The organism is Chryseobacterium sp. Marseille-Q3244, from assembly GCF_940807095.1.
GTDB lineage: Bacteria > Bacteroidota > Bacteroidia > Flavobacteriales > Weeksellaceae > Chryseobacterium.
Genome location: NZ_CALNWX010000018.1, coordinates 1 through 57,671 on the forward strand (window position 1 = coordinate 1; position 57,671 = coordinate 57,671).

At 36.4% G+C, this 57,671-nt stretch carries 53 protein-coding genes, 1 pseudogene and 1 riboswitch (1 of these 55 running past the window's edge); of the genes and pseudogenes, 23 read left to right on the forward strand and 31 right to left on the reverse strand.

Annotated features, from left to right (window positions below; genetic code table 11):
- The 5 genes and pseudogenes from NBX25_RS21315 to NBX25_RS21335 all read left to right on the forward strand — a co-directional run.
- A pseudogene (locus NBX25_RS21315) lies at nt 1-226 on the forward strand (hypothetical protein); the annotation flags it as partial.
- A 25-nt stretch (nt 227-251) separates the two neighbouring features.
- Nucleotides 252-389, forward strand: coding sequence for a hypothetical protein (locus NBX25_RS21320; protein WP_250255335.1), 138 nt, complete (start codon nt 252-254; stop codon nt 387-389).
- 227 nt (nt 390-616) lie between these two features.
- A complete protein-coding gene (gene lpdA / locus NBX25_RS21325) occupies nt 617-2,005 on the forward strand; it encodes a dihydrolipoyl dehydrogenase (RefSeq protein WP_123910892.1) in 1,389 nt (462 codons plus the stop codon).
- A gap of 65 nt (nt 2,006-2,070) precedes the next feature.
- Nucleotides 2,071-2,673 (forward strand): hypothetical protein, encoded by a 603-nt coding sequence (locus tag NBX25_RS21330; RefSeq protein ID WP_250255336.1) that lies wholly within the window; start codon nt 2,071-2,073, stop codon nt 2,671-2,673.
- A 472-nt stretch (nt 2,674-3,145) separates the two neighbouring features.
- Complete coding sequence (locus NBX25_RS21335) at nt 3,146-3,946, forward strand: patatin-like phospholipase family protein (protein WP_123910894.1); 801 nt, start codon at nt 3,146-3,148, stop codon at nt 3,944-3,946.
- Nucleotides 3,947-4,252: 306 nt separating this feature from the next.
- Here NBX25_RS21335 and NBX25_RS21340 read toward each other — a convergent pair whose 3' ends face one another.
- The 5 genes from NBX25_RS21340 to NBX25_RS21360 all read right to left on the reverse strand — a co-directional run bounded on the left by NBX25_RS21340 (nt 4,253) and on the right by NBX25_RS21360 (nt 8,414).
- Nucleotides 4,253-4,741 carry a hypothetical protein gene (locus tag NBX25_RS21340; RefSeq protein ID WP_250255337.1) on the reverse strand — a complete coding sequence of 163 codons (489 nt, stop codon included), beginning with the start codon at nt 4,739-4,741 and terminating at the stop codon, nt 4,253-4,255.
- Nucleotides 4,742-4,925: 184 nt separating this feature from the next.
- Complete coding sequence (locus NBX25_RS21345; protein ID WP_123910896.1) at nt 4,926-5,633, reverse strand: ABC transporter ATP-binding protein; 708 nt, start codon at nt 5,631-5,633, stop codon at nt 4,926-4,928.
- Between the two features lie 80 nt (nt 5,634-5,713).
- Nucleotides 5,714-6,274 carry a hypothetical protein gene (locus NBX25_RS21350; RefSeq protein WP_250255338.1) on the reverse strand — a complete coding sequence of 187 codons (561 nt, stop codon included), beginning with the start codon at nt 6,272-6,274 and terminating at the stop codon, nt 5,714-5,716.
- 384 nt (nt 6,275-6,658) lie between these two features.
- Nucleotides 6,659-7,354 (reverse strand): LytR/AlgR family response regulator transcription factor, encoded by a 696-nt coding sequence (locus NBX25_RS21355; protein WP_123910898.1) that lies wholly within the window; start codon nt 7,352-7,354, stop codon nt 6,659-6,661.
- On the reverse strand, nt 7,347-8,414 hold the full coding sequence (locus tag NBX25_RS21360; RefSeq protein WP_250255339.1) for a sensor histidine kinase: 1,068 nt from the start codon (nt 8,412-8,414) through the stop codon (nt 7,347-7,349). The genes NBX25_RS21355 and NBX25_RS21360 overlap by 8 nt, the downstream gene beginning before the upstream one ends.
- 179 nt (nt 8,415-8,593) lie before the next feature.
- Between NBX25_RS21360 and NBX25_RS21365 the strand changes: the two genes are divergently transcribed.
- Both NBX25_RS21365 and NBX25_RS21370 read left to right on the forward strand, forming a co-directional pair.
- Nucleotides 8,594-9,127 carry an acyltransferase family protein gene (locus tag NBX25_RS21365; RefSeq protein ID WP_250255340.1) on the forward strand — a complete coding sequence of 178 codons (534 nt, stop codon included), beginning with the start codon at nt 8,594-8,596 and terminating at the stop codon, nt 9,125-9,127.
- A complete protein-coding gene (locus tag NBX25_RS21370; protein WP_250255341.1) occupies nt 9,109-9,711 on the forward strand; it encodes a hypothetical protein in 603 nt (200 codons plus the stop codon). The genes NBX25_RS21365 and NBX25_RS21370 overlap by 19 nt, the downstream gene beginning before the upstream one ends.
- Nucleotides 9,712-9,957: 246 nt before the next feature.
- Here the strand turns inward: NBX25_RS21370 and NBX25_RS21375 are convergent, their stop codons facing one another.
- The 5 genes from NBX25_RS21375 to NBX25_RS21395 form a co-directional block, all read right to left on the reverse strand.
- Entirely contained in the window at nt 9,958-10,995 is a 1,038-nt protein-coding gene (locus NBX25_RS21375; protein WP_250255342.1) for a serine hydrolase domain-containing protein, read from the reverse strand.
- A gap of 4 nt (nt 10,996-10,999) precedes the next feature.
- On the reverse strand, nt 11,000-11,896 hold the full coding sequence (gene bla / locus NBX25_RS21380) for a class A beta-lactamase (protein ID WP_250255343.1): 897 nt from the start codon (nt 11,894-11,896) through the stop codon (nt 11,000-11,002).
- Nucleotides 11,897-12,089: 193 nt separating this feature from the next.
- Entirely contained in the window at nt 12,090-12,278 is a 189-nt protein-coding gene (locus NBX25_RS21385) for a hypothetical protein (RefSeq protein WP_123910902.1), read from the reverse strand.
- 482 nt (nt 12,279-12,760) lie between these two features.
- Nucleotides 12,761-14,227: a RagB/SusD family nutrient uptake outer membrane protein gene (locus tag NBX25_RS21390; protein ID WP_250255344.1), complete on the reverse strand. Its 1,467-nt coding sequence runs from the start codon at nt 14,225-14,227 to the stop codon at nt 12,761-12,763.
- Between the two features lie 8 nt (nt 14,228-14,235).
- A complete protein-coding gene (locus NBX25_RS21395) occupies nt 14,236-17,190 on the reverse strand; it encodes a SusC/RagA family TonB-linked outer membrane protein (RefSeq protein ID WP_250255345.1) in 2,955 nt (984 codons plus the stop codon).
- 885 nt (nt 17,191-18,075) lie between these two features.
- Here NBX25_RS21395 and NBX25_RS21400 point away from each other — a divergent pair.
- The 5 genes from NBX25_RS21400 to NBX25_RS21420 all read left to right on the forward strand — a co-directional run bounded on the left by NBX25_RS21400 (nt 18,076) and on the right by NBX25_RS21420 (nt 23,428).
- Entirely contained in the window at nt 18,076-19,581 is a 1,506-nt protein-coding gene (locus NBX25_RS21400) for an amidohydrolase family protein (protein ID WP_250255346.1), read from the forward strand.
- 459 nt (nt 19,582-20,040) lie between these two features.
- On the forward strand, nt 20,041-20,976 hold the full coding sequence (locus tag NBX25_RS21405; protein WP_250255347.1) for an NAD-dependent epimerase/dehydratase family protein: 936 nt from the start codon (nt 20,041-20,043) through the stop codon (nt 20,974-20,976).
- A 154-nt stretch (nt 20,977-21,130) separates the two neighbouring features.
- Entirely contained in the window at nt 21,131-21,544 is a 414-nt protein-coding gene (locus NBX25_RS21410; RefSeq protein WP_250255348.1) for a GxxExxY protein, read from the forward strand.
- 151 nt (nt 21,545-21,695) lie between these two features.
- The gene (locus NBX25_RS21415; protein ID WP_250255349.1) at nt 21,696-22,607 is read left to right on the forward strand and encodes a helix-turn-helix domain-containing protein; all 912 of its coding nucleotides are present in this window, start codon (nt 21,696-21,698) and stop codon (nt 22,605-22,607) included.
- Nucleotides 22,608-22,738: 131 nt separating this feature from the next.
- Nucleotides 22,739-23,428: a type 1 glutamine amidotransferase domain-containing protein gene (locus NBX25_RS21420; RefSeq protein ID WP_250255350.1), complete on the forward strand. Its 690-nt coding sequence runs from the start codon at nt 22,739-22,741 to the stop codon at nt 23,426-23,428.
- Nucleotides 23,429-23,682: 254 nt separating this feature from the next.
- On the opposite strand, the gene NBX25_RS21425 is transcribed toward NBX25_RS21420, so the two are convergent.
- The 17 genes from NBX25_RS21425 to NBX25_RS21505 form a co-directional block, all read right to left on the reverse strand.
- On the reverse strand, nt 23,683-24,804 hold the full coding sequence (locus tag NBX25_RS21425) for an ABC transporter permease (RefSeq protein WP_250255351.1): 1,122 nt from the start codon (nt 24,802-24,804) through the stop codon (nt 23,683-23,685).
- Nucleotides 24,804-25,907: an ABC transporter permease gene (locus NBX25_RS21430; protein WP_250255352.1), complete on the reverse strand. Its 1,104-nt coding sequence runs from the start codon at nt 25,905-25,907 to the stop codon at nt 24,804-24,806. The genes NBX25_RS21425 and NBX25_RS21430 overlap by 1 nt, the downstream gene beginning before the upstream one ends.
- 1 nt (nt 25,908) lies before the next feature.
- Nucleotides 25,909-26,652 (reverse strand): ABC transporter ATP-binding protein, encoded by a 744-nt coding sequence (locus tag NBX25_RS21435; RefSeq protein WP_250255353.1) that lies wholly within the window; start codon nt 26,650-26,652, stop codon nt 25,909-25,911.
- A gap of 7 nt (nt 26,653-26,659) precedes the next feature.
- The gene (locus tag NBX25_RS21440; protein ID WP_250255354.1) at nt 26,660-27,595 is read right to left on the reverse strand and encodes an ABC transporter ATP-binding protein; all 936 of its coding nucleotides are present in this window, start codon (nt 27,593-27,595) and stop codon (nt 26,660-26,662) included.
- 12 nt (nt 27,596-27,607) lie between these two features.
- On the reverse strand, nt 27,608-28,537 hold the full coding sequence (locus NBX25_RS21445; RefSeq protein WP_250255355.1) for an HlyD family secretion protein: 930 nt from the start codon (nt 28,535-28,537) through the stop codon (nt 27,608-27,610).
- A 16-nt stretch (nt 28,538-28,553) separates the two neighbouring features.
- Entirely contained in the window at nt 28,554-29,825 is a 1,272-nt protein-coding gene (locus NBX25_RS21450) for a TolC family protein (RefSeq protein WP_250255356.1), read from the reverse strand.
- 47 nt (nt 29,826-29,872) lie between these two features.
- Nucleotides 29,873-30,505, reverse strand: coding sequence for a TetR/AcrR family transcriptional regulator (locus tag NBX25_RS21455; RefSeq protein WP_250255357.1), 633 nt, complete (start codon nt 30,503-30,505; stop codon nt 29,873-29,875).
- A 578-nt stretch (nt 30,506-31,083) separates the two neighbouring features.
- Entirely contained in the window at nt 31,084-31,731 is a 648-nt protein-coding gene (locus NBX25_RS21460) for an epoxyqueuosine reductase QueH (RefSeq protein ID WP_250255358.1), read from the reverse strand.
- A gap of 8 nt (nt 31,732-31,739) precedes the next feature.
- Complete coding sequence (locus tag NBX25_RS21465; RefSeq protein ID WP_250255359.1) at nt 31,740-32,522, reverse strand: enoyl-CoA hydratase/isomerase family protein; 783 nt, start codon at nt 32,520-32,522, stop codon at nt 31,740-31,742.
- 44 nt (nt 32,523-32,566) lie between these two features.
- Entirely contained in the window at nt 32,567-33,469 is a 903-nt protein-coding gene (mmsB, locus tag NBX25_RS21470; RefSeq protein ID WP_250255360.1) for a 3-hydroxyisobutyrate dehydrogenase, read from the reverse strand.
- A 60-nt stretch (nt 33,470-33,529) separates the two neighbouring features.
- A complete protein-coding gene (locus tag NBX25_RS21475; RefSeq protein ID WP_250255361.1) occupies nt 33,530-34,636 on the reverse strand; it encodes an enoyl-CoA hydratase/isomerase family protein in 1,107 nt (368 codons plus the stop codon).
- Between the two features lie 16 nt (nt 34,637-34,652).
- Nucleotides 34,653-35,813 carry an acyl-CoA dehydrogenase family protein gene (locus NBX25_RS21480; protein WP_123910924.1) on the reverse strand — a complete coding sequence of 387 codons (1,161 nt, stop codon included), beginning with the start codon at nt 35,811-35,813 and terminating at the stop codon, nt 34,653-34,655.
- A 90-nt stretch (nt 35,814-35,903) separates the two neighbouring features.
- The gene (locus NBX25_RS21485; protein ID WP_123910925.1) at nt 35,904-37,400 is read right to left on the reverse strand and encodes a CoA-acylating methylmalonate-semialdehyde dehydrogenase; all 1,497 of its coding nucleotides are present in this window, start codon (nt 37,398-37,400) and stop codon (nt 35,904-35,906) included.
- 73 nt (nt 37,401-37,473) lie between these two features.
- Nucleotides 37,474-38,925 (reverse strand): bifunctional 2-methylcitrate dehydratase/aconitate hydratase, encoded by a 1,452-nt coding sequence (locus tag NBX25_RS21490; RefSeq protein ID WP_250255362.1) that lies wholly within the window; start codon nt 38,923-38,925, stop codon nt 37,474-37,476.
- Between the two features lie 34 nt (nt 38,926-38,959).
- Entirely contained in the window at nt 38,960-40,114 is a 1,155-nt protein-coding gene (prpC, locus tag NBX25_RS21495; protein WP_123856693.1) for a bifunctional 2-methylcitrate synthase/citrate synthase, read from the reverse strand.
- Nucleotides 40,101-41,012, reverse strand: a complete 912-nt coding sequence (gene prpB, locus NBX25_RS21500) for a methylisocitrate lyase (protein ID WP_123910927.1) — start codon at nt 41,010-41,012, stop codon at nt 40,101-40,103. The genes prpC and prpB overlap by 14 nt, the downstream gene beginning before the upstream one ends.
- 442 nt (nt 41,013-41,454) lie before the next feature.
- Nucleotides 41,455-41,648: riboswitch (cobalamin riboswitch) on the reverse strand.
- A gap of 353 nt (nt 41,649-42,001) precedes the next feature.
- Nucleotides 42,002-42,997, reverse strand: a complete 996-nt coding sequence (locus NBX25_RS21505) for a helix-turn-helix transcriptional regulator (RefSeq protein WP_250255363.1) — start codon at nt 42,995-42,997, stop codon at nt 42,002-42,004.
- Nucleotides 42,998-43,178: 181 nt separating this feature from the next.
- Between NBX25_RS21505 and NBX25_RS21510 the strand changes: the two genes are divergently transcribed.
- The 4 genes from NBX25_RS21510 to NBX25_RS21525 all read left to right on the forward strand — a co-directional run bounded on the left by NBX25_RS21510 (nt 43,179) and on the right by NBX25_RS21525 (nt 46,003).
- Nucleotides 43,179-43,997, forward strand: a complete 819-nt coding sequence (locus tag NBX25_RS21510) for a siderophore-interacting protein (protein ID WP_250255364.1) — start codon at nt 43,179-43,181, stop codon at nt 43,995-43,997.
- Nucleotides 43,990-44,646, forward strand: coding sequence for a VOC family protein (locus NBX25_RS21515; RefSeq protein ID WP_250255365.1), 657 nt, complete (start codon nt 43,990-43,992; stop codon nt 44,644-44,646). Before NBX25_RS21510 ends, NBX25_RS21515 begins: the two co-directional genes overlap by 8 nt.
- A gap of 46 nt (nt 44,647-44,692) precedes the next feature.
- Nucleotides 44,693-45,409, forward strand: coding sequence for a DUF6796 family protein (locus tag NBX25_RS21520; RefSeq protein WP_250255366.1), 717 nt, complete (start codon nt 44,693-44,695; stop codon nt 45,407-45,409).
- A gap of 324 nt (nt 45,410-45,733) precedes the next feature.
- On the forward strand, nt 45,734-46,003 hold the full coding sequence (locus tag NBX25_RS21525; protein ID WP_250255367.1) for a hypothetical protein: 270 nt from the start codon (nt 45,734-45,736) through the stop codon (nt 46,001-46,003).
- A 144-nt stretch (nt 46,004-46,147) separates the two neighbouring features.
- On the opposite strand, the gene NBX25_RS21530 is transcribed toward NBX25_RS21525, so the two are convergent.
- The 3 genes from NBX25_RS21530 to NBX25_RS21540 all read right to left on the reverse strand — a co-directional run bounded on the left by NBX25_RS21530 (nt 46,148) and on the right by NBX25_RS21540 (nt 48,757).
- Nucleotides 46,148-46,678: a RidA family protein gene (locus NBX25_RS21530; RefSeq protein ID WP_228445519.1), complete on the reverse strand. Its 531-nt coding sequence runs from the start codon at nt 46,676-46,678 to the stop codon at nt 46,148-46,150.
- A gap of 114 nt (nt 46,679-46,792) precedes the next feature.
- Nucleotides 46,793-47,755 (reverse strand): zinc-binding dehydrogenase, encoded by a 963-nt coding sequence (locus NBX25_RS21535; protein WP_250255368.1) that lies wholly within the window; start codon nt 47,753-47,755, stop codon nt 46,793-46,795.
- A gap of 24 nt (nt 47,756-47,779) precedes the next feature.
- Nucleotides 47,780-48,757, reverse strand: coding sequence for an alpha/beta fold hydrolase (locus NBX25_RS21540; protein WP_250255369.1), 978 nt, complete (start codon nt 48,755-48,757; stop codon nt 47,780-47,782).
- A 95-nt stretch (nt 48,758-48,852) separates the two neighbouring features.
- On the opposite strand from NBX25_RS21540, the gene NBX25_RS21545 reads away from it, so the two are divergent.
- The 5 genes from NBX25_RS21545 (at nt 48,853) to NBX25_RS21565 (ending at nt 53,695) form a co-directional block, all read left to right on the forward strand.
- Nucleotides 48,853-49,710 (forward strand): LysR family transcriptional regulator, encoded by an 858-nt coding sequence (locus NBX25_RS21545; RefSeq protein WP_250255370.1) that lies wholly within the window; start codon nt 48,853-48,855, stop codon nt 49,708-49,710.
- Nucleotides 49,711-49,738: 28 nt separating this feature from the next.
- Nucleotides 49,739-50,638 (forward strand): helix-turn-helix domain-containing protein, encoded by a 900-nt coding sequence (locus NBX25_RS21550; RefSeq protein WP_250255371.1) that lies wholly within the window; start codon nt 49,739-49,741, stop codon nt 50,636-50,638.
- A gap of 81 nt (nt 50,639-50,719) precedes the next feature.
- A complete protein-coding gene (locus NBX25_RS21555) occupies nt 50,720-51,556 on the forward strand; it encodes an SDR family oxidoreductase (RefSeq protein ID WP_250255372.1) in 837 nt (278 codons plus the stop codon).
- A 109-nt stretch (nt 51,557-51,665) separates the two neighbouring features.
- Complete coding sequence (locus NBX25_RS21560) at nt 51,666-52,526, forward strand: DUF4240 domain-containing protein (RefSeq protein ID WP_250255373.1); 861 nt, start codon at nt 51,666-51,668, stop codon at nt 52,524-52,526.
- Nucleotides 52,527-52,738: 212 nt separating this feature from the next.
- The gene (locus NBX25_RS21565; RefSeq protein WP_250255374.1) at nt 52,739-53,695 is read left to right on the forward strand and encodes an MBL fold metallo-hydrolase; all 957 of its coding nucleotides are present in this window, start codon (nt 52,739-52,741) and stop codon (nt 53,693-53,695) included.
- A gap of 120 nt (nt 53,696-53,815) precedes the next feature.
- Here NBX25_RS21565 and NBX25_RS21570 read toward each other — a convergent pair whose 3' ends face one another.
- Nucleotides 53,816-54,160, reverse strand: a complete 345-nt coding sequence (locus NBX25_RS21570; protein WP_250255375.1) for a winged helix-turn-helix transcriptional regulator — start codon at nt 54,158-54,160, stop codon at nt 53,816-53,818.
- A gap of 673 nt (nt 54,161-54,833) precedes the next feature.
- On the opposite strand from NBX25_RS21570, the gene NBX25_RS21575 reads away from it, so the two are divergent.
- Entirely contained in the window at nt 54,834-56,009 is a 1,176-nt protein-coding gene (locus tag NBX25_RS21575; RefSeq protein WP_123910940.1) for an autotransporter outer membrane beta-barrel domain-containing protein, read from the forward strand.
- 19 nt (nt 56,010-56,028) lie between these two features.
- Nucleotides 56,029-57,671, forward strand: partial view of an RCC1 domain-containing protein gene (locus NBX25_RS21580; RefSeq protein ID WP_250255376.1) — the 5' end (the start) only. Its footprint extends 1,801 nt past the window's final position; the window shows 1,643 of its 3,444 coding nt (coding positions 1-1,643); the start codon lies at nt 56,029-56,031; its stop codon lies beyond the right edge, outside the window.

Sequence of the window (57,671 nt, forward strand, 5' to 3'; positions counted from 1 at the left end):
TATGCTTGATAAATGGCTGCCTCAAAGAAATGTTCCGGGAATGTGGCAGAAAATGATGGCCTTTGTACTCATTCCGTTAGTTCTTATTTCCATTTTCTTTGGAATTTATGCCGCAGGAAGTGATCATGAAAAAGTTATTGATCTCAACCCTGTTCTTATTAGGCTTATCTATGAATGTTTTTGGACAAAAACATCCGCCCGTTCCTCCACATCCCTCAAAGAGTGAATTAGTCAATCTTAAGAGACAGGAATTGGATAAAAAATATAATACAGAAAAGAAACTGATCCTGAACCATCCATTGGCTACCAAACAGATGAAGAGAGATCAGATGAAGGCTTTAAATAAAAGATACGAGGCTGAAAAACGATTGCTTAGACAAGCGAAATAATACGAATTTCTTGCACTTATTAAAATTTGATGAGTAAAATTCTATAAAGGAAATTTTACGAAGTTTACATGTAACAATAATTTTTGTTGAAAGAGAATGCTTTTTGTGTTCTCTTTTTTTATTTAAAATTGAATGAAAATGGCTTATTGATGGATTTTAAGATCAATTTGAAGAAACGTGAAACATCCAATATTTTTCCTTAAATTCGCATAAAAATTTTTAAAGTAATGAATTACGATATTATTGTCATTGGAAGTGGTCCTGGTGGATATGTTACTGCGATCAGAGCAGCGCAATTGGGTTTCAAAACCGCAATTATCGAGAAAGAAAACTTAGGAGGAATTTGCCTTAACTGGGGATGTATTCCAACCAAAGCTTTATTGAAATCTGCTCAGGTTTTTCATTATATCAACCATGCTGAAGATTACGGATTAAATAAAGTAGAAGCAAGCTTCGAATTCCCGAATGTGATTCAGAGAAGCCGTGGTGTTGCCAGCAAAATGAGCAAAGGAATCGAGTTCTTAATGAAAAAGAATAAGATTGACGTAATTCTTGGTACTGCAAAAGTACAGAAAGGTAAAAAAGTTTCTGTAACAGATAAAGACGGTAAAGTAGTAGAATATACTGGTAACCACATTATCATTGCTACAGGAGCTCGTTCAAGAGAATTACCAAACTTACCGCAAGATGGTAAAAAAGTAATTGGATACAGACAGGCATTATCTCTTCCTGAGCAGCCAAAATCTATGATCGTTGTAGGTTCTGGAGCTATTGGGGTAGAATTTGCTGACTTCTATAATACAATGGGAACTAAAGTAACGGTTGTTGAATTTATGCCAAACATTGTTCCTGTAGAAGATGAAGAAATCTCTAAACACTTAGAGAAATCTCTGAAAAAATCAGGAATCGAAATTATGACCAACGCTTCTGTAGAGAGCGTAGATACAACAGGAGAAGGCGTAAAAGCGAATGTTAAAACGGCTAATGGAAACATTACCCTTGAAGCTGATGTGTTATTATCTGCTGTAGGTATTGCTGCTAATATCGAAAACATCGGTTTAGAAGAAGTAGGTATCCAGACAGATAAAGGGAGAGTTTTAGTAAACGAATGGTATGAAACTTCAGCACCAGGGTACTATGCAATCGGTGATATCATCCCAACTCAGGCATTGGCTCACGTTGCTTCTGCAGAAGGAATCACTTGTGTAGAGAAAATCAAAGGGATGCATGTTGAGAAAATTGACTATGGCAATATCCCTGGATGTACTTACTGTCACCCTGAAGTAGCTTCTGTAGGTCTTACTGAAAAGCAGGCTAAAGAAAAAGGATATGAAATCAAAGTTGGTAAATTCCCTCTTTCCGCAAGTGGTAAAGCTACAGCTAACGGAAATACAGACGGATTTATCAAAGTAATCTTTGATGCTAAATATGGTGAGTGGTTAGGATGTCACATGATTGGTGAAGGAGTAACTGATATGGTTGCTGAAGCAGTAGTTGCTAGAAAATTAGAAACTACAGGTCACGAGATCATCAAATCGATCCACCCACACCCAACCGTTTCTGAAGCAATTATGGAAGCAGCAGCAGCAGCTTATGGAGAAGTGATCCATATCTAATCTGAAATACAGAAATTTATATAATAAAAGCTCAGATTTTTCTGAGCTTTTTTAATGGATTCTAAATGAAAAAAATTACATTTTTATTTTCTTTATTCTGTTTTATTTCTGTGTTTTCTCAGAATCAGTTTCATTATAAAGAAAATCATTTTCCCGTAAAATATGTGTTGAAAAACTTTACTGATACTATTAAAACAAGAGTTCAGAATATTGGTATTTTTACGAATAAAAAATTTTCTCCTGCTACTTATATCAAACAGGTAAATATGTTGGATTCTTTAGGGAACAAGACTGTAATAAGTGAATTTGATATCGACTATATGGAAGTTACAGACCCTCAGAATGTAGTGAGAAAGTTCACTTCTTCAACGTCACTTCGTCTTACTAAGTATGATTTTGGTCTTATAGAAATATTATTTCAAGGGAAACTAAGTTGGTATAGAGATTACTTTTATATAGGATTAACGGGTTATAAAATGAATAAAACAGACTTTCTCATTAATAAGGCTGATGGAAAGGTGATTAATGAATCAGGCTTTTTTAACCCTGGCATTAAAAATAATCTCAAAGAAAAATTACAAGATCATCAGGATCTTGTGAGGTTAGTTGATAAATCTAAGAAGGATAAAGATATTATAAAAGTGCTGGAGTTATATAACAACCAATAGAATACTAATACGTTGAAATTAATTTAGCCACTAAAAACTACAGCAATTTTGCTGTGGTTTTTTATTTTCCAATATACTAAAGACATTGCTCAATTTGTTCTGTAAAGATCATCTTGGAATTGTAAGCTTACGTTGAGCATACATCAAACCTCACAGGTTTCTGAAACCTGTGAGGTTTTTATTTACCCATTAGAATAAAGGTATTTCGTATTTACTTCATCATCATCTCAACCTCTTTTAAGATGCCATCAATAGATAACTTTGTTTTATTTTTAATTGTAAATGTATAATTGTCATTTGGAAATGGGGCTTGAATGAATGAGCCGTCATAATTTTCAAGCTGAATCTATTTAATTGAAAGAAAAAAGAAAAAAATGAATCAATGACTGAATTATGTGTTAAAATAATTTTAAAATCGCATATTTATAAAAATTAATCAGATTATATCAAGGTGTTTTCTTACATTTATTCTATGAATTTTGAGAAAGTAGGACTTGTTTTGTCAGGAGGCGGTACCAAAGGCATCGCCCATGCGGGGGTATTAAAATTCTTGAAGGAAAAAAACGTAGACATAGACATTCTTTCCTGTTGCAGTGCAGGATCTATTGTGGGATGCCTTCATGCGGTAGGAAAGACGCCTGAAGAAATTCTGGAATTTTTCAATTCCGTTTATTTTTTTAATTGGAAACACTTTGCCTTCAATCAACCAGGATTGGTTTCCTCTATTATTTTCAGAAACTATCTTAAGCCTATTTTTCATGATATGAAATTAGGGGATCTTGATATTGAAGTGAAAATTGTAGCCACAGAATTGGTTTCCGGTACCCAGAAGATTTTTGATAAGGATTTTGAAGTAGTGGATGCCATTATTGCCTCATGTTCTATTCCCGGAATTACCACACCTTATATTATTGGTGACGAAATGTATTGTGATGGGGGAGTGTTGAACAACTTTCCGGCAGATATCATCAGAGATGATTGTGATAAACTGATTGGAGTATTTGTTTCACCACCCAATGATGCTAAAATTAAAGATCTGAACTCAATTAAAGCCATTGTTTCCCGTTCTTATGATCTTCTTTCCTATAGAATCGAAAAAGTGAAATTTGACTATTGTGATTGGTTTATTTCTTCTCAAAAGCTATCTACTTACGGAACTTTTGAACGCGGAAAAGACCGTTTGGAGCAGATTTTTAATATTGGCTATAAAGCAGCCAAAGAAAGCTACGATGATAGCCGTTTTCTTACAGAATTAAGACAAGCCGGAACATAAATTCTATAATAAAAAAAGCAGGAGTACCGGAAGAGGGATGTTTTAAACTTAAAGCAACCTAAATTCGGCCTTGTGCAAAATTTCGTTGATTTAATATTTCGGAGGTTACTATTATAAAAATTTCTAACTTCTCTCTTCCAGATTCCTGCCGGAACTCAACTTAATATTAATTCTTGGTAATTACATACAATTTTACACCCCATTTTATAATCTGTTTATTGGTGATGTCATTCTGAATATAACAAAGTGAAGGAAGAATCTATTTATACGAGAGTTCTTCCTTAAAATGATATATAATTATTGAATTTAATTCTTAACTATCTGGGCATCCTGACGTACAATTTCCTGGTCATTGGAATCGTAAACTACTAAGGTATAAGGAGCTTTTTTGGCAGAGTTGGTCAGGTAATTTCTCCAAACCTGATAGCTGTGTCCATCATTACTAAAATTGAAATAATAATTTCCTCCACTACCATCAGGAATCAGCTCACCATCACTAATAATCATGCTGGGTTTAGCAGTAATTTTTGCATTGGCATTCCAGGATTGGTACAAGTATTTACCATTAGGCTGCTTATCAATTCTGATTTTAAATTTTTTAGTTTTAATAATCACGGTTTTTGGAACCTGTTGGAAAGCATCATAGGTAAGGGTATTGCTTTTTGAAAATTCAGGAGTTTCTTTAGCGGAAACAAAAGAGAACTGAGCTAAAGAAAAAGCTCCTAATAAGAAGTACTTAATCATATTATAATGGTTATTGGTTAACTGTTCAAACATCATCAAATATGAAGCCATTGTTTATGCTTTTTAATAGGGTATACACCTCAATGAAGAAAGAAATCTTCCAATATATTATTAAAAAAATAAGATTCCTAAGGAATGACAAACATAGTTTTTACTTACCATCTTTGCCATTTCATAGGAATCTCAACAATATATTTTTAATTTGAGATTTGAATTAATCCATATCAAGCAAATCTTAATTTTTCTGAACCGCAGTATAGCTCGCAAAAGCCTCTTCCAGGCTGTCAAATTTCCCTTTAAATTCGTCAATAGGGCAATCCTGAAGAATATTTCCTTTATGAATAAGAATCACTCTTGAACAAAGCGCTTCTACCTCCTGCATGATGTGTGTAGAAAGCAAAACCGTTTTTTGTTGCCCAATTTCTTTTATCACATTTCTGATTTCCAGAATCTGATTAGGATCAAGTCCATTGGTAGGCTCATCCAAAATTAATAAATCCGGTTGATGAATAATTGCCTGAGCTAATCCTACACGCTGCTTATAACCTTTGGAAAGCTGCCCGATTCTTTTGGATTTTTCCGGGGTAATTCCTACCAGTTCAATAACTTCATCTACTTTAGATTCAGGAATTTTATGGATGTTGGCTACGAATTGAAGATATTCTTTCACATACATTTCCAGATATAATGGATTGTTTTCCGGAAGAAAGCCTATTTTCTTCTTGCTTTCAATCTCGTGCTGGGTAATGTTCTGGCCATTAAAGATAATTTCCCCTTCATCAATTTTCAGTGCCCCTACAATAGATTTCATCAGGGTGGATTTTCCAGCACCGTTAGGGCCAAGAAGACCGATGATTTCATTTTTATCAATAGAAATGTTGATAGTATTTAAGGCAGTCTGTTCACCAAATTTTTTGGTTAAATTGTTTATCTGAAGCGGCATAATTTTTAATGTCTTTCTGCAAAAATAAAATAAAAAAACTCATTCAATGGAATGAGTTTCGCAATATTTATAAATTATAATTATTTTTTTGCTTTTTTCTTAGCTCCGGAAGCCGGAGTTGCTGTAGAAGCGGCACTTGCGCCTCCTTTTTTAACACCTTCATGATTGAGGGTAGAAGCCTTATCATACATCGCGTATTTGCCGTTTGTTCTTCCAAAAACCTTATCAACCTGTTTTTGAGTTAAAAACTGAGATTTCCCCACATACTTCCTGTTTTTATTGATGTATTGGATAAACTGTACAGTGGGTTGGCCATAGTTTCTCTCATAATGAAGTTCTATAATATCGTTAGGAAGTTCCAGGACGATATTTTCTTCCGGGGAAGAGATAAAGCCGTCTATAATGAGTTTATAGAGTCCAGAAACGTCTCCATTCAGATTCTGGAATGAAAAAGCTCGGATTGTATTCAGGTTGCTGGTATTCAGGTCCTGATAATTGACAGTATACTTGTCTTCTTTTTTATATAAACCAACAGAATTGTCTTTGCCAATTTCCACCAAACTTTCATTTTTCAACACTTTAATCTGAGAGAAAACTGAAATACCGAACATACATGTAATAAGTAGAATTATTTTTCTCATGGAATGAATTTTAATGTTTTATAAATTGGTGCACATAAATTTACAAATAAAACGGCTAAAAAGCAATTTTATTCGCTCAGGCAAAAGTAATACTTTTTTTTAATATCCATAAGAAATGGACAGATAGGGACGGGAGCTTTTGGTTGTGTGTAACTTTTTGTAATACAGTATTTTGTTTCTTTATTATAAAAAATATATCCACAAAATACTTATCTTCAATTTGAAGAATCAGAAACATGTAATAGGTTGAAAAACAGCGTGGAAATGGGTGTTCTAAAGGAGTGGTCTTAAAAAATATTTGAAATAAATGTTAAAATGCTAATTGGGGCATAGGAAAATGAAAAGAATGTATAAAGAATCAATCTATAAGTTATTAATAAACAGTTATAAAAGTCTGTTTTTTGAGAATGTTAACATGAAATTGTCAAATTCCTGTCTGTAGCTTCTTCCTATAGGAATCTGATAGGTTCCAAGATGAAGTTCATGATTGTTAAAAGCAGTGACGAAGTGAGTATTGATAATAAATGACCGGTGAATTCTTATAAATCCTTTTGATGCTAAAAGAAGTTCCAGATCCGTTATTTTATTTTTTGAGATCAGGGATTCGTTTGCAGATAAAGTTATTTTGATGTCATTTCCCTGGCTTTCAATATAAATAATGTCTGCAAGGGATAACTTTCGATGCATTCCTTCTGTTTTAAGAATGATAAAATCATCTTTTGAATCATTGATATTTCTCAACACCCGTTCTACAGATTTGAAAAAACGTTCAAAAGTGATAGGCTTCAACAGATAGTCTACGGCTTCCAGTTCAAATCCTTCAATGGCAAAGTCCCGGTATGCAGTTGTAAAAATTGTTTTAGGCTTTTGTGAAAGGGATTTTAAAAAATCAATTCCGTTGAAGTGAGGCATCTGAATATCAAGAAACATCAGGTCTATAGCCTGATTTTGAAGAAGTTTATAAGCTTCAAGGGCATTCTCTGCCTTGCCTGCCAGTTTCAAATGATCGATTTTGGAAATATGATTTTCCAGCAACCTGGCAGCTAAAGGTTCGTCATCTACAATGATACAGTTAATCATATCGTGAAGGAGTGATTATTTCAACGTTAAAAATATTGTTTTCCCGGGAAATACGGAAGGTGAAATGTTTCTGATAGTGAAGCTCCAACTGTTGCTTAATATTCTGAATCCCGATTCCTTTTTCATTAGAATCTGAAATGCCATCATAGGTATTTTCAATTCTGAAAACAGAATGTTGGGTATTTGTTTCCAATTCTATTTTGATTTCTGTTTGTTCAGAGCTTTTTCCGGCACCGTGTTTAAAGGCATTTTCTACTAAGGTTAAGTAGAGTAATGGTGGAATGAAATTGACCGATGTTAATGCTATTTTCTTAGTTATTTTTAATCTTTCGTTAGCATAGCGCAGGCTTTCCAGTGCAATATAATTGTCAATAATATTCAGTTCATCAGCAACAGAAACCCATTTTTTCTGTCCTTTGTACAGAAGATAATCCAGAATATCTGAGAGCTGGCTGATGGATTGGGATGTTTTATCTGAATTACTGATAGAAAGAGAATAAATATTATTCAGTGTGTTAAACAGAAAATGAGGGTTAAGCTGGGATTTCAAAGATTTCAATTCCAGTTCGGTTTTTTCCTTTTCCAGTTGGATTGTATTTTCTTTTTCATCTTTATACCGCATAAAAAACATGATGGAAATAAAGATAAATGCTCCACTGATGATGGGAAATGTATAATGGAACAAAAGATACCGGATATCAGTAAAAATGCTGCTCAGACTGTCTTTGGGTTCATTGGTGAAAAAAGGCTCAGCAATATCCACAATAAAGATTCTGTTGGCTACTGAAATAAAGTATAAACTCAGGATCAGGCAGAATGTGAATTCAATATATTTTTTTCGGTCAAAGAAATGGCGGATCAGGATATAATAGATAAAATTGGCTGCCAGAATCTGAAAGATCCAATGACAAAAATTATAAATCACCAATTGTTTAAACATTTCTCCGTTGTAATCGTCATAGGCTCTTGCTATCCCAAACAAAAACAAAGCAATCCAGAAAAATAACTGGAAGTATATATTTTGTAGGTTATACACGGTTGCTCTGGTTTTCATCATCATCAAAAATAAAAAATCTTAAGACATGGTTTGCCGAATTGATGTCAAATCCCATAATATAAAGATCAACAGCATTATTTAAAATTCAGACGACCTATTTTGCTATTGGCATTGAAATGCCTGTTTTCTGAACCTTGTGTTTAAAAGGAGTCTTGTTTTTAGCAAGATTTGCATCAAAAAATATGACAAGAGAACGATCAGAAAGGCTTTACGGATTAGATCATCTGAGAGCATTAGCTATTGTAATGGTTTTACTGTTTCACTATAGGGCATTTAAGCATCCGGAATGGATTGATACTATCGGGAGATTTGGCTGGACCGGAGTTGATCTCTTCTTTGTGTTGAGTGGTTTCCTTATTTCAGGACAATTGTTTAAAGAAATGAATGAAAAAGGAACAATAAGCTTAAAGACCTTTTATATTAAACGTTTTTTTAGGATTGTTCCGGCTTATTTTTTTACTCTTTTTCTGTATTTTACCATCCCTTTTTTCAGGGAACGGGAAGCTTTACCTCCTTTATGGAAGTTTGTAACCTTCACCCAGAATTATAGATTGGATGTAATCAGCCAGGGGACATTTTCTCATGCATGGTCTTTATGTATTGAAGAACAGTTTTACCTTATTCTTCCCTTGTTTCTTTTGGTTATAATGCCCTCAAAATTATTTAAATATTTTACTGTTTTAATTATTTTTTTATCATGTTTTCTCTCATCATGAGACTGGTAACCTGGAATGTATATATAGCCGATACGGATCCTGATTCTCTGGAATTCTGGCGTTCCTGGTATATGAAAATATATTACCCAACCCATACAAGGTTAGATGGTCTTGGAACCGGAGTTCTTATTGGCTATTGTATGCAGTATTTTTCCGGTTTTAAAAGGATGGTTCACCAAAATGGGAACAGGCTATTTCTTATTGGGATTGGGTTGTTGGGAATTTCATTTTGGATATGTAATGAACAGGTCTCAAAAGAAGCGTCAGTGTTTGGGTTTACTCTGGTGGCCATAAGCTATGGTTTTATTGTTTTATCAGCTGTTTCAGCATCGTCATTCTTTTCAAATAAGAAATCCTATATTACTGCGGAACTGGCAGCTTTGTCATATGCAGTTTACCTTTCTCATAAGGGAATTATTCATTTGGTTCAGGTTCTTTTTGAACATTTCGATCTTAAAACTTCGGATAATATATGCCTATTGGTTTGTCTATTGGGATGTCTTTCGGGTGGTTTAGTGTACAGATTCTTCATTGAAAAACCTTTTGCAGGTGTTAAATACAGGGTTTTAAACAAAGAGAAATAATCGGTGCACTTATCTTATCGATTGGTGGAGTTCTTCTATTACAGGCTTGGGGGCTTCCTCTTTCAAATCCCTGGATATAAAGGCGAAATATTCCCATTTATAGTGGTATATTTTGAAAAAATACAAAAAGCAAGATTGATAGTCTTCATCCAGGCTCCAAAATATTTAAGAGGATAAATAAAAGGCAGCTTCTATTTTTGATGCTGCCTTTTATAATTATAACGTGTCTGTGCTATTTTCAAATGCTTATTTTGAAGGAATGCTTTTTAGTACAGCATTTTTAATAGCGGCTTCCTTAAAACTCCAATGTTCGCTGTTTTGAGGCATTTGGTTTTCAAGAATAACCAGACTTGTATCTGTAGACGGAAAGTATACATTCAGACATGTAAAGCCATCACCAAGTCCCGTCACTGCATAATAATTGAGCCCAGCCTCTTTGATGAATCTGATATTATAGCCAAATCCCATACTTTCTTTTCCAAAAACATTATGTTGAGAAGAAGTAGAAGGAGTGAGGATCAGTTTTTGAAATTTTGGGGAAAGAAGTTTTCCTTTAAATAATGCCTGATCCCATTTTGCAAGATCCTCTACAGTAGAAACAATTCCTGCTGCGGGAGCAATTTCATCATTTAAAAATGATTTTTCTACTTTTTCAAATTGATTATTTTCACTTCTATAGCCCGGAACCAAGGCCTGATTGTTTTTACTGTTATACACAAACGTTTTGTCCATCTTCAGCTTTTTGAAAAGAGAGTTTGCTTGTTCTGTAAAGCTTTTTCCGGTGGTGTTTTGAAGAATTTCTCCAAGAAGCATATAAGATAGATTCCCATATTTAAACTGTGATCCGGCTTTAAATGCAGTTGGTTTTTCCCTGTCTATAATACCATGAGTATGATTCAAAAGATGGTGTATCGTGACGGTATCTGCCCAGGATTGTGTAAGGGTTGGAAGATATTTTTTTATGGGAGTCTGAAGATCAAGCTTTCCCTGTTCAGCAGCTTGCAAAATCAGAACAGCAGTGACTTGTTTTGAATTTGACATGATTTCAAACTGGTCATCAACCTTTAAAGCAATTTTTTTTTCGAAATCTTTATATCCATGGGCCTTCAAATATTTTGTTTTACCATTTTGAGAAACCAAAGCCACTCCATTGAATTTCAATGGGACAGAAGTCGTCATGATACTGTCAATTTTTTTTGAATAGGAAGTTGTTTTCTGTGCCTTTGCATTAACAGACAGAAGTACGGAAACCGCAAGAGTGATAAATAATTTTGTCTTGGTCATGGATTTATTTTTTGTAGTGATTATAGGCTGCTTTGGCAATATCGGCAATAATCGCCTCTGAGTTTTCAAATGTCTCATAAGTATCATGTACAAGAACAGCAATATATATTCTCTTTTTATCTGAGAGTTCAATAATTCCATAATCATTAACGGCACCTGTCATTCCTGCTTTATTGGTGAATGAGGTTCCAGTGCGGTGGGCTACTTTAACATCCTTGGGTAACTTCCCTTTAAGCCTTTTGGCTCCTGTCGCATTATTCAGCATGGCTGTATATAGCCATTTTGTATGTTCTTTATTTAATATTTTCCCGGTGTAGAATTGTTCCAGAAGTTGGGTAGCTTCGTTAGGAGTGATGGTATTGATGAATTGGGAATCCCAGTCCTTATGCATACCTTCTTCATCATTTTTGATGACAATATTCTTGCTGTTAATGAATTGCTGAACATAATCAGGACCTCCGATTAGTCTTAGCAGAATATCTGTCAAATTATTATCGCTGTAGACCACCATCCATTGTATGCAGTCTTCCAGACTAAGCTCTATATTTCCGTCCGGATATTTGTCTTTAAATGGACTATAAGTATCCTCCAAAAGCTCTTCTTTTTTGATATAAATTTTCTGTTGTAAAGAAAGTTCACCTTTTTCCACTTTATGAAGAACAGCTAAAGCTACAGGAAATTTGAAGGTGCTTAGCATGGGAAGTGGCTTATTGCCATTGATTTGGATTACTTCCTTTTTTGGGATTCCTGCTGTGACAATAGAAACTCCTACGTCCGCTTTTTTATGGGCAAGAATGGTTTCAATTGCTTTTTTTAATTCAGAATTTGTATGGTTCTGTGAAAAAAGCGGAAGACTTAAGAATACGATAAACAGAGTAGGAATAATTTTTTTTAATTTCATTAGATGGTGTTTATTTGAATGGGTCTTTGATTCCCAAATATATGTATTTCCTGTATCTCTTTCTCTGTTTGATTTCAATATTTTTATTCATCAGAAATCCCTTTAAAAAAGGAAACCCAAAATGAATGTAACAGTAATTCCAGAATAGTTATTCTGAGATTTTTTATTTTGATACTTCTGTTGTATTAAAAAATTACCACTGACCACCATTTTTGGGAGGCGGATCTGTTTTGCTGCACTGATTTGGGGTGTTTGTTCTCCATTGATCTTTATCTTTGGGTGGCGGATCTGTTTGTAAAATATTTCTCAATTCATTTATGGTATAGGAATGAAAAGAAGTAAATACCATTGCAATGGCTATTGATGTCAAAAGTTGTTTCATTGTTTTTATTTTAAATTTATTAAAATATTCATTCCTGTTTACATAATTTTTAGAGATATTAGCCGTTACCTTGATAAGGATGATGATTGAAACCATAAATCCATTAAACAAATGTTTATATTTTTATGATATAGGATTTATCGTAATTACAGTCAGAGATCAGAGGTGTTAAAGATCTTGTCATGGAAAATAAGCAGCAAAAAGATAGAGTGATTGAACCAAAAGTATAAGAAATTAGCAAAAATAAATAAGAAGAAAAGATTTATTTCTATTGATTATCAACTTGTATGAATAGCATCGTTAACATTAATGGTGCTATTTTTTTGTTTTAAATCAGTGTAAATTTTCGAACACTTTTATAATTTTAATCTCTTCTCTAAGAGATTTGTTTATAGGGTATTATAGAGCTTTATAATAAAAAGACACCATTGACTGAAAATGGTGTCTTACTTGAAATATATTAAAATTGTTTTGCTCCTTATCTAGTCATTTTGTTTGATTTGAGGGTTATTATTAATCTCTTTATTCGGGATTTGGAATTTAAATTTATCCGGTGTGAGGTTAAATCTTCCAAAAGTATGGTTGGTTCCTGTGTATATTCTTTCTAAAGGAGTACTCAATCTCTTCATATCAAACCAGGCGTAGCCTTCACCCCACAGTTCAATTCTTTTTTGAAGGATAATTTCATTAATCAGATCGGCTCCTGTTTTGGTAGACAGCGTATAGGCTTTGTCTCTTTTGGATGCAATTTCAAATAATACTTGCTTTGCTTCCGCTTCTCTTCCTTGTCTTGCAAGAGCTTCCGCCTCAATATAATATAAAGAAGAGGCTCTGATGTAGATATAATCACCTTCAAACATGCTTGGATCTTTAAATTTCCAGCTTACATAGGCAGGATAGTTTTTAGTCTTTCCGTTAAAGGTATACTTGGCAGGCTGGCTTCCATTAAATACTTTTTTACGGTAATCAGTATCCGGAATAGCATCGTATAAACGTTTGTCAATAAGCTTATAAATCTGGGCAGCTCCTGCATATCCTTCATTGGTATTATCAAACATAGAGAAGAAAGAAGCATAATAATTTCCGATACTCATGGTAGAAATTGTATTATGGAATCCCCAGATCACCTCAGGATTGCTGATATTGGAAAACCCGGTAGTAGTATAATCGTTTTCTGTCATCAGGGCAATCCCTTGTTTACCATCTGCGGCATATTTTACGGCTTTGGCGTAATCTCCAATTTGTAGGAATATATCGGCAGCAATAGCTTTAGCTGTTCTCTGATCAATCTGGGCTCTGGATGGACGGGCAAAGCTCTCCAAAAGAACAATAGATTCTTCAATATCCTGACCAATCTGTGAATATACTTGTTCTACCGTTGATCTTGGACGTCCCTGGCTGGGATTATCCGTAGTAAGTACCAATGGAAGCCCCGGATCAGACTGATGCCCTTTATAATCATTGGCATAAAAACGGATCAGATGAAAGTAAGAATAAGCTCTTAAAGCAAGCAGTTGTCCTTTAATCGCTTGATTTTTAGGACTTGTATCTGCTTTTAAATCACTAAGAAGTTTATTGATAATGAATATTCTTGCATAAAAAGTGGTCCATACAATTTCTGAAGCCAAATTACTGGCATTGGTAGCTTCATAATTATAAAACATTCCCAAATGCTGATTTTTTGCCTGTATCACATCATTTGACATTAAATCTGCACCGGCTTTTATTCCCATGATTCCGAAGTCTGAGTGAGATCCAATGTTTCCTCCTGCACCATTACTGCGAAGGTCAAGATAGATTCCGCCAAGGATCTTTTCAGGCTTTGACTGATCCTCATTCAGTTGCTCACCGGAAATATCGCCCTCCGGTAAAGTATTGAGATCATTAGCACAGCCCGTCGTAATGAAAGTTACGGCTAAAGCTGATATAAAGTATTTTATTGTTTTCATAATTTCTTTTAAAATGTTAGTTTAAAACCTAGTGAAACACTGGATAATAAAGAGTATTTGTAAGCATCGGAAACTCCTGTTAATGAGGCTCTCGGATCATATCCTTTTCTCTTGGACCATAGATACAGGTTGTTTCCGGTAGCATAGATTTTTAATGCTGATAACCCGATCTGCTTTGTAAAATCATCAGATAACTGGTATGATAATGTTACATCCTGAAGACTGATATAATCAGACTTAACCAGGTACAACGTAGAATGTCCGTTCTGGTTGGTAGAAGTAAGGTCTACACGTGGCAGGGCTGCCGTCGGGTTTTCCGGAGTCCATGTTTTATCAAGATCAGTAGTGTAGTTAGAGCCGTAAGTGTCAGAATGGAATAAAGATCTGTAAATGTCATCATATCCGTATCCGCCAAACTGATAAGCGAAATTAACAGAAAGATTTACCCTTTTATAGGTAATATCCGTTCCAAATCCACCATATATCTTTGGAATTGCTGATTTTCCGGTATTGTAGTCACTGGCTTCCTTATAATTATTGGTAACCGTTTTTTCTACCTGCTGAGTGGTTGGGTTTATGGTATTTTTATACCATAATGCATCTCCGTTTTCAGGGTTTACTCCAGCAAATTCTTTTAAATAATAGGTATACCGGTCACCACCCTCCGCAAGAACAAACAATCCTGAAACCAGACCTGTAGCTCTTTGCTGTTCCGGTAACTTGGTGATCTTGTTTTTATAATGAGTAGCGTTAGCATAAAAATTCCACTGAAGATCTTCTGTTCGGAGAATATCTACACTGATATTGGCCTGTATCCCTTTGTTGTACATGTCTCCAATATTTCCATACTTCACATACGAACCTGAGTTGGATATTGCTAAAGGAAGTGTATAGATCATATCAGATACCTTTCTCTCAAAGTAATCAGCATTTAGATTTATTCTATTGTCGAGTAGAGAGAGCTCAAAACCAGCATTCAGGTTTTTGGAAGTTTCCCATTTTAAGTCCCTGTTTCCTTGTTTTTTTAAAGTAAGTACAGGTTTTCCATCTCCAAAATCATTAATGCCATAGATGTCCTGATAAGCATAATAATCTCTGGTAGTGCTGTTCAGAAGGATATTGTCATTTCCCTGTTGTCCATAAGAGACTTTTAGTTTCAATGCATTAATCACCTTGTTGTCTTTAAGGAAGTCTTCTTTGGCCACATTCCATGCGGCTCCTAATCCATAAAATGTCCCCCATCTGCTTTCCGGAGCGAAGACTGAAGAACCGTCTCTACGTACATTTGCATTAAAAAAATATTTACCATCATAGTTATATAATAATCTGGAGAAATAACCTTCTACCGCATATTCATATCCGTTTCCAGACAGATCTGTGATTTTTACGGCATTATCAAAAGCCCATGATTCAGGTAATAAAAGTTGTTGTTTCGTTCCGGAAAACCCTTCGTTCTTTGTTTTATTCAATTCATGACCCACAAGAATATTGAAGTTATGTTTATCGAATTTCTTTTGATAGGTGAGCAATTGCTGATGATTCAGGGTATAGTTGAATATAGATTCCTGAGAAATATTACCCCCTACAGAGGAAGAAGTTCCTCCAAATGTATTTCCAAACTGAAGGTTTCTCAAATTTTCAAGATAAGCCCCAAAACTGTAAGTGAAATCCAGGCCTTTGATGATTTCATAGTTTAATCCCAGATTGATATTGCTGATATTGCTGACTCTTTGAGATTTATCCTGCTGAAGATTTCCTACCGGATTTTCAAAAACAGCATAAGATCTTGTAGCACCGTTTGGCCCCTGTCCGTCTCCATAATCATACAAAGCATTTCCGTGGTTGTCATACAGTTGCTGGTAATTATCATTTCTAAGAAAAACCGGGTAGAAAGGAGCTATATTTCTCGCAAACTGGAACGGATTGGAAAATCCACCCGTTTCTCCGAAATTCTGCTTGCTGTAAGTATAAGAAAGCGCAGTGGTTAATCTTAACTTTGGGGTGATAGAGTAGTCTACGTTGGATCTTATCCCAAATCTTTCAAAACCAGAAGAAATAAGATATCCCTTATCGTCCAGATAGTTTAAAGACGTATATGATTTTACCTGGTCACCGCTGGCATTGATTCCAACTGTAGCTTCCCTTCTTAAAGCAGGTCTGAAAAGAAGTTTTTTCCAGTTATCCTGATACAGCAGCTTCGCATTTTGGTTAAAAGAACCGTCCGGAGCAATCAGTTGACTAAACGGTACATTGTAAGCATTATATCCAAGTCCGTTCAATCCTGAAAGTCCTGCAGCATGGGGAGTCGTGGTGGAGGGAACAGCACCCGGCTGCTTCTGTCTTGCAATTTCTCCGATTCTTCCCCTGTTATAGTACGCTGTATAATAGTCCTGCGGTGAAGTGTAGACTGAATAATCCTCAATAGATCTGAAGTTAACCCCGGTCTTTACATCAAGATCAACACTTAGTTTCTTGTTTTTACCTCTTTTAGTATTTACGATAATAACTCCATTGGCCCCTCTGGAACCATATAAGGCGTTGGAAGACGCATCTTCCAGAAAAGAAATACTCTCAATATCAGCTGAAGAAATACTGTTCAGGTCGCCACTGTAAGGAATTCCGTCCAATACAATTAAAGGATCACTGGAAGCATTAATAGAACCAATTCCTCTCATTCTTATCGTAGGTTGGGAACCGGGTTGTCCGGAAGAGATTACTTGTACCCCTGCTACTTTACCTCCAATTCCCTGAAGAACATTTCCATTTTGAAGATTACCAAGATCTTTAGCTTTTAATGACTGTACAGATCCTGTAATTTCTTCTTTTTTTTGCTTTCCGAAGGCTACCACCACCACTTCTTTGATGGCAGTCTCCTGTGAAAGGCTGTCTTTTTTTTGGGCAAAGCCATATTCTGCGAATAAGAGCACGGCCAATACACCAAGTTTGCATTGTTTTTTTCTCATTATATTAATCTTAGGTTTTAAAAAATTGAATATTTGTAGTACGTTTTATCTTCCCGATTAGGAAAAAATAAATCCCTGCCTCCCTTTGGTAAGGAGGTGTCAGAAAGAAAATGTTAAAATAGAGGAGGGGTACCCGGATTACATAGGCCTTGAGCTTATCGGGCTTTAATTCCTACAATAATGTTCCTATTTCTTTGGGGATCTATAGCATCATCATTTTACACATCATAGATTCAAAGCACATATTCTTAGAAGTGATAGTATGCTGTGAAAAGCTCTGCATTGTACAACCTGTATGTTGAACAGTAACGGCAGATATGATTGTGTATAGGTAAGAATTAAAGTCATTCTTATTCATGAGAATAGAGTTTTATTTTTTTAACTGGGTCAAAATTATTTAATAATTCATAAAACTTTGTTAAAAAGTGATATGAGAAAAATCATATTAGTCTACCAATCTAGTAGGGTAATTGAAAAAATAAACTTTGAATAATTGTTTTTATGATGTAAATGCCTATAAAACAATGTGTTATTATTTTAGTTGTTGAGTTTTAGGATTTTTAAAAAAAAATCATTTTAAGAGATGAATAAAATTTAACACTATAAGTCTATTGTTTTTGTAGACTTTTTATGTATTTTGCGTCCCATTTCTTTTTAGGGAGCTTTATCCCGCTATCCACTCATACTCCTCACGCCGAGGCTAAGACATAGCATGTTGCGGGGTAACCGTTTCTATCGGGGCTAGGAAAGGATAATGAAAAATGTGTCGTTAAAAGGTTTATCATTTGTTTTTTTTCAGATTGAAATTCTTTTACCAAAAAAATAATTATATTTTTGAATACTGTATTGGCAAAGTATTTTTGTCAGTAACAGGTTACTATTATTATGAGAAAATACCTTACCTATATATTAATGTTGGGATTTCCTCTGTTGGGAGCCCAAACTAAAGTGGTTGAAAAATCCACTTATCAGGAAAAATGGACGTTGCTGGATACAGAAAATGCAGCAATGGCCTTTGATGCAGATGTAAAATTATCTGATGCCGAGATCGCTTTGGATAAAAAATTATTCCAGATCAGGAAGCAGTTCCTTGCCGAAACAGAAAAACAGCATATTCCTTTATACAACCGCTCTTTTAATGAAATAAAACCATTAATAGAGTCCAGTAAGCTGTTTAAAGTTATTCAGATAATGCCTAAAGGAGGATTGCTACACACCCATAGTGGTGGTTTGGCCAATGCTGATTGGTTGATAGAAACAGCGAGAAAATATAAAGAATGCTATGTATATGAGCAAAAAGACAATGATAAATTTATTTTCGGTCAGTTGGGGTTCTTTGAAAACGGAAAAGTTCCCAATGGATTTGTTAACCTCGATCAAAAGCTAAATTCAAATCCAGGTTTTGAAAAGGAATTGCATGATCTTCTCCTTTTAAAGAGGGATAATCTTTGCTCTTATACAGATTATTGGATTGAGTTTGAAAAACGTTTCCAACGCATCAACTTGTTATTGCCTTATCGTCCTTTTTTCAAAGAATATTATTTAAAAGGCTTTCAGGATTTAGCTAAAGATCATGTACAGCATGTGGAGATCAGATATGTTTTTGATGAACTCTACGATTTTGAGCATGGCAAATATTCATTGGAAAAGTCCATTACAGATTTGCAGGATATTGTAAAGCAAATGCGACAGTCAGATCCTCAGTTCAGTCTGAAACTGATTTATTCGAGCTTTAAATTTTTAGATTCTGACAGCATCGAAAAACAGCTTGAAGTAGCTTTTAAATTAAAAAAGCAATTTCCGGATATGATTTCCGGCTTTGACCTTGTTGCAGACGAAGCAGCGGGCAACAGCATTAATTTCTACCAGAAAAACTGGACAAAATTAAACGAAATCACAAAAAAATCAGGAATAGAAATGCCTCTGTTCCTTCATGCAGGGGAAAGCAATTCTGTTTTCAATAAAAATGTACTGGATATTACCTTATTGAATAACCAAAGAATTGGTCATGGTCTTAACCTTATTTATTTCCCAAAATCAATGGAGTTGGTTAAAAAACAAAATAAACTGGTGGAAGTAAGCCCGATCAGCAACCAGATCTTAGGCTATGTGAGTGACTTGAGAAATCATCCGGCAAGAGTTTTACTGAGCAATGGAGTACAATGTTCCATCAATAGTGATGATCCTGCCGTATATGGTTACGAAGGATTAAGTTATGACTTTTGGGTGGCCTATGTATATTGGGAATTGAATGTAAAAGCTTTGAAAAAACTGGTTTTCAATTCTATTAATTACTCTTCTTTGAATAAAAATGAGAAAAAACAATCTATAGAATCCCTGAATAAACAGTGGAATGATTTTGTGCAGAAAGCCAATCAGGAATTGAAGTAATATTCAAACGGAAAAAAGATAACAATTTTTACTGTTAACCATAAATACAATATAAATACAATAGCACCATTTTTAAATGGTGCTATTTTTAAACGCAAAGGGTTTATTATAAGGGTTTAATATTTTAGGGAGCGAAGGTGGAATCAATGAAATTGATTCTTTTTAAGCGGATGTATAACCATCAGTGAAAAAGTCCTTTTTTTGTTTCATCAAAATAGTTTATTTACCAGATTTGTAATTATGAAAAATCTGCGAGAGAAATGATTATATATCTTCAAAAATAAATGACCTCGAATTCATTTTTACAAACCTTCATAACGGTCATTTTTATCTTGAAATTTTCCAAACAGAGATTCTGTTACAACTTTCCCTGATCCAGATACTCTAATATGTTACGCTTTTCTGAACTTTGTCCTACCAAACAACAGAGTATATTATTAATCAGAAAATTGAAACAATATGCAAACAATATTAGGAGCCAATGGACAGATTGGTGAAGAGCTGGCAAGAGAATTAAAAAGAAACTTTACTTCAGAGATTCGCATTGTCAGCAGAAACGCTAAAAAAGTAAATGATACCGATGAGGTATTTTCGGCGGACTTATCTATTCGTGAGAAGGCTATTGAAGCAGTAAAAGGGAGTGAGGTTGCTTATTTTACATTAGGTCTTCCGATAAGTTCAGATCTATGGGAGCAGCAGTTTCCGTTGATTCTTCAAAATGTGATTGATGCTTGTAAGATCAACGGAACAAAATTGGTGTTTTTTGACAACACGTATATGTATCCGCAGGATGGTCGCGTTTTGAAGGAGAATACAGTATTTGCCCCAGTGGGAAGAAAAGGAAGAGTAAGACAGAAAATGGCTGAGATGGTACTGAGAGAAATAGAATCAGGAGAGCTGCAAGCAGTAATCTGCCGTGCTCCGGAGTTTTATGGTCCTGGAAAAACACAGAGTATTACCAATACATTGGTATTTAATACTATCAAAGAAGGTAAAAAGCTGAAAGTTCCGTTGAGTACAAGTAAAAAAAGAAGTCTCATCTGGACACCGGATGCAAGCCGCGCAACAGCTTTAATTGGAAATACACCGGATGCATATGGACAAACCTGGCATTTACCTGTAGATAAAAGTCATCCCACCTATAACGAGTTTATCAGAATAGCTTCCGGAATCTATGGTAAAGATTTGAAGTATTCTGCAATATCTAATTTTGTTTTTAAGATAGGAGCTTTATTTAATACAAAAGTAAAGGAATTATTAGAGCTGCTTCCAAGATATGAGCATGATAATATATTTGATGATTCAAAGTTCAGAATGCGATTTCCTGAATTTCAGGTGACCACTTATAAACAAGGGATCAGCCAGATTAAAAGTGAACAGCTTTCCGGAAAATAATAAAATTGTAACTTAGTATGAGTTATGTTTTTAAACCACATAGGCACATAGAAAATGCTAAAATATTAGTATTTAAAGTGCTGTTATGAAATTCTAACAGCCTATAAAGCCTATGTATCTATGTGGTTAAAAAAATAAAAAAAACACAGATATAATGATTACAAAAAAATATTTAGATGACTTGACATATGAAATAATAGGGAGTGCTATTGATGTTCATAAGATTATGGGTGGCGGATTATTGGAAAGTGTTTACCATGAATGTCTAAAAGAGGAACTTTTATATAAAAAAATAAATTTTCTTACAGAGATGAAGGTGCCTATGATTTATAAGGGGAAAACTTTGAATGTTGATTTTAGATGTGATTTATTTGTAGAGAATAGTATTGTTGTAGAATTGAAATCAGTACAGGAAATAATACCAATTTTTGAGGCACAACTTTTAACTTATATGAAGCTATTAAGGTGCCCCAAGGGAATAATCATTAATTTTCACTGTTCAAACATATTTAAGGAAGGACAAAAAACTTTTGTAAATGAATATTTTAATGCTTTGCGTAATTCTTAAAATTGTAAGTGAAGTTTAGCTTTAAACCACATAGGTACATAGAAAATGCTGAAATATTTAGAATGTCAAAAGTATTTTCATGGAATTATTAGCGTCCTATAAAATCTATGTCTCTATGTGGTTTAAAAAAATATAAATTAGAAAACCAGTAATGAAAACACCCATAAAAATTTCATCAATCAATGCAATGCATCAGGCTCTGGGATTGAAAAAACCATCAAATCCACTGCTCAGTGTATTCAGTTTTAATGATGTGAAATTAAAATCAGAGACGATTCTCAATGCTGTAATAACAGATTTTTATGCGGTAGCGCTGAAAAAGGATTGTGCCGGTGGAAAATTTAAATATGGACAGCAGTATTATGATTTTGATGAGGGGGTAATGTATTTTACTGCTCCGCAACAGGTCTTACAATTTGAAGATGTCCTTCTGAATGAGGTGGAAGGGTTTGTATTGGTAGTACATCCGGATTTTCTTCAAAGCTACCCTCTGGCATCCAAAATTAAAGACTATGGCTTTTTCTCCTATACAGCCAATGAAGCCCTGTTTCTTTCTGAGAAAGAAGAAAAATCTATTATGGATATTATAGAAAACATGAGTCATGAGATCGATGCGAATATGGATTCTTTCACCCAGGATCTGTTGGTATCCAACCTGGATTTGCTATTAAAATATTGTGACCGCTTTTATAACCGTCAGTTTTTAACCCGTAAAAAAGTGAATAGTGATTTGCTTTCAAAGCTGGAAACCCTGTTGGATGAGTGTTTTAAAAATGACCAATTGGTTCTTAATGGAATTCCTACCGTTCATTTTGTGGCTGAAAAACTTAGTCTGAGCGCCAATTATCTCAGTGATATGCTTCGGGTACAGACAGGGCAGACTACCCAGCAGCATATTCAGAACCGATTGATTGAAAAAGCTAAAGAATTACTTTCTACTACAGAAATGTCGGTTTCAGAAATTGCTTATCAACTGGGATTTGAACACCCGCAGTCCTTCCATCGTTTGTTTAAAAACCGTACCTCTTTTTCACCCTTGGAATTTAGAGCTTCATTTAACTAGCTGACTTTTGTGGGTAGAAAATACCCTAAAGTAATTCTTGATCCTTCCAGAGATTAGGTTACAACTTTCCTGAATTAAGTTACAGTAAACCTGCCATTTTTTTCGAATTTTGTTAGACTAAAACCAAAGAGATGAGTGTATTAAAGATTTTAATTATTGTTACGAATGTCAGCATGTATGCCAGTGGCAAACTGGAAACCGGCTTATGGCTGAGTGAGCTGACTCATATCTATCATGCTGCAAAAGAAAAAGGATATGATATTACGATTGCCAGCCCCAAAGGCGGAAATATTCCAATAGATCCCGAAAGTCTGAAGTTTTTTACCCTTGATAAAGTTTCTACAGGTTATTGGAGTGACATTTCTTTCCGTGAAACACTCAATAATAGTCATAGTTTGGCGGAAGTTGCCGATGAGCAATATGATCTGGTATATTTAGCAGGCGGTCATGGAACGATGTATGACTTTCCAGACGATGTTGTGATGCAATCCATTATCAAAAAACAATATGAAAACGGTAGGATCGTAGCTGCTATTTGCCATGGAGTAGGAGGATTATTGAATGTAAAACTTTCTAACGGTGAAAATCTGATAAAAGGAAAAACCATTACCGGTTTCGATTGGTTTGAAGAAACTCTTGCCAGAAGAAAAAAAGAAGTGCCATTCAATCTGGAAGCAGCCATCAAAGAAAGAGGTGCTCATCTAAAAAAAGCATTCATACCCATGACATCTCATGTTGTTGTTGTTGACGGAAATTTAATTACGGGGCAAAATCCATTCAGTTCAAAAGAAATGGATCGAGTTGTCATGAAAGCCCTGTAAAATAATTAATATGTTCTATTTTGGAAAAATAAAGAGTAGTCTTTTATCCTGTAATAACTTTATGACGATATATTGGCTTAGAAAGAATCAATGAAATTGACTCTACTCTTTGTTTCCTTAAAATATTATATCTTAAAAAATAAAACTTTGCGTTTACAAAGAAACAGTATCAACGTAAAAATCTATGTGCTTATGTGGTTTAATAAAAGTTTAACCACATAGGCCCATAAGCATACTTATAGATTTATTTTCTATTAGCTCGTTTTTCTGTAATTCCAAATGGCAAAACTGTTTAAAACTACAGCAAATAAAGCCAGATAACCGAGTTCTGTTCCCACATCTGCCAATCCGGATCCTTTCAGGACAATTAACCGGACAACTTTGATGAAATGGGTTACCGGAGTGAAATTGGAAACGGTGATTGCCCAGTCCGGCATACTGTCTATACTGGTGAAAAAACCACTCATCAGCATAAATACCATCATAAAGAAGAAGGCAATGAACATCGCCTGAAGCTGCGTGTCTGCAAATGTTGAAATCAACAATCCGAAGCCAAGCAAAGCCACCAGGTAAACAGAGGCAAAGAGGTAAAGTACCCACAAACTGCCTTTTGGGAAAATGCCATAAAACAGATACATTACAAGGAGCCCAAGGGTAAAGACAATGATTCCCATCACCCAGAACGGAATGAGTTTGCCAAGGATGAATTGCCATTTCTGAATAGGGGTTACGTTGATTTGTTCAATAGTCCCTATCTCTTTTTCCTTTACAATATTAAGTGCTGTAATAAAGCCTCCGATCAATGTAAGTAATAATACCAGAATTCCCGGGACCATATAGTATTTATATTCTGCTTTTGGATTATACCAGTTAGAACTTATGACAGACAGTTTTGTGTTGGGAGCAATTTGACCGTTGGATAATTTAATATTAATATCAAGATTGGCATTGAAATCTGCGAGAACCTGTACCAGATAAGCCGCACCCAAAGATGCTTTTGTCCCGTTAATGGCATCTACCGATAGATTGACTTTCTGACTTTCTTCACGAACGAGATTTCTTTCAAATCCGGATGGAATTTCCAGCACCAGATCTGCATCTCCATATTCAATTAATTCCAGGCCTTCTTTGTAAGAATTGGGATGACCTGCCATCTTGAAATATCCTGATGAAGCTATTTTATGAGCCAGCTTTTGAGAATAGCTGCTGTGATCCTGGTCAACAAAAGCTACATTTACATTTTTTACCTCAAAATTGGCTGCCATAGGTAAAATAATCAGCTGCATAATGGGAGCAAAAAGCATCATAGACAAGATCGTTTTGTCCCTCAGAATCTGACGGAATTCTTTTTGTAATATAAAACGTAATATCTTCACTATAACCGGATTTTAAAGTTTCTTAATGCAAGTGTTAACAGACCTGTTGCCATGACGGCAAGAATAAGTGTTTCTTTCCAGACGTATTTAAAGCCAAGCCCTTTCAGCATGACAGACTTAATGATACTGTAATAATATCTCGATGGTACAATATGGGAGATCCATTGAAAGACCTTCGGCATATTTTCCAGAGGAAACATAAAACCTGTCAATATCATCGTGGGCATCATCATACCCATCATTGAAATCAGCATAGCGGTTTGTTGTGATGCCGTGATATTTGAAATCAGTAACCCCAGTGAAAGACAGGTGATAATGAACAGAATGCTCTCTGCGAAGATCAATACCAGACTGCCTCTTATTTCTACATGGAGAAAGAATACAGAAAGCAGTAAAATGATAATGAAATCGATGAGTGATAAGACCAAATAAGGAATTGCTTTTGCAATCAGCACCATGATGGGCTTGAAAGGAGAAACCAACAGGATTTCCATGGTTCCAAGTTCCTTTTCACGTACTACTGCTACAGAGGTTAATGCAGTACTGACAATCATAAAGATCAAGGCAATAACACCCGGAATAAAATTGAGAGAACCATTTTGTTCCTCGTTATACAACTGTCGTATTTCAGGAACGATCTGATAAGATGGCTTTACCGTAGGATTGAGTTCCTGCTGGTAATTACCGATAATGGTATTCAGATAATTGGTCACAATGGTGGCATTATTAGGGTCTGAAGCATCAGCAATAACCTGGATCTGCGCTCCTTCTGCTTTATACAGATCTGAACCGAAATTGGCAGGAAAGATAACAGCACATTTTATTTCACCTTCTCTGAAGCGTTTTTCAATATCTTTATAATGGAGTATAGGTTCTTTAACCTTAAAATAAGAACTGGATTCTATTTTAGATATAATCTGCTCAGATTGTACATCCTGAGCATTATCCTGTATGGCAAGACCAATATTTTTCACCTCACTGCTCAAAGCAAAACCGAAAAGAACGATCTGAGCAATGGGCAATCCAAAAAGGATCAGCAGGGTACGCCTGTCCCGGAATACATGATAAAATTCTTTGCGTATGAAAGCTAATAATTGTTTCATTTTAATCTGATTTTCTTTTTGCTCCTCTTGCCAGTTGATAAAAAACATCATCCATTGTATCAGTATCGAACTGTTTTTTCAGATTCGAAGGACTGTCTAATGCTTCTACACGGCCATCCACCATTACACTGATGCGGTTACAATATTCTGCTTCATCCATATAGTGTGTCGTTACAAAAACGGTGATTCCGTTTCCTGCAGCCTCATAGATCATGTCCCAAAACTGCCGTCTGGTTACGGGATCAACCCCTCCGGTGGGTTCATCTAAAAAAACAATTTTAGGACGATGGAAAATAGCAACTGAGAAAGCCAGTTTCTGCTTCCATCCCAAAGGCAGTTCACCGACTAATTTTTTGGCTTCTTTTTCAAGCCCCAGTGTAGTAATCAGTTCGTTACTGCGTGTTTTTATTTCCGGCCTTGAAACCCCATATACACCACCATAGAACTCAATGTTTTCCAATATGGTAAGATTATCATACAGGGAAAACTTCTGGCTCATATAGCCTATGTTTTTTTTAATCTGCTCCTGTTGTTTATACACATCATAGCCTGCCACGGAAGCTTCTCCTGAAGTGGGATAGGAAAGTCCGCAAAGAATTCGCATGGCAGTAGTTTTTCCAGCTCCGTTCGCTCCCAGAAACCCGAAGATTTCCCCCTGATTCACATCAAAGGTAATTCCGTCAACCGCATTGAAATCTCCAAATTTCTTGGTTAAATTTTTACAGACAATTGCTTTATTTTCCATCAGTTTGCTATTTCACGGGTTCATTATGGTGTTCATTCATGAGGCGGATAAAACTGTCTTCAATCGTTGGGGTTACAATTTTCACCTCCAGTCCGTCAGGATGATTTTGACCTATAACCCGCATGACACCCATAACATCTGTTTCATCGGATTTCAGAGTAAGGTGCATATATTCCCCGAATGTGTAGCAGCTTTCTACTTCTTCAGTGGAACGTACATCTTGTAAAAGCTGATAAATATTATTAGCTTTGGCCGCAAACAGGGTTTTTGGAAAGCTTTTGATAATATTTTCCGGGGTATCAATGGACATAATATTGCCATTTTGCATCAAAGCAATCCGATCACAAAGAGTGGCCTCATCCATATAAGGCGTTGAAACAACAATCGTAATACCTTGTGCTTTCAGTTGACCAAGCATATCCCAAAATTCTTTTCTTGAAACCACATCTACCCCTGTTGTAGGTTCATCCAGAAACAAAACTTCAGGTTTATGGATTAAAGCACAGCATAAAGCAAGTTTCTGCTTCATCCCACCGGAAAGCTTCCCGGCTCTTCGTTTATTAAAGGGTTTAATCTGTTCGTAAATGTCTTTGATAAGGTCATAATTGTCTTCAATGGTAGTTCCAAAAACCGTAGCGAAGAAGTTCAGATTTTCCTCTATGGTCAGATCCTGATACAGAGAGAATTTTCCCGGCATATACCCAACGATATTCCTGATTTTCCTGTAGTCTTTGATGACATCAAACCCTTCTACAGTCGCTGTTCCACTGTCTGCAAGCAATAAGGTCGTGAGAATACGGAACAAAGAAGTTTTGCCGGCTCCGTCAGGGCCGATCAGACCAAATAATTCTCCCTTCTGTACTTCGAAAGAAACATCATTGACTGCTTTTACTTCCCCTTTATTATAGGTTTTGACGATATTTTTTACTGTTATTGAACTCATATCAATGATCCATTAAAAGATTACTTCTCCATACATTCCGATCTTCAGATAACCGTCATTTTTCACATTTACTTTCATGGCATACACCAGATTGGCTCTTTCATCTTTGGTTTGAATGGTTTTCGGCGAAAATTCAGATTTAGAGGAAATCCAGGTAATGGTTCCCGGATATTCTTTGTAACTGTCTTTACCATTATCAATCCTAACTTTTACCTGTTGCCCTATCTTAATTTGTGATAGTTGTATACCTGTCACATACGCTTTTAAATCAAGATTTTCCGTATTGGCAATTTTATACAATGGCTTTCCAATGACCTGAAGCTCGCCCTGCAAAGCATAATTTGTTAATACTGTTCCTTTGATTGGGTTAATGATCTGTCCTTTATTAATTTGTTCCTGGATTTGTGCGGCAGCTTTCTCCATAGGTGCTTTTTCACTCAATATACTTCGGTTCTGTGTAGTGGTGTTGTAAGTATTCAGTTTAAGCTGTTGTTCCGTAACAGCAATCTGTTTTTTAAGTTGATCTATGGAGGCATTGATATCATCCAGCTGTTTACGGGTGGCAGCATCTGCTTTTACCAGGTTTTCAGTACGGCTTTTTTCTCTTAATTGTTGTGCTAACTGTGATTTCTGTACTTCGAGCTGCCTGCGTACCAGTTCCGTCTGGTCACCAGGAGCGATTGTTTTTTCATTTAAGGCAGCAATACTGGCTTCAGTTTGTTGCTTCTGAAGTTCTGCAACCTTTACATCAATCTGTCCTACCGGATCACCTGATTTCAATTGTGCTCCTTCTTTTACATTGTACGAAAGGAGCAAACCGTTTTGTTGTGCGGATACAATCACTTCATCAGCTTCAAAATTCCCCGAAGCATCATATTCGTTTTTTTGCGTACAGGCATTCAGAAATAATGCTGCTGAAACAATTACTATATATTTTTTCATGTTGTTACATTTATGATTAATGGCCTGATTTGAATTTTAAATTATATTGTGACTGAAGCAGCTGTATCTGATGAAGAATAAGGTTTTGCTTTGCTGCGTTTTCATTATTGATTTTCTGAATGTATTCGTGGGTGGTAATAACCCCATTAGTGAGCTGAGCTGAGGCAGACCTTGTGACTGCTTCCCTCAGTTCTATTGTTTTTTGATCCTGGCCGATTATTTCTGCGTATTTTTTTATATTTTCATCCTGTTGGGCAATATCCATTTTTACATTTCGGATAAAAGTTTCTTTATCAGCATCTGCTGACTGACTGCTGAGATCATAGATTGAACGTTGATTTTTTAAGGTATAAAGACTTCCCAATGACCAGTTCAGTCGAATACCGGTGATGTACCAGGCTCCAAAATCATTAGAAATAGGATTAAGGGTTGGACGCCCGTAAGCTCCCTGAAAAAAAGCTTTGAAGGTAGGCATGTAACTTGATTTCAACTGTTTTGTCTGTGCTTCATAGATCTCTTTCTGTAAATCAAACATTTTAAGCTCCGGCCTGTTGATTTCCTCTGATGATAGAATAGGTTCAGGTTTTACTAACTCGGAGGATGAGGTAATTTCCTTACCGGTAAAAATAGAAAGCATTTTTAAAAAAGCAGAGCGGTTTCCCTCGTAATCAATATTTACTGATTTTGTATTCTCAATCTCGGCTTTTAGTTCATTGACATCGCTTGCGTAAGCGGTACCATATTTATAGGCTGCTTCCGCTTTATCCAATTGAGTCTGCAGATTGGCAACTTTAAGTTCATTGAGTTTCAATTGAGCATCCAGCAAAAAAATAGAAAAGAAGATGGAGTTGATACGGTCATTAATGGTATACAATTCTATTTCTACATTTTGTTTTTGTAATCCGGCATTGGCTTTTGTAATCTCGTTTTGATACTGTGTACTGCCTCCATCAAATAACAATTGCTCTACTTCTCCGGAAATCCTGTATTGGTCTTTACTGAATGTGGGGGGAGAAAATCCCATAGGAGAGGCACCACCAAGTAAGGCACCATAATCAACTACCTGAGATTGATATGTTGCCTGACCCGAAATATTGAACTGAGGCAAAAACCTTTTGTTGGCATTCTTAATGGTATAGTCTGCCGATTGAGCGACCAGATTCATTTTTTTGACAGCAGGGTAGTTTTCTCTTGCCAGAAGGTAACATTCCTCCAACGTGAGTGATTGTGCATTGACTGAAACAGCTAATAACCCCAAGCCAATAGTCAAAAGTGTTTTGTATATCATTTTATTATTTTGTTTTAATCATTTGATTAATTTGGTGGCAAAAAAAATTATTTCGCCTTCATCATTGCTTTTATCCAAACCGGAATGAGTTTTTTACGCTTCTGCATCATCTGGCTGAATTGTTGGTTGTCTATTTTGCTGATGGATGTGATCAACGGCTGAGCAATAAATGGAAAAATAACTAATCCCATTACATTCATTAAGAATTGCAGAGGATTAGGTTCGGTTACTTCTTCGTTCTCAACTGCTGCCTGATATTGCTTAATAAATTCAGAATTCAACACAACATCTTTAATAGGTAATTTACCCATCAGGCCGGTAGGGTTGTTCCTCAGTTCACTCATGATAAAAAGCGGTACACCCGGTTCGCCGGAAAGGAAATTAATGTAATTGGACGCAATAAGTTCTATTTTCTTTTCCAAACTGGTTTTGCCGTCATTCAAGATGGTGGTAAGATGATGGATAAAGCCGGACAAGGTTTCCAGCATGATAATATCAAATAACTTCTGTTTACTTCGGAAGTAATAGTTGAGTAAAGCGAGATTAATTCCTGCTTCTTCAGCAATATCCCTTGTACGGGTAGCTGCAAAACCCTTCTGATGGAATACTGAACGGGCTGCTTCCTTAATTTTTTCTTCTGTTGAAGTATCCAGATTATTGACTTCTTTAGTTTTTGCCATGTTGCATCAAAGTTCTTTTCAGGGACAAATATACAAACTTATTCTTTTGATTTAATCAAATGATTAAAAAATGATTTTTAATAAGCCTTTTTAAATAGATACTTGTTGGAAAATTGTAAAGAAATCTAAGAATGATACTGCTTTTAAGATGAAAGAAAATCAGAGATTTTCAGAAATATTTTCAAATCATCTTTTACATGACAATATTCTATGTGCCTATGTGGTTAATTTTTTTGAACCCATAGACCCATAGATTTTTACAAATAAAATGAGTGGAGGTAATGATAAAAATATATTGTTAACAGTATATAATTTTATCGTAGATAAAATCTTAGCATCATTGCATTTTCCATGAAATCCTTTTATCCATGAAGAATATATCTGATGCCAATAGCGATTTTGCATTCTTTTTAAGAGTATTGTTTGAAAACATTACTCATTTTTTATGTTAGGCTTTCAGAATCTTATATTATTATAAAATATGCCCATTTTATTGGAAATGGGCATCCTATTTATTGAAAACTGATGGTGATAAGATGAAATCATTTCCTCTAAATGAGATCAAGAAAAATATATTTTCAGTCTTTACCATAATATTTTTCGCCCAATTTTATTTTCTCTCTTCCTGTTTCCACCCGCCATTTATTGGTATCTCTTAAAGAATAGGCACAGCCGCAATATTCCTGCATATAAAACTGTTCTTCTTTGCTAATGTCAAGCATACGCTTTGAGCCGCCTTTCTTTCGCCAGTTGTAAGTCCAGTAAGTAATTCCTTCATAATGACCGGCTGCACGAATTCCACAATCATTGATCTGTTCCATGTTTTTCCAACGGGAAATACCCAGTGAGCTGGAAATGATATCGAATCCGTTTTCATACGCGTACAATGCCGTCCGCTCAAAGCGCATATCAAAACACATGGTACAACGGATTCCTCTTTCGGGTTCCCATTCCATGCCTTTTGCTCTGGCGAACCAGTCATCCACATCATAATCAGCATCAACGAAAGGAATATTGTGTTTCTCAGCAAAACGGATATTTTCTTCTTTTCTTAAATCATATTCTTTCTTTGGATGAATATTGGGATTATGAAAAAAAATGGTAAAATCTATACCCGATGCAATAATTGCTTCCATTACTTCTCCGGAACATGGAGCGCAACAAGAGTGCAACAACAGTTTTTTACCTCCTTCCGGCAATACTAATTTCTCTCTTTCAAAATTCATTTTCATTATTATTTCCCTGTAAAATCAGGATTTCTTTTTTCTATAAATGCGCCTATGCCTTCGTTATGGTCTTGGGTTGTAAACAACTCACCAAATAAGGCGGCTTCTTGTTTCAGCCCGTCTGCAATATGCAGTTCAAAGCCTGTATTTAATGATTGTTTTGCTTTTGCTACAGCTATTGGTCCTCTTAAGGCAATGGTTTCTGCCAGTTTTTGAGCCTCCCTCAATAGTTCTTCAGGTGCAATGACCCTGTTGACAAAACCAAATTCTTTACAGGCAGCTGCTGAATAAAATTCGCCTGAGAAAACCATTTCTCTTGCTTTGTATAAGCCAATCGCTCTTGGAAGACGCTGTGTTCCGCCAAAACAAGGTAATAAGCCTAAGGTAACTTCCGGCAATCCGAATTTAGCTTTCTCACTGGCCAGAATAATATCACATGATAATGCCAGCTCACAGCCACCACCTAATGCAAAGCCGTTCACTGCTCCAATAACCGCAAATGGTAGCTCTTCAATAGCATTAAATGCAGTTTGTGCCATGATGGAAAAGGCTTCAGCCTCCTGAGGAGTCATTCCCTGCATGGCCTTGATATCCGCACCGGCAACAAAAGCTTTTTCTCCGGAGCCTGTAATGATCAGGACCCGAATATCTGAGTTTGTTTTTATCTGATCGGCAAATATTTTAAGTTCTTTTAAAACAACTTCATTCAAAGCATTTAAGGCTTGTGGACGATTAATAGTCAGTGTTCCGACATGTCCCTGTTGTTTGTATAATAGGGTTTCAAAATTCATTGTATCTGTTTTTAGTTGATGGAAATCTTGGAGTGGAAAAAAGATTAGTTTCCGTTTTCTACGTTTAATTTCCCATTTAAAAATTGAATAATACTTGAAAAATCTATGGCTCCATTTCCGGATTCACTCCACATTCTATATAAATTTAAAGCGGCATTTCCCAGTGGAGTAGAGGTTTTGGTTTCCAATCCTGCTTCCGCTGCCAGTCCCAGGTCTTTGGTCATCAGATCTACAGCAAATCCGCCTGAGTATTCTCTTGATGCAGGAGCATTTTCCATCACACCTGGGTATGGATTGTATACTTCTAAAGACCAGTTTTTACCGGAACTTTTCTGCATAATTTCACTTAATGTTTTAGGATCTAAACCATGTCGGATTCCTAAATTAATAGCTTCAGAAGTTCCGATCATGTGAATGGCCAATAACATATTATTACAGATTTTCGCCACCTGACCGGCTCCGGAATCTCCTGCATGGAATATATTTTGTCCCATACATTTTAAAATAGGTCTTGCTTTTTCGTAATCTTCGGTTTTACCGCCTACGATAAACGTTAATGTTCCGGCTTTTGCTCCGGCTGTACCTCCGGAAACCGGAGCATCTATCATTTTACAGCCTTTAGATACAGCAAGTTTAGCAACAGAACGGGCTGTTACAGCATCTATGGTGCTGCTGTCGATTAGTAACGTATTAGGTTGTAAATTGTTGACAAATTCTTCAGAGTACAATTCGGCAACGTGTTTCCCGGAAGGAAGCATCGTGATGACTACCTCTGCATCTTTGATTGCTTCTAACGCTGAACCGGAAGCTTGCCCGCCTGCTGAAACCAAAGCTTCTAAGGCAGTTTTTGAAAGGTCAAATCCCTTTACAGAATGACCGTTTTTTACTAAGTTTGCGGCCATAGGTCCGCCCATATTTCCTAATCCTATGAATGCTATATTAGACATAATTGTTTCTTTGAGGGTTAAAAAATGATTGAATTTGGATTGAAAGCGAATGCTGAGCGTTTAAGATCCGATCGCTACTTCTTTATTCACTTTCCATTCACCGATGATCCATTCAAAATAAGAGTTTATCCATTCCTGAGTGACCTCATCTAAGGTGGCAGGATGCCATTTTGGAGATTGATCTTTATCGACTAGTAATGCCCGTACTCCTTCTGCAAAGTCAGGATGAATGCAGCATTGACAAGATAGATTCAGTTCAGATTGAAAAACTTCTTCCAGACTTAAATCCTTACCTTGTTTCAGTTGTCTGAAAATAATGTGAGCTGAACTGGGAGAACCTGCTTCAAAACTTTTAATTCCGGCATTAATCCATTCGTCTTTTTCGGCAGAATTGATCAATATTTCCCCGAATTGTTCCAATATTTCAGCTTTTTCAAACCTTTCTACAAAGTCTTGATGAAGGGCTGCCTGTGATTCCGGAACAGAAACGTCCTGCGAAACCTTTTCTAATATTTCAGAAATGGTTTTGTGCGGATTTTCATTCCAGTCTGCACGGTCTAATTTGTTGAGAATGGCTTCTTTTGATGAAGATTCTACATAATAATCTGCCAGTCCTAAAAATGTGCAATCGGCTCCATCCAGTCTGGCCCCTGTTAATCCTAAATACAATCCATAAGCGGATGGCATTTTATTTAAAAACCAAGTTGCTCCCACATCCGGATATAATCCAATCGTAATTTCAGGCATCGCGAGTTTACTTCTTTCCGTTACAATACGATGGGATGCGCCGACCATAATTCCGATGCCACCACCCATTACAATTCCATGTCCCCAAACAATGATAGGTTTTGGATAAGTATGTATCGTGTAATCTACCTGATATTCTTTTGAGAAGAAATCAAAGCAATCCTGTGGTACCTGAGTAGGGTCAATAGCTCTCTGGGCAACGATGGCATCATGCAATTGTCTTACATCACCTCCTGCACACAAAGCTTTTTCACCTGCCCCCTGAATAAACAGGCAGGCTATTTCATCGGAATTTTTCCAATCTTCCAAAACGGTTTTTAATTCTTCAATCATAGGCAATGAAAGAGAATTCAGTGTTTTTTCTGAATTAAGGGTAATGATTCCGACTTTGTTTTTTATTTCTGTAAGTAGTAAATTCATTTTTTAAGAGTTTAAATTAACGAATCTGTAAAGTAGCTCCTTCTTCCAGGATCTTTCTTGAAATAACGAGCTTCATAATCTCATTAGTACCTTCTACGACCTGATGTACTCTGGCATCACGCATGAGACGTTCTACAGGAAAATCCTGTGTACATCCATAACCACCTAATATCTGAAGGGCTTCATTGCATATATTAAAACACATATCGGTAGCCAGTCTTTTGGCCATTGCACAGTAAGTAGTCGCATTCGGATCTTTAGAATCGAGCTTAAAAGCTGCCAGCTGTACCATTTGTCGGGCAGCTACTAATTCTGTCGCCATATCTGCAATTTTAAACTGCAATGACTGGAATTGTGCCAGTGATTTTCCAAACTGCTGTCTTTCATGCATGTACTTTTGTGCCTGGTTAATCGCTCCCTGAGCCGCTCCTACAGAGCAGGTTCCGATATTGATTCGGCCACCGTCCAATCCTTTCAGGGCAATTTTAAAGCCTTCCCCTAAGGTACCTAAAAGATATTTCTCATCTACTTCTACATGATCGAGAAATACAAAACGGGTAGGCTGGGTATTCCAACCTAGTTTTTTCTCCTTTTCTCCAAAGCTGATTCCCGGGTTGTTCGCAGGTACTACAAAGGCACTGATGCCTTTTGCACCGGAGTTCTCTGTACGAGCCATCACAATGAGCACATCGCTTTCGCCAGCTCCTGAAATAAAGGCTTTAGTACCATTAATGAGATATTTATTATCCTTTTTAACAGCTGTAGTTTTCAGACCTGCCGCATCAGATCCTGATCCTGGTTCGGTAAGGCAATAAGAACCCAATAGTGCTCCTGATGCCAGTTTTGAACAGAATTCTTTTCTGATTTCATCATTCCCAAACTCGTCAATCATCCACGAAACCATATTATGAATGGTGATATAAGCGGTGGTGGAAGGACAGGCTGCGGCTAATTCTTCAAAGATAATAGCAGCATCAAGCCGTGATAGTCCCAAACCGCCTGCGTCTTCACTGGTATATACTCCACAAAATCCCAATTCACCGGCTTTGGTTATGGCATCTCTTGGAAATATCTTTTGGGCATCCCATTCTGAAGCATAAGGCGTGAGCTCTTTTTCAGCAAACTTTCTTGCGGCATCCTGAAATGCCAGTTGTTCATCACTTAGGTTAAATTCCATAATTTTTAGGGTTTAAAATTTGAATTGAAAGTGCTCAGATCGTGAATGGGGACTTGCCTCTTATTTTCAGTTGCCCACTTTCATCATGTACTATTTTAAACTGATCGTCATATTAAGACTTCCTCCCGGAACATCCTCTTCAAACCAGCGTGCAGTAATGGTTTTGGTTTCTGTATAGAACTTTACTCCTTGTTTTCCGTAAGAATGCAGGTCGCCAAAGAACGATTTTCTCCATCCTGTAAATGAGAAAAATGGCAATGGAACAGGAATCGGAAGGTTGACTCCAATTTGTCCCACTTCAATTTCGTGCTGGAATTTTCTGGCAGCAGCTCCTGAATTGGTAAAGATCGAAGTTCCGTTTCCATAAGGGTTGTTGTTGATGATCTGAATAGCCTCATCCAGCGTGTCTGCTTTTAATAAAAGTAAAGCAGGGCCAAAGATTTCCTCTTTGTAAATATCCATTTCTACAGATACATTATTGAACAGAGTAGGACCTACAAAATATCCGTTTTCATATCCTTCTACGATACAGTTGCTTCCATCTAATAATACTTCAGCGCCCTGGTCATAAGCACTCTTGATAAGTCTCAGTACCTTTTCTTTAGACTGTTGATTGATTAATGGGCCAAAAGCAGCAGATTCATCAGACCATACTCCAGGTTTGATCGTGCTTAAAGCGGTTTTGATCTCCTCTACCCAATTTTGAGCTTCACCTACCAGAACTGCAACACTGATAGCCATACAACGCTGCCCGGCTGCACCACACGATGCACCTACCAGATTGTTGATGACCTGCCCTTTATTGGCATCAGGCATAACGACCATGTGGTTTTTTGCACCGCCAAAAGCCTGAACTCTTTTCAGATTATCTGTTCCTGTACGGTAAACATGTTCAGCTACTGGAACAGAACCTACAAATGAAATGGCTTTGATCTCAGGATGATTCAGGATATGATTCACCTGATCTTTGGAGCCATGAACAATATTTAAAACTCCTTTTGGAAAGCCGGCTTCCAAGAATAGCTCTGCCATTTTCATGGAAGTCATTGGCGTTTGCTCAGAAGGTTTTAAGATAAAGGTATTTCCACAGGCAATCGCCATTGGGAACATCCATAAAGGAATCATCGCAGGGAAGTTGAAAGGAGTAATTCCTGCACAAACTCCAAGAGGTTGAATATAACTGTAGGTATCTACGCCACGGGCTACATTTTCTACCGTTTCTCCCATCATCAGGGTTGGAATATTGCAGGCATGTTCCACAACTTCAATACCGCGCCATACATCTCCCATTGCATCTGCAAAGGTTTTCCCGTTTTCTTTGGAAAGGATTTCGGCGATTTCTTTTTGATGTTCTTTTAAAAGGTGTTGGTATTTTAAAAATAACCTCGCCCTTTCCGGAGTGGCAACCTCTTTCCAGATTTTGAAAGCTTCTGTAGCAGCTTCAATGGCTTGATCGACTTCTGATACTAATGTTAAAGGCACCTCAGCAAGAATTTCTTGGGAAGCAGGGTTTTCTACCGGAAGATGTTCTTGAGTTTTACTCTCAGTAAACACTCCATTGATTAATATTTTTACTTTTTGTGACATGTTTTATAAGTTGAAAAGTTGAGAAGGAAAGTTGAAAGTAAGTGGTGTTGCTTACTTTCAACTTTTAATTGGGTTATATTACCAGTAGGTCAACGAATTCATTGACATTAAGATTGATCAATGTTTCGTATTCCAATGAGTTTTCAAGGACTACTTTTTGCTGTTTTTCAGGGAAAATACGCGCTAAGTTGACTTTGTATTTCTTGATAAGTTCAGGAATTCCTTCCTCTCTTCTTCGCTTGTGCCCGATAGGATATTCTACCACAATTTCATCCAAAACAGTTCCGTCATTAAGTTCTATGGTCATCGCATTGGCAATAGAACGTTTTTCAGGATCATGATAATCTGCTGTAAACTGAACGTCTTCCACGCATTCAATTTTATCACGCAGAATATCAATTCTTGGATCTGAAGCAATATTATCTTCATAATCTGCAGCCGTTAATCTTCCATGGATCAATGGTACCGCTACCATGTATTGGATACAGTGGTCACGGTCTGCCGGGTTGTTCAAAGGCCCTTTTTTATCGATGATACGAATGGCAGCTTCATGGGTGCGGATCGTAACCTTTTTAATATCGTCTGTTGTTTTTCCAAGCTTTTTCAAGGTAGAATGCAGTGTCATTGCAGCTTCTACAGCAGTTTGAGAATGGAATTCAGCCGGGAATGAAATTTTGAATAATACATTCTCCATGACATAAGAACCATACTCTCTCTGGAATTTAAATTCATTTCCTTTGAAAGAAACATCATAGAATCCCCAAGTTTTAGCTGTTAATACAGATGGATAACCCATTTCTCCTGTTTTCGCGATTAATGCTAAACGTACTGCTCTTGATGTGGCATCACCCGCAGCCCATGATTTACGGGAACCTGTATTGGGAGCATGACGGTATGTTCTTAAAGATTGTCCGTCTACAAACGCTAATGATACTGCATTGATGATCTCATCACGCGTTAAACCGATCAGTTTTCCAACAACAGCTGTAGAAGCCAGTTTTACCAATAATACGTGATCAAGACCTACTTTATTGAAAGAATTTTCCAGTGCCATTACGCCCTGAATCTCGTGAGCCATGATCATCGCTTCCAATACCTGCTTCATTTTTAAAGGCGCTTTTCCTTCCGCAATATTGGTCCTTGATAACCAGTCTGCTGTTGCTAAAATTCCACCCAGGTTATCTGACGGATGTCCCCATTCAGCAGCCAGCCATGTATCATTAAAATCTAACCAACGGATAATAGCTCCGATATTAAATGCTGCCTGAACAGGATCTAATTGAAACTGTGTTCCCGGAACCTTTGCACCATGAGGAACTACGGTTCCTTTCACGATTGGGCCTAAAAGTTTTGTACAGGCTGGATAGGTTAAAGCTTCCAGACCACATCCGATCGTATCCAGAAGACAATAATGAGCAGTCTTCCAGGCTAAATCGTTTTTAATTTCGTAGCTTAATACATAATCTGCAATATCTACTAATACCTGATCCGGTTGTGGTCTTTCATTTGAAATGTGTGATGACATCTTTGTTTTATAGTTTTATTATTAGGTAATTTGTTTATTTTCTGTCTTGTAGAGAAACGTATTCTTTATTTTCCGGGCCTGTATAATTGGCACTTGGACGAATGATTTTTCCATCCTGTCTCTGTTCAATAATGTGAGCGCTCCATCCTGTTACTCTGGAAATAACGAACAGTGGAGTAAACATAAGGGTTGGTACTCCCATTAAATGATAAGATACCGCAGAGAACCAATCCAGATTCGGGAACATTTTCTTTTCTTCCCACATCACGGTTTCTAACCTTTCTGCGATGTTATACAGCAGCATATCTCCGGCTTCTTCTGAAAGTTCTTTAGCGACTTTTTTAATCACTACGTTTCTAGGGTCTGAAATCGTGTAAACCGGATGTCCAAATCCAATAATCACCTCTTTGTTAGCAATACGCTGACGGATATCTGCTTCAGCTTCGTCCGGTGAGTTGTAACGGCTTTGGATTTCGAAGGCCACTTCGTTGGCACCTCCGTGTTTTGGCCCTCTTAGCGCACCGATGGCTCCTGTGATACATGAATAAAAATCTGACGCAGTTCCGGCAATAACACGAGCGGTGAATGTAGAAGCATTAAATTCATGTTCCGCATAAAGGTTAAGCGATATTTCCATTGCTTTTACCCAGGAATCCGGAGCTTTTTTACCATGTAAAAGGTGAAGGAAATGCCCGCCAATCGTATCATCGTCTGTTTCTACATTGATTTCCTTACCATTGTGGGTGTAATGGTACCAGTATAAAAGTCCGGAACTGAATGAAGCTAATAATTTATCCGCAATATCTCGTGCTCCGGCTACATTGTGATCATCTTTTTCAGGCTGAATACTTCCAATAGCGGATACCATAGAACGCATGACATCCATTGGATGAGCCGCTGCCGGAATACTCTTTAAAATATTTCTTACAGAATGCGGAAGTCCTCGAAGGGATTTTAATTTGGCTTTATAATTTTTCAACTGAGCTCCTGTTGGCAGCTGGCCATAGATCAAAAGATAAGCTACTTCTTCAAATTCTGCTTTCTCTGCCAGATCCAGAATATCATATCCTCTGTAATGAAGATCATTTCCACTTTTTCCTACGCTGCAAAGCGCGGTATTACCTGCTGCTACTCCTGAAAGGGCTACGCTTTTCTTAGGCTTGAATGTTGGTTCGCTATTCGTTGACATTACTAATATTTTGTTTAAAAAGGTTATCTAATTTTTGTTCATAGTCATGGTATCCAATGCTTTGGTAGAGTTCTTCTCTGGTTTGCATCGTGTCTAATACATGGGCCTGGGTACCATCTTTACGAATGTGTTCATAGACATTCAATGCGGCTTTATTGGCAGCACGGAAGGCTGAAAGAGGGTAGAGGATCAATCCTACTCCTGCGTTTTTCAATTCATCAACCGTGTATAGATTGATCATTCCAAACTCGGTGATATTGGCCAATACAGGGATTCCTGTAGCATCTACAAATTTTTGATAGAAACTTAAATCGGGAACAGCTTCTGCAAAAATAAAATCAGCCCCTGCTTCTTTATAAGCCGCTGCTCTTTCTAAGGTTTTTTCCAATCCTTCATTGGCAAAGGCATCTGTTCTGGCTCCGATTACGAAGTTTTCGTCGGTACGCGCGTCAGCAGCAGCCTTCAATCGGTCTACCATTTCTTCTTTGCTTACAATTTCTTTTCCTGGACGATGACCACAACGTTTTGCTCCTACCTGATCTTCAATATGCAGAGCAGCAGCTCCTGCTTTGATTAATGACTTTACCGTTCTGGCAACATTAAACGCTGATGGGCCAAAACCTGTATCTACATCTACCAATAAAGGCAAATCACAAACATTGGTAATACGCTGAATGTCTACTAATACATCTTCCAGCGTGGTGATTCCCAGATCCGGAATTCCTAAAGATCCGGCAGCAACCCCGCCTCCTGAAAGATAAATGGCATTGAAGCCAGCTTGTTTGGCCAGTAATGCATGATTGGCATTGATGGCTCCTACAATCTGAAGAGGACTTTCTTTGTGCATGGCCTCCCGGAACTGAGCACCGGGGGACTTCCAGTTTTCATTTTTAGTCATTTTAATATTTATTGTTTAGTTGAAATTTGTGCGATAAGAAAGAAGAGCTGCTATGCTGTTGTTGGGAGGTAAAAAGAGAATGATGAGAAGAAATCAGATGAGCTATTAATGGGTATGGAGACTGCATTTTTTTCGAAACTCCATAGAACAAGATCTCTGTCATAGATCTGTTATTCATAGATGCATAATGGTGATTGGCTTGGTACATTTTTTAACTTTTTACATAGATTAAACCCAATAAAAAGTTCTAGATAAACTTCACGATGTTTTGTGAGAAAGAAAAATTATGGAAAGGGGACACGGATGAGTTATAGACCTACAGAATAAGCACACGCTGTTCTGCCAGTATCTACCTCAAAAATGAGATCAGTAGATAAACAATTTTATCACACAATTATCCATACCGTATCATACCTGACTATAAGCTTCAGATCGCGAAAGCATCGTCACTACGAAATGGGCAGGTCTCCTGACTTGTAACAGTTTTTATCATCCTTCCCATAGGCCGGGGCATACAGTGGATATTGATTTGATAAAAACCTTTAGTTGTTACTTACAGTTGCGCGACAGTTCGTGATTTGCACACGATTCCCTTTTAATACACAGCTAAGTGTAACCAATTTCGGTTGATAAAGAAGGTGTTAAGAACTCCTTGGTGGTAAATATAGCCATTTTATAAGAACGACAAAATATTTTATGTAAACAATAATTAATTTTGGGTAATGAATTGATAATGTTTGTTTTGTGGATCTTTGTTTTTTGGTGGTATGATAAAAATCAGTCTTTTTGTAGTGTTTTTTTATTACCAAATCATTAACAAATACACCTGAATGTTAAATGAAATAAAATAAAGAATGTGTTTTTATGGGTAATTTTTATATTTGAAAATAGACCGATTAAGCCTAATAATCTAGGGTGAAAATTAGAAAATAACTACAGATTTTGAGAAAGTCATCATTGGTAAATATCGGTTGAAATCATTTAATAATTTAGTGAGTTATACCATTGGTATTCCTAAGTTTACTAGGAATTAAATTATACTTTCTTTTAAATGCTGCTGAAAAATGTCTTGGGTTCTTATATCCGATAATATCAGAGATTTCATTGATGTTTAAGTCTCCTTCAAGAAGCATTTTTTTTGCCTGTTCCATCTTTGTATCATTCCAGAAATTGAAAACGGTAGTTCCAAACAGTTCCTTAAAACCTTTTTTTAATGTAAATTCATTGGTCCCTACTTGATGAGCGAGATCTACTAATGAACAGTTTTGGTCAAGATTATTAATGATAAAATCTCTCACTGCATATATTTTCTCTTCATCCTTTTTGAGAAGAGAGGAGGAGGACTCACTTTTAAAAAGCTGTTCCAGCTGTAAAAGGAGAAGTTCTGCCACTTTTGCTTCAAGATAAATTCTTTTGAAAATACCTTTACGCTCACAATGGATGATGTCATTCAGAATCTGATACATTTCCAAACTGATGCGGTTATGATGCGGATTGATAAGGCATGAATGCTGTTTTTCAATGGCATTTCTGAATGTATTGAATACGTCTGAGTCTTCGGGAAGAAATTTTGTAAAAAAAGCAGGGGCTAAATTGATTTCCAGGATCTGCATTTCATGACCGTCAAATTCCATCTGACCGGACATCTGATGAGCATAAATAATGTTATGCTGGTAGCTCTCAAAACATATTTTATAACCAAAATTATCTGAAAGAGCAGCGCTTCTGCCTTTCAGCGAAAAGTGCATCTCAACACTGTCAAAGTCAGCTTCAAAGTATAATAATACCTTGTTTTTGAGAGAAACATTTCCAAAACCGATATGAACATTTTCAAAGCAGATTTCATGATAAAACCCTTCTCCATAAGGAGGTTTCAAATGAGTAACATACTCTCTGATATCACCATCGTTTATAAAATAGGCATTGGGATATTTTCTTTCCACCAATGTTCCTCCAATTTTATCATCGTAGACTCTTAATGCCATCCTTATTTGTTTTGATTAAAATTTTCCTTTTTGCGGACTTTTTACTCCCTTTTGCATACCTCATCCTTCCGTTTTACTTATTAGTTTTGCACAAAGATAATAATTATTTAGAATGATTCTTAATAATGTGTTTTGTTTTATCAATTGAAATCAAATAGGAAATAACAGAAAAGAAGATATCATGAAAAAAATGGAGACTATACAAGGGGAATTCACCGTGACCGGGAAAAAATACATTACCCCTCATTATATCCGGATCTTTCTTACAGGGGAAAGCGTCCCATTGATTGTCAACACGACAATTGGAGTGAATAATAAAATTCTTATTCCGCCTCAAGGAGTTGATCGAATTTATTTCCCAGAATTTGATTATGAAAAAACGGAATGGAAACCTCAGCCTGAGGAGACCCGTCCCGTTATCAGAACGTATACGCATCGGGGCATTGATCTTGTCCGAAATGAGATTTGGATTGATTTTGTGGCTCATGGAGATGAAGGACCGGCTTCAGCATGGGCGATTAATGCAAAAAAAGGAGATTTATTAGGAATTTTAATGAAGAACGGGAAAACAGAATTGTATGCAAAGGCAGATAATTATTTACTCGTTGCCGATGCAACAGGAATTCCGGTGATTGCTGCTATTCTTGAAGATTTACCCCCTTCTGCAAAAGGAACCTGTATCCTTGAAGTAGATGGTAAGGTGGATGAACAGGAGCTGCAGACACTGGCAGACATCAATTTTATTTGGATTCATAATGAATATCCTCAGAAAGGCAGCCGCCTTCCAGAAGTTGTAAAGCAGCAGATATTACCGGAATCATCCAGAACCGGATATGTGGCAGCGGAGTTTTCTTCAGTAAAGGAAATTCGTCACTATCTCCGTAAAGAAAAGCAATGGAAACAGGGAGAATTATATGCTTATTCTTATTGGAAATCGGGAGTTGCAGAAGATAAATCTGCAATGGAAAGACATCAGGAAAATGAGGTTAGAAATGAATAATAATGTACAATTAAGTCATGTATTGTACCGGGTACAGGACTTACATACTGCTGTAAAAAAGATTCAGGATGCGGGTTTTATTGTAGAGTATGGAACAGATCCTGATAAGGCTTATAATGCTTTGATCTGGTTTGAAAAAGGGGGCTTTATAGAAATTTACCATAATTCCGGACTTCCTGGCTATATAAAATGGATGATGAAAATCTTTGGCTATCAGTCCGTTTTAGAACGGATGAGGCAGTGGGAAAACGTAAAGGAAGGCTGGTGTGAATGGTCTTTGGAGTCTACATTAGAAAACCTGAATTCAGAAAAACAATTTTTCAAAAATGAAAATATCGGGTTCAGGTTTCATAAAGCTAAAAGAAAAGATGTATATGGAAATAAGCTTACATGGGAACTTCTAATGCCGGATGATATTGATTTTCCTTTTTTAATGTCCGCCTATCTTCCTGATCCCAGGCCTAAAGAAGTTAGTCATCCCAATGGAATTGTAGGAGTGAGAAGTATTAAGGTAGGAACAGATCTTCTGAATACTCAGGTATTAAATCAATTGCTCATCAATCAGGAGGGTTTAGAGCTTGTACAGGGAAAAGGGTTACAAACTGTTGAATTCATCAATTCTGATTTGAAAATTGAAAATATATTATAATCCCCGATTTTTTAGAATCAAAAATTATTAAAATAAAGAACGAAATATGAATTATTCAAGTAAAATAAACTGGTCTTTTGCAGCGGCTATCATCGTTTCTATATGCTGGATCATTGGAGATGTTTTTGTTGCCGGATTTGACCCGAATCCTGCTGACTATCCATTGTTTTCAAAGACTTATGCCAACCAGGTGGATGTAGAATTTGCAACCCTAATGTTAGAGGGATCGACTCCGCGATTGATGTTTGGAGCTTTAATCGGAGCGCTCACAGGACCATTGTTACTTCCTGCAACCTGGTTGGTTTTTCAGTTTTTTAAAGATACTAAAACATGGTATTCAGTGGCGGTATACTGGATTTTATTAACGGGAGCTGTCTTGTCTCCTTTAGGTCATGCCGGATTCTTTTATGTAGGAGAAATTTATAAAGCGGTCTATCATACCGATCCGGTTGCTCATGCCTATCTTTTAGAAACAGGACGTGGATTTATGAAGATGCTTAATATTGCTTGGGGAGCTGCTATCGGAGTACTGGCCATTGGATGGATCTCATTTGCCGTATGTATTCTTTTGAATAAAACCTTGCTGCCAAGATGGATGGCTTTATTAACACCGTTTGTTTTGACCTTATTTATCATTCCAATCAAGGGTCTTTTACCGCTGCCTTACTCAGGATGGGTTGGGGGAGCGATATTCAATATTGCTTATCTTACCTTCTTCGGCTCGTTACTGATTCTTTTCAGAAAGAAACTAAATAGAGTTTAAAAAAACAGAACTAATAACGATCTCTATATATTACATTTTCAATTGGGCACTTTTTCAGTGCTCAATTTTTTATGAGCAGTTTCTTTTAAGGGACAACTTCATCATTTGATGTATTGATCTTCAGGGTGTTTAAAAATGAATATAAATGATATTAGAATAAAAATGACACATTATGTATTGACTGTTTTGATGATCTCTTCCATCATTACGCTTGTTTGCTGTAAAGAAAGTAATATTCTTTAAAAATACAGTTACGGAAGAATGTATTATATTTGATATTCTTATAATGAAGAAGGAAAATTTCTTTGTCCATAAAATATACACATGTCTACATCTAAATTAAGCCTCTTTGCTACCATAGCTCATATTCTTTTACTCATAATATTCATGAAGTATGATGAGGTATTATTTACTCATGATTGGGGAAATGCTGTTATGCTTTTAATTTTCGGAGTTGTAATTTTAGCGTTGATATTAGCCATTGCATCAAGAAAAACGATACTGGGAGCTGTATTGATGATCGTTAATGGGATTTATACGTTGATCTGTATTTTTATGTTGTATTTCGCTTTGAATTACACTTTTAAAGTATAAAACATATGAGATAAATTAATAAATCAATCCCTGCTCTCCAAACTAAGGAGGGCAGGGATTGTCGTTTTCTCAATGAAAGAAGTGATTACATGGTTTTAAATTCAAACAACTTACAGGCTTTAAATCGTTTTATGAGATTGTTATTTATAAAGGCATAAAAGCTATTGCATCGACTTCTATCATCATACCATCCAGCGCTAATTTTGGAACAGGAATTAAGGTACTGGCAGGAAACTTATTGTTTTTCCATACTTTATGCATTTCTTCCGTCCATATTTTGAGCTTCTCCTGATCGTGATCCACAATCAATACTGTGATTTTAAGGACATCATCAGGCTTCAAATGATATTCTTTAAGCACTGTTTCCAGGTTTTTCAAAGCGAATTGAACTTGTTGTCTGAAATCTTCAGAAAGGTTGTGATGTAAGTCTTCACCACCACTTTGCCCGGATATAAATACATATTTTCCATTCCCCACGCTGCTTGTAGCATGTGAAAAGGCAAAAGGAGTCGGGTCAAATAGAGTTTCCGGATTTTTAGACTCGATACTTGTCATATTTTTTTGTTTGTTGGTTTTATCGTTATTGACTTCTGAACAGCTTGAAAACATTACTATAAAAATGAGTGAAGCGAGAAGAAGCGTTTCTTTATAGATGATATTTCTAAAGTTAATCATGATTTGTAAAATTTTAATTGATGAAGCAAAGGTAGATTCAATCATTTTTCAAAACATTTACATATGTTGAGGAAATTAGAAATAATAATTCATAAATGAATGCTTTTGCCATTGTTATAATGACAGTATAATTTTACCAAACAAAGGTTGGATCCGTTTTTTATCTTCAATTCTTTCATGAGCACTTTGAATGTCTTCGAGAGGAAAGATACTGTCTATAACCGGTTTTACATGGCCGCTTTCAATTAATTGCGTAATATGATGAACTTCATCCCTGCTTTGTCTGGTAAAAACAAAATGATAGGTAGCATTTTTTTCCCAGGCATGGATAAGATTTTGAGGCTGAGGAATATCAACCAATGTTACAATTCTGCCATAATCAGCTAAAGCAAGCGGACTGTCTGATAATGTACTGCCTCCAACAGTATCAATAATCACATCCACCCCTTTTCCATTTGTATGAGCTTGTATTTCCTCAATATAGTTCTTTTGATGATGGTCAATGATAACATCGGCTCCAAGATTCTGAAGTTTTTCATGTAAAATACTTTGCCCGGTTGTATAGACAAAAGCACCAAGCGATTTAGCAACCTGGATGGCTAATGTTCCGACTCCACCGGCACCACCAAGAATAAGAATGGTTTCTCCTTTTTTCAATTGTGCCCGTACTACAAGCATCTCCCAAACCGTTCCGCCAATAAGAGGAATAGAAGCCGCTTCCTCATAGGTAATATTATCAGGCATTCTTGATAATAAGGATTCATCGGTAACATGATACTCTGCATAGCTTCCGGTACTGCCAAAACGTGGTGAATAATACACCTTATCACCGGGCTTCCAGTTTTTAACAGCATCACCCACTGCTACAATATCACCGGCAATATCATGGCCAGTTATGATAGGTAGATCAAATAAAGGAGCATAATCCCCTCGTCTTATCTGATAATCCAAGGGATTCATAGATGTGGCTTTTACTTTTACCAGCACTTGCGAAGGAGTTGTTATAGATGGAGTAGAGACTTCTGCGAATTGAAGGACTTCCGGCCCGCCATAATTTTTAATTACAATAGCTTTCATAATAAGGTATTTATTTAATAGTTTTTATTGAGGGAGTGTTTTCATAAATTCAAGGATCTCGGTACCGATTTCCATGACATGGGTTTCCAGTGCGAAATGTCCGGTATTGTAAAATTTGAGGCGGGCATTCGGAATATCTTTTTTATAAGCTTCCGCACCTTCAGGCAGAAAGTAAGGATCTTTGTTTCCCCAGACCAATAAAAGTTTAGGCTGATGCTTTCTGAAATACTCATGAAACTTGGGATATAAAGCTACATTGGTTCTGTAATCTTTTACCAGATCAAGCTGGATCTCTATATTGCCTGATCTGTCCAAAAATTTTTGATCTAATGTGTATGCTTCAGGAGCAATTAAAGAAACGTCCGATACTCCGTGATGGTATTGAAAGTAGGTAGCTTCTTTAGACACAAAGTCTTTTAATGCAAGTCGGTTGTTTTCTGATGGGTCTTTCCAATATTTCTGTATTGGATTCCATTCTTTGCTTAAGCCTTCTTCGTAAGCATTTCCATTTTGAGAAATAATTCCGGTTATTTTCTCCGGATTGTTCATGGCCAGACGTAAACCTACCGGAGCGCCATAATCAAAAATATAGACTGCAAAACGTTTCATCCCCAGCTTGTCAACGAATGCCTGCATTGTATTGGCAAGGTTATCAAATGTATAACTAAACTGCTGGTGATCCGGAGCATCTGAATACCCAAATCCTGGTAAATCAGGGGCTATGACATGGTATTTTGTGCTCAATATGGGAATCAGGTTTCTGAACATATGGGATGATGTCGGATATCCATGCAGCAGAAGAATGGTAGGTGCATCAGAAGGACCTGCTTCTCTGTAAAATAAGTTTAACCCGTTGATCTGGGTGTTGCGATAGTGTATTGAATGGTTTTCCATAATGTGATGATTTAAAATTGATTTTTGAGTAGATTGGGCCATCATTAGAGTATTGGTGAATAAACCAATTGACAGACCTCTAATGAGTTGTCTGAATGTTATTTCCATTGGATTCTTTTTGTGATTCCAAAATTAATACGGATATTTGATTATTAAAAACGATTAATTTTAATAATTGTAATCACTTTTAATGATTAATAAGAATGAATACAAATGATTTAAAGATATTTGAAGCCGTTGCTGAGACAGGCAGTTTTACAAAAGCGGCTTCCCTAATGTTTACGGTTCAGTCTAATGTAACCGCAAGAATTAAAAGTCTTGAAGAGGAATTTGATACAAAACTGTTCTCCCGTACTTCCCGAAAAGTAGAACTTACCTCAGAGGGAATGATTCTGATGCAATATTGTAAACAGATTCAGCATTTGGTGGAAGAAGCCAAATATAATATCCGAAGTGGAGAAAATGTAAGGGGCTGTTTGAAAATTGGCTGTATTGAAACAACGATGGTTTTAAAAGCACCGGAAATCCTCAAAATCTTTGAAGAAAAATACCCTGGTATTGAACTGGAATTTAAATCAGATACGAGAGACTCTCTGATTGCAGGAGTTTTGGATTACAGTTTGGATGCTGCATTTGTTTCGGCTCCTATTATTGCCAACGGGTTGGAAAAAATTAATATTAAAGAAGAGCAGCTTGTTATTTTAACTTCTTCCAAAGGTCCACAACTGCAGACATTGCTTGAAAAATCACCTTTAAAAATTGTAGTATTTGATGATGGTTGTATCTTTAGAGAAAGATTCGAATCCTGGTTAAGTCATAAAGGCGTTATGAAGTATAAAAGTACTGTTTTGAATTCTTTTGAAGGCATTATTAATTTTGTGGAAGCAGGTTTAGGAATCAGTATATTGCCGGAAGAAATTGTTTCTAAATATTATGGTGGAAGAGCCATTAAAACTTATGGTTTAAATAAACAATTGGGAACCATGAATACAGTTCTTGTTTTCAGAAACGAGGGACCACAATCTAAAGCTTTACAGTGTTTTATTGATATGCATTCGTAAAGATGGTATCCTATTAAAAAATTAAAGTATGGCAAAAGCTACCGAAACACTTGAACAATTCTACCGGAACAAATATGTAATGTTATCTGAAGATTTCTCTCAAAATGAAGGACAATTTAATATCTTTAAGATTGAGGACAGGATTCATTCAGGGATGACTTCACCTACCTTTATCCGAAGAGATTTTCATAAGATCATGTGGTTTCAGGGGAATAATGTATTTCATTATGGAGACCGGAGTATTCCTATAGCTGGAGATACATTACTTTTCTTTCATCCCTATGTACCTTATACTTACGAACCTTTAACTCCGGATTCTAAAGGCTATTTTTGTGTTTTTAAAGACGAATTTCTGAAAGATAATTTTCGTTTCAATCTATTTGAGCTTCCACTATTTACAGCAGATGCATACCCTGTTTTCACTTTAAATGAGGAGGAAGCAAGGGAGATTAAGATAATATTTGAAAAGATGTCCAAAGAAATGAATTCAGATTTTCGCTATAAATATGATCTTATTAAAAATTATGTCAGTGAATTAATTTATTGTGGATTGAAATTACAGCCTGTAAATTGTTCCTCCACATCTTCCAATGCTGCTGCCAGAATTACTTCGGTATTCATGGAACTTTTAGAGCGGCAGTTTCCCATTGAATCTACCGCGCAACGTTTTGAACTACGCTCCCCCAAAGCATTTGCTGATCGACTGTCTATTCATGTTAATTATCTTAATCGCGCCATAAAAAAACAAACAGGTCGAACGACTTCTGAGCATATTTTTGAACGGTTGATTTCAGAAGCCAAAATCCTTTTAAAATATACAGATTGGAACATTTCAGAGATCAGTCATGTCCTTGGTTTTGAAGATCAGTCCCATTTCAATAACTTTTTTAAGAAACAAACTAAGACCAGCCCGACCCATTTAAGATAGGTTTGAATTTGACAAGTATTGGTTTCTATGTGACAAAATATCGATTGAGGCTTAAGGTAATTTTGTATGAAAATAGAATTTATGAATCATACAAAAACATGGTACATCACAGGAGCATCCAAAGGAATGGGGCTTTCGGTAGTAAAAAAACTTTTAGAGAAAGGATATAAGGTTGCCGCTACTTCAAGAACACTTGCTGCTTTTGAGGGACTCAAGGATGGTGGGGAAAATTTTCTTCCGTTAGAGGTTGATTTAAAAGATGAAAAGTCCATTGCCAGATCTATTGAGAGAACAATAGAAAAGTTTGGTCAGCTGGATGTGGTGGTCAATAATGCCGGTTATGGGCTTGGAGGAGCAATAGAAGAACTTGACGGTAAAGAAATAGAAGACAATTTTCAGATCAATTTCTTTGCTGTGGTAAAAGTTATTCAACAGGTATTGCCTTATTTAAGAAATCAGCGTTCGGGGCATATCATTAATATTTCATCGATTGCTGGATTTGCTCCTGGATTAGGATGGAGTATCTATTCTGCTGCTAAATTTGCCGTAACAGGTTTGTCTGAAGCATTAGCTAATGATTTAGAACCCTTTGGAATCCATATAACTGCGGTTCTTCCCGGATGGTTTCGTACTCATTTTGCCAAACCGGATTCAATAGCTTTCAGTCAGAATCAAATAAAAGAGTATGAGTTTTTGAGGATGGCTTATCAAAAAATGGATGAAATGGACGGAAAACAATTAGGAGATCCTGATCAATTGGCAGATGCGTTTATTGAATTAATTGCTGCCAGGAATCCTCCTGCTTTATTATTCCTGGGAAGTGATGCTTTTCAAAGAGCAGAAAATAAAATGACTCACATGGTAGCCCAGCTCAAAGAATGGGAACATCTGTCTTTTTCAACAGACTTTAAAGAGTAATAAAATGAATCTTTAGACAGGATGAAAATAAAAGCAGTATAAGGAGCCGGATCTCTTTATTTTTCGTAGTTTACCCCCGAAAATAGATCAATCACATATTACCAGCTTTATGAAAAGGAATTTAATCAATCAAAATGGAGTCTCTGACAAATTTTGGAATATTGAATATCGGGGAAACACACAAAAAATAGTATTTGGAAAAACGGGAACCCAAGGACGTGAAACCATTAAAGAATTTACAGATGAAGAAGAATGTACCAAAGAGTCTGAAAAGCTAATCGGGCAAAAGATCAGGAAAGGATACATTGAAATTCTTGAAAATGAAGAAATCCCACAGAAGGCGGAACTTTCTGAAGCTGAAAAAGCAGATATTTATTTCTGGGAAGCTATAGAAAAATCAAATAAATATAAAAATGCCCACTGGAGCGAATATGATATTGATGAACATCTGGAGAATCTAACCCTATACCTTTCCCGGTTTGGAAAAGAAAGACTGGTCCTTTTTGAAAAGACCCTTCAGGAAAAGCTGAGTGAACTTTATACTGCGGAAATTGCCGAACTTTCGATCATCCTTGAGAATGATTTTAAAACGGAGAACGGGAGCTATATTTTTGACGGTTACCTTTCTGATGACGGATTCATTTATTTCCGTTGCTGGCTATTGCTGAAAGGTAAAGAGTTTTTTGAAGATATTAAAAAAGATATTCAGGTATTTGTCAGTGGAAAATATAGTTTCAATATCGGGGATTGCTGGGCAGAAGGGTTATTGTATGTCTCTGATGAAGCCTATTCTGAAAATCATGATAATGAAGATGAATCAGAAATACGAGATACAGTTGATGAGCTTTATCCGGAGAATCATTACGACAGTATGGATCGTAAAATGAACCGTGAACCGAAAAATGGTGCTGAGCTTCAGAAGATGTACCCTCAATTGGTAAAAGAAATGGGTGAATTAAGAAATACATAGATCAGTTCTGATAATCAATACAATGTAAGCCATGAACAAACGGCAGGCATCTCAGATGCCTGCCGTTTGTTTAAGTAACAACTGATGACAACAGGAGAGGAGAAATGTAATATTGGGAAATAGTGGTTACCTTTTTGTAATCTCTATTTTTATTTTAGTCTCTATTGGTAACTATTATAGTTTACTTTTGTAACTAAATAAATATTTCAAGAATGAATACTAACATTAAATCCACCATTCTGCTGTTAATCTGTCTTTTATTCAATAACTTGCTCTTTTCGCAAACTCATGATGCTTACAGAATCAAAATAGGAAATACAGAAGTTTACTCTCTGCTGGATGGCACCATTGAAGTGGATGCAGAAAAGTTATTTAATGATCATACGCCGGGAAAACCTGCTCGTTTACTTGCCTCTCAGTTTATTAATAATCCTGTAGAGATCAGCATCAATGTTTTTCTTGTAAAAACGGATCGTAAACTTATTCTGGTAGATACAGGTTCCGGGGAATTGCTGGGAACAACCGGAGGACATATCTTGGAAAGTCTTGCTTCTGTAGGAATAAAACCGGAAGCTATAACGGATATCCTGCTGACTCACATTCATGCAGATCATTCCGGAGGACTTATGATGAACAATAAAAAGGTCTTCCATAATGCAGCCATCCATGTCAATAAAAAAGAACTGGATTTCTGGCTGAATGAAACTAATGCTCAAAAGGCTTCAAAAGAACATATGGGAGCTAATCCACAAACATTTGATAATGCAAAGAATATGCTGACCCCTTATCTTAATGATCATCAGGTAAAAACATTTGAAGGAGTGAATACTGAAGTGTTGCCTCATATTTATAGTTATGCCGTTGGTGGACATACGCCGGGGCATACGATTTATGTATTGAAAGATGGTGGTGAAGAACTCTTCTTTTGGGGGGATGTAGTACACGTTGCTGCTATTCAGTTATCTGCTTCTGACATATTGGATCATTTCGATGTAGATCATCATTCTTCTGATATAGCCAGAAAATCCTTTTTAAAACAGGCAGCCGATAAAAATTTACTGATTGCCGGGGCTCATATTTCCTTTCCCGGATTGGGAAGACTGAAAAAAGAAGGGAAAAAATATATTTGGTATCCCGTTCCATACAGCATTTCAGGAAGATACCAATAATGACGAGGGTAAGATATTTTGTGCTGAGTTTGTTCTTGTCCTTTCAGTATGGGGCAAATCTCTTTAAAAAACTCCTGTAGATGAAAGGCACCTACAGGAGTTTTTTGTTTATAACAGCTATTATAGCTGTTCATTTTGTTGTTCCAGTTCATGATGCTTCTGATTCCATAGCGTTAACTGATTAAGTATGGTGAGAAGTTCTATTCCTTTTTCGCTTAAAGAATATTCGACCCTTGGTGGCATTTCATTAAACTCTTCACGAATGACGATTTTATCTTCAACAAGTTCTTTAAGCTGCTCGGTGAGTACTTTTTTAGAAATGATACTCATTAGGGCAAAGATTTGTCCAAACCTTTTCTTCTTTAAACCAATGGTATAAATGATGATGGGTTTCCATTTGGCGCCAATGGTAGCCATCGTCCTGGTCATGGGGCAGTTGTGGCAAATGAAGATTTCGTTTTTCATTGAATTTTTTATATCTGAAAAAGAATGTTTAGAAAGATTGTCTACAACAAATTTAATCATTAATCAAGAACTTACCTATATATTAAACGTGCAATTTGTAATAGATATAGAGGGAGTATTCAGGAAGTGATCAACATTGAATAATATAGGGAAAGGTATTATTTAGTTTCAAAAAAATAAATTCATATTAAGCTTATAAAAACATTATTATATCCACATATAGATTAAATTACTATTATTTTTTTACCGACTATTTTGATGAATCATTATAAAAATATATTTTTGCAGTCAATAAGATGAAGTTATTGCAACTCATTCTATTACTTTCAATAAAAACTAAAAACAAAACCTGAAAACTAATTATATCATGAAAATGAACAAGACTATATTGTATTTATCCTTACAAATACATCAACACTTATTTCCTACAATTTAAATCAGCAGTAAATCCTCAGAATTCAAGTTCTATCAATGTTTGGGGATGTTTATGTTGTATCAGGTATAATGTACTTCTCCTTATTCAACGAAAATACCTTTTAATCAATGAATACACATTGATTAAAATTCATATATCTCCTTTATCCAACAGAAGGAAAGATGGGGAGCGACAAGTGGATTATTTTAAAAATCAAAAAAATATAATTTAATATTAAACCAATTAATTTTTACTATTATGACAAAAAAACTACTAATCATGGCCTTTGCGGGCTTATCCAGTACGATGGCTTATGCAGCTGATTTGTATGTGAGAAATGGAGGAACAGGGGGAGCTTATTCTACTGTAAGTGCGGCTATCACTGCAGCTTCTGATGGGGACAGAATCATCATTCAACCCAAAACGAATGGAACGGCCTATGTAGAAAACCTGACCATCAACAAATCATTAACTTTTATTTCTGAAACTAATTATAACAAATATTTTATTCAGGGAACGATTACCATCAATCCCGCTGCTGGGAGAGTGGTAACGATCAGTAATTTAAGTTCAGGAAACTTTACCATTTACAATATAGTGGCAAGCGGACCTACAACTGGTGGAAGAACTACGATAAACCTTTACAATTGTTATTTAAATAAGGTAATTACCAACCAAGCCAATACGACTACCAATATTTCCGGTTCTACAGTACTTGGGGAAATTAGTTTTTCTCATGGTAGAGTTACTGCCAATAAAGCACAGTCTATTTATGCTAATTCTACGGCAGTAGATACCAGTCTTGCCACTTCAGATATTGAAATTTATGGTAATGCTGCAAGTTTTGGGATATCGCATATGCAATCAAACTATAATTTTAAACTCTATAATAATTTTTGCCGTGGAGTATTTGTGTATGGTATTAAAACAGGCAGTACTAACGAAATTATTAATAATACGATCTATGATCCTAATGGAGGTGATATAGCGCCATTTTCCATCAACTTAAATAATGGAAACACCGGGAATATATCTATTATGAATAATGCCGCTTCTTTTGTGGTAGGAGCAACCAATGTTTGCATTAGCAACAACAATAATGCTACAGTGACTGCAAGTTACAATGTATTTACAAATCAATTTGTGACACAAGGGAATATGACCCAAAGTAATAATTCAGGATCTGTGAATATGAACTTTGACAATGTAGCATACACGGTAACCGGAATGAATGTAAATGCAGGAAATCCTGATATAAACTACACTGACTTAGATTTAACAAGAAATGATGCAGGTCACTACGGTGGTTCAAACAGTTGGACTAATTATTGGCCAACAGATAGCGGAGCTAAACCTCAGGTAAACTATTTACTAACTCCGCGAACAATCAGTAATGGTACATTAAATATCAGTGGATCTGGTTTTTCTAAATAATGACTAATGGTATAACAATATGAAGAATTATATCTATAGTATAATCGCTTTGCTTATGGTCATGTTGTGTCCTGCACAAGTGTTCGTAAGTCAAGCCGAATATTTTTGGGACACAGATCCGGGAACCGGAAACGGCATTGCTGTTTTGGCTTCTGACGGGAGCTTCAATAGTGCTTTCGAACAACTGACCAAAACAGGAATTACTACACCCGGTAATGGTTTACATAAATTCTCTATCCGTATCAAAGATAATACCGGAGTTTGGGGTCCTGTTTTTACGAATGTTATTAATGTTCAGCAAAATACAACATCTACAATATTAGCACTTTCCCAAGCTGAATATTTTTGGGACACCGATCCTGGAGCCGGAAATGGTACTCCGGTATTGGCTGCTGATGGAAGTTTTGACAGTGCTTTCGAGCAATTAACCAAAACAGGAATTACTACACCAGGTAATGGTTTACATAAATTATCTGTTCGTATTAAAGATAATACGGGAGTTTGGGGACCTGTTTTTACGAATGTTATTAATGTCCAGCAAAATCAGACATCCACCATACTAGCCCTTTCTCAGGCTGAATATTTTTGGGATACTGATCCGGGAACTGGAAATGGTACTCCGGTATTGGCGGCTGATGGGAACTTTGACAGTACATATGAACAACTGGTTAAAACAGGAATTGCTTTACCAGCGAATGGGTTACACGTATTTAATATCCGTATCAAAGATAATACCGGAGTTTGGGGTCCTGTTTTTAAAAATGTTATTAATATAGAAACTCCAACAACTCCTTCAGGATGTTGGCAGAATCTTAGTGTAGGGGATGGATTTTCTGCAGGAATAAAAGCAGATGGAACCTTATGGATTTGGGGTAGCAATGATTCTGGACAAATAGGAAACGGAACGACAACTGATAGAAATACACCAATCCTAATAGGAACTGCAACAGATTGGAAAAGTGTTAGTATTGGCTTTAGCCACACCATAGCACTAAAAACAGATGGTACATTATGGGCTTGGGGTAGAAATGATTATGGGCAACTGGGAGATGGAACGACCATTAATAAAAATATGCCTGTCCAAATAGGAACTGCATCAGATTGGAAAAGTATCCATGTTTCATTCAATCAGACATTTGCTATAAAAGCAGATGGAACACTCTGGAGTTGGGGGTATAATCATTATGGGCAGCTAGGTGATGGGACTACTAATAATAAGCTTGTGCCAGCTCAAATAGGGACAGCTACTAATTGGAAAACGGTAGAACCAGGTTCGCTACATACTTTTGCTATAAAAATAGATGGAACACTTTGGGGATGGGGATATAATTATTATGGAGAATTAGGAGATGGAACTCAAGTCAGTAGATTGTCTCCAGTTCAAATCGGAACAGCAACGGATTGGAAAAGTGCTGTTGCTGGTAGCTACCATTCAATCGCATTAAAAGCAAATGGGGCATTATGGGCTTGGGGAAGTAATACTTTTGGTGAGTTAGGTGACGGAACTATCATTAATAAAAATTTACCTGTACAAATAGGAACGGAAACAAACTGGAACAATATATCTGCTGGAAACGGTGTTACATTTGCCACAAAAACAAATGGAACATTATGGTCATGGGGTAACAATTCCAAAGGGTTATTAGGTAATGGTACAACTGG

Coding starts and splice junctions, on each gene's coding strand:
- NBX25_RS21450 (WP_250255356.1), bottom strand. CDS start 29,825: ATGATATACAAAACACTTTTGACTATTGGCTTGGGGTTATTAGCTGTT.
- NBX25_RS21405 (WP_250255347.1), top strand. CDS start 20,041: ATGCAAACAATATTAGGAGCCAATGGACAGATTGGTGAAGAGCTGGCA.
- NBX25_RS21335 (WP_123910894.1), top strand. CDS start 3,146: ATGAATTTTGAGAAAGTAGGACTTGTTTTGTCAGGAGGCGGTACCAAA.
- NBX25_RS21480 (WP_123910924.1), bottom strand. CDS start 35,813: ATGGAATTTAACCTAAGTGATGAACAACTGGCATTTCAGGATGCCGCA.
- NBX25_RS21385 (WP_123910902.1), bottom strand. CDS start 12,278: ATGAAACAACTTTTGACATCAATAGCCATTGCAATGGTATTTACTTCT.
- NBX25_RS21395 (WP_250255345.1), bottom strand. CDS start 17,190: ATGAGAAAAAAACAATGCAAACTTGGTGTATTGGCCGTGCTCTTATTC.
- NBX25_RS21475 (WP_250255361.1), bottom strand. CDS start 34,636: ATGAATTTACTACTTACAGAAATAAAAAACAAAGTCGGAATCATTACC.
- NBX25_RS21370 (WP_250255341.1), top strand. CDS start 9,109: ATGTTTTCTCTCATCATGAGACTGGTAACCTGGAATGTATATATAGCC.
- NBX25_RS21390 (WP_250255344.1), bottom strand. CDS start 14,227: ATGAAAACAATAAAATACTTTATATCAGCTTTAGCCGTAACTTTCATT.
- NBX25_RS21345 (WP_123910896.1), bottom strand. CDS start 5,633: ATGCCGCTTCAGATAAACAATTTAACCAAAAAATTTGGTGAACAGACT.
- NBX25_RS21515 (WP_250255365.1), top strand. CDS start 43,990: ATGAATAATAATGTACAATTAAGTCATGTATTGTACCGGGTACAGGAC.
- NBX25_RS21340 (WP_250255337.1), bottom strand. CDS start 4,741: ATGGCTTCATATTTGATGATGTTTGAACAGTTAACCAATAACCATTAT.
- NBX25_RS21535 (WP_250255368.1), bottom strand. CDS start 47,755: ATGAAAGCTATTGTAATTAAAAATTATGGCGGGCCGGAAGTCCTTCAA.
- NBX25_RS21565 (WP_250255374.1), top strand. CDS start 52,739: ATGAATACTAACATTAAATCCACCATTCTGCTGTTAATCTGTCTTTTA.
- NBX25_RS21400 (WP_250255346.1), top strand. CDS start 18,076: ATGAGAAAATACCTTACCTATATATTAATGTTGGGATTTCCTCTGTTG.
- bla (WP_250255343.1), bottom strand. CDS start 11,896: ATGAAATTAAAAAAAATTATTCCTACTCTGTTTATCGTATTCTTAAGT.
- prpC (WP_123856693.1), bottom strand. CDS start 40,114: ATGTCAACGAATAGCGAACCAACATTCAAGCCTAAGAAAAGCGTAGCC.
- NBX25_RS21540 (WP_250255369.1), bottom strand. CDS start 48,757: ATGGAAATAACATTCAGACAACTCATTAGAGGTCTGTCAATTGGTTTA.
- mmsB (WP_250255360.1), bottom strand. CDS start 33,469: ATGTCTAATATAGCATTCATAGGATTAGGAAATATGGGCGGACCTATG.
- NBX25_RS21510 (WP_250255364.1), top strand. CDS start 43,179: ATGAAAAAAATGGAGACTATACAAGGGGAATTCACCGTGACCGGGAAA.
- NBX25_RS21485 (WP_123910925.1), bottom strand. CDS start 37,400: ATGTCACAAAAAGTAAAAATATTAATCAATGGAGTGTTTACTGAGAGT.
- NBX25_RS21445 (WP_250255355.1), bottom strand. CDS start 28,537: ATGAAAAAATATATAGTAATTGTTTCAGCAGCATTATTTCTGAATGCC.
- NBX25_RS21420 (WP_250255350.1), top strand. CDS start 22,739: ATGAGTGTATTAAAGATTTTAATTATTGTTACGAATGTCAGCATGTAT.
- NBX25_RS21410 (WP_250255348.1), top strand. CDS start 21,131: ATGATTACAAAAAAATATTTAGATGACTTGACATATGAAATAATAGGG.
- NBX25_RS21570 (WP_250255375.1), bottom strand. CDS start 54,160: ATGAAAAACGAAATCTTCATTTGCCACAACTGCCCCATGACCAGGACG.
- NBX25_RS21350 (WP_250255338.1), bottom strand. CDS start 6,274: ATGAGAAAAATAATTCTACTTATTACATGTATGTTCGGTATTTCAGTT.
- NBX25_RS21550 (WP_250255371.1), top strand. CDS start 49,739: ATGGCAAAAGCTACCGAAACACTTGAACAATTCTACCGGAACAAATAT.
- NBX25_RS21530 (WP_228445519.1), bottom strand. CDS start 46,678: ATGATTAACTTTAGAAATATCATCTATAAAGAAACGCTTCTTCTCGCT.
- NBX25_RS21455 (WP_250255357.1), bottom strand. CDS start 30,505: ATGGCAAAAACTAAAGAAGTCAATAATCTGGATACTTCAACAGAAGAA.
- NBX25_RS21460 (WP_250255358.1), bottom strand. CDS start 31,731: ATGAATTTTGAAAGAGAGAAATTAGTATTGCCGGAAGGAGGTAAAAAA.
- NBX25_RS21555 (WP_250255372.1), top strand. CDS start 50,720: ATGAATCATACAAAAACATGGTACATCACAGGAGCATCCAAAGGAATG.
- NBX25_RS21375 (WP_250255342.1), bottom strand. CDS start 10,995: ATGACCAAGACAAAATTATTTATCACTCTTGCGGTTTCCGTACTTCTG.
- prpB (WP_123910927.1), bottom strand. CDS start 41,012: ATGACTAAAAATGAAAACTGGAAGTCCCCCGGTGCTCAGTTCCGGGAG.
- NBX25_RS21415 (WP_250255349.1), top strand. CDS start 21,696: ATGAAAACACCCATAAAAATTTCATCAATCAATGCAATGCATCAGGCT.
- NBX25_RS21560 (WP_250255373.1), top strand. CDS start 51,666: ATGAAAAGGAATTTAATCAATCAAAATGGAGTCTCTGACAAATTTTGG.
- NBX25_RS21355 (WP_123910898.1), bottom strand. CDS start 7,354: ATGATTAACTGTATCATTGTAGATGACGAACCTTTAGCTGCCAGGTTG.
- NBX25_RS21440 (WP_250255354.1), bottom strand. CDS start 27,595: ATGAGTTCAATAACAGTAAAAAATATCGTCAAAACCTATAATAAAGGG.
- NBX25_RS21575 (WP_123910940.1), top strand. CDS start 54,834: ATGACAAAAAAACTACTAATCATGGCCTTTGCGGGCTTATCCAGTACG.
- NBX25_RS21360 (WP_250255339.1), bottom strand. CDS start 8,414: ATGATGATGAAAACCAGAGCAACCGTGTATAACCTACAAAATATATAC.
- NBX25_RS21505 (WP_250255363.1), bottom strand. CDS start 42,997: ATGGCATTAAGAGTCTACGATGATAAAATTGGAGGAACATTGGTGGAA.
- NBX25_RS21430 (WP_250255352.1), bottom strand. CDS start 25,907: ATGAAACAATTATTAGCTTTCATACGCAAAGAATTTTATCATGTATTC.
- NBX25_RS21545 (WP_250255370.1), top strand. CDS start 48,853: ATGAATACAAATGATTTAAAGATATTTGAAGCCGTTGCTGAGACAGGC.
- NBX25_RS21490 (WP_250255362.1), bottom strand. CDS start 38,925: ATGTCATCACACATTTCAAATGAAAGACCACAACCGGATCAGGTATTA.
- NBX25_RS21365 (WP_250255340.1), top strand. CDS start 8,594: ATGACAAGAGAACGATCAGAAAGGCTTTACGGATTAGATCATCTGAGA.
- NBX25_RS21435 (WP_250255353.1), bottom strand. CDS start 26,652: ATGGAAAATAAAGCAATTGTCTGTAAAAATTTAACCAAGAAATTTGGA.
- lpdA (WP_123910892.1), top strand. CDS start 617: ATGAATTACGATATTATTGTCATTGGAAGTGGTCCTGGTGGATATGTT.
- NBX25_RS21465 (WP_250255359.1), bottom strand. CDS start 32,522: ATGAATTTTGAAACCCTATTATACAAACAACAGGGACATGTCGGAACA.
- NBX25_RS21330 (WP_250255336.1), top strand. CDS start 2,071: ATGAAAAAAATTACATTTTTATTTTCTTTATTCTGTTTTATTTCTGTG.
- NBX25_RS21525 (WP_250255367.1), top strand. CDS start 45,734: ATGTCTACATCTAAATTAAGCCTCTTTGCTACCATAGCTCATATTCTT.
- NBX25_RS21520 (WP_250255366.1), top strand. CDS start 44,693: ATGAATTATTCAAGTAAAATAAACTGGTCTTTTGCAGCGGCTATCATC.